The organism is Gordonia aichiensis, assembly GCF_039946255.1.
Lineage (GTDB): Bacteria > Actinomycetota > Actinomycetes > Mycobacteriales > Mycobacteriaceae > Gordonia > Gordonia aichiensis_A.
Window position 1 is genome coordinate 427,647 of the sequence record NZ_JBCDWL010000002.1, and the last position, 57,671, is coordinate 485,317.

The window sequence follows — 57,671 nt, forward strand, 5'->3', positions numbered from 1 at the left end:
TACGCCGGCGACACCTTCGCGCGCGACGGCGTCGTCTGCGTGGGCGTCAACTACCGTCTCGGTGTCCCCGGCTTCGGCTCGGTGCCGGGCGCCCCGGAGAACCGCGGCCTGCTCGATCAGATCGCGGCGTTGGAGTGGGTGCGCGAGAACATCGCGGCCTTCGGCGGCGACCCCGACGCGGTCACCGTCTTCGGCGAGTCCGCGGGCGCCATGAGCGTGGCCGCCCTGTTGGCGTCACCGCGGGCCGCAGGCCTGTTCCACCGCGCCGCCATGCAGAGCGGCAACGCGATCACGGCCGCCGACGCTGCGGACGCCCGCAAGGTGACCGGGCGGCTGGCCGCACTCCTGGGCGTCGAGCACGATGCGTCGGCGTTGGCGCAGGTGCCGGCCGGAGAACTCCTGAAGGCACAGACCGACATCGCGCTGGCGCTGACGACCGACCCCGATCCGGCGCAGTGGGGACAGACCGTCGTCGACATCGGCATGGGCATCATGAGCACCTTCCCGGTGATCGACGGCGACGTGGTGCCCGACCTTCCGCTGCGAGCGATGGCGGGCGGCGCGGGCGCGGGCATCCCACTGCTCGCGGGCTGGAACGCCGACGAGTTCCGCTTCTTCTTCGCACCGACCGGGGTGGTCGCTGCGGCGACACCCGATCTCGCCCGCGCCATGCTGGCCCGCACCGGCATGGACACCGACGGGTTCGACCGGCGGCTGGCCGAGGGCGTCGCCGCGGGCGACGCGCTGTGCGAGGCCGTCACCGAACTGGCCTTCGCCGGCCCCACCCGGGCGCTCGCGCAGGCCCGTGCCGAATCGCCGACGCACCTGTACGAGTTCGGATGGCAGACACCGGTGGCCGACATCCGCGCCGGACACGCGGTGGAACTGCCCTTCGTGTTCGACCACCTCGCCGCCGCCGAAACACTCGTCGGCCCCGATCCCGACCAGAGCGTCGCCGACGCCATGCACGCCGCCTGGGTCCGCTTCGCCGTCACCGGCGACCCGGGCTGGGCGGCCCACACCGGCGACGAGGTGCACCGGTTCGGGTGAGTACCGGCGGGCGGGAGCCTCATCGGCCCGGCACCAGTCGGAGCGCGCTGTCGAGCAGATCGCCGATCGCGCGGCTCACATCGCGATCGACCTCGATGTCGGGGACCCGGTCGACGTAGGTGCTCGGCTCACGCCCCGCGACCACCGCGGCGAGATTGCCCATCGCATCGGAGCCCTCGTCGTCGAGATACCCCGAATGCGACTGCGGCCCCTGCACCAGCTGGCGATCGCTGTACAGGCCGGTGTCCATGCGGATGACGCCGGGAGCGGTGTCGGGGTCGCCGCCGTGCACGGGACCGCCGAACTTCTGCGCGTAGTGAATCGGATCGCCCGGCGGCGTCATCGAGTATCGCTTGACCTCGGGGTTGGCGTTGTTCCACGGGCGGTCCTCGACTCCGGTTCCGGCCGACGACGCATAGACCACCCGGTCGGCGCGCAGCCCCAGCTGCTCGGCGGTGCCGACCACCGAGCCGCCGTAGGAGTGCCCGATCACGGTGGTCGCCAAGGGCGTCCCGGAGGCGGCCAACTGCGCGTCGAGGGCGGCGGCGAAGCCGACCAGCCGCGGGGCCATGCGGCGGGCGGGGCCGGGATCGACGGCCGTGTTCCGGGTGGGGGACAGGTCGGTGTCGATCACCGACTGCGGCAGCTCCCCGTCGGCGTAGACGATGACCGGAGCGCCGCTGCGGCGCGACAGTGCGGCGGCACGCCGACGGTAGTCATCGCTGGTCGCCAGGCTCGTACCGGTTCCGGGCACCAGCACGGCGACTCCGGTGGACGAGGGCGACAGGTCGCCGACGAGCTCGATGAACCGGCCGTTGCCGACGTCGGTGAACCCCAGGAACGTGCGCTGCACCGACCTCCCCGGGTGTTGCGGATCCGGCGCCGGCATCAGGAGTCCGCGCAGTGTTGCCGCCTTCTCGCCGCCGCCTCGTCCGGCCGCGACCTCGGTCGCCAGGGCGGCCCGGATGGACCGCTCGTTGGCGGTGATCCGATCGGCGAAGTCGATGCCGTCGAGGTTGCCGACGACTCCCGGAGCAGCCGCGATCAGGCTTTGACGCTGCGCCGGACTCAACGACTCCCAGTACCGCGTCAGATCGGCGGGCGACATCGACGCCAGCTCGGCGGCGGCCATGTCGGCCAGCGCGTACGCGCCGCCGGGCGTGGGCACCAGACCGTTGGATCCGTCGAGCTCTCGCGTCAGCATCTTGAGCTTCATGCCGACGGCGATGTCGGCGATGTCGGCCTCGTCGAGAAGTCCGCGGATGCGGTCGGTCAGGTAGTCGGAGTCTGCGCGACGGCTCGGGTCGGGATGGGCGACGGCGCCGTCGTCGCCGACCGCGAAGCCGGTGCTGCGGGCGATCCGCACCTGCCCGGCCAGCCGGTCGCGGACCGACGACAGCCGTCCGTGCCCCTGCCCGGCGGCGACGGAGAGGTCGAGGAGCGTGTTCTCCAGGCGTCGGAGCCTGCTCATCTGAACGCCGACCCGCGCCTGTGCCGCGTCGCGGGTGCGGCCGGACCAGGTGGGATCGATGTCGAAGGAGCGGCCGACGGCGTCGGCGGTGGTGGCGACGCGTTCCCCGTCGGACGCATACGACGTCGACGCGCTCAGCAGACCGTCCAATCGCCAGCCCAGGACCGCGCCGACCCCGGTCACGGCAGCCGCCGAGTCGCCGCGAGCGCCGCCGCGGCGGCCTCGTCGGAGTCGACGGTGCGGGTGTTGAACCCGGCGAGTGCATCGGCCAGTGCGCCGAGCTCGTGGGAGCGCGCGCGGCCCGCCTCACCGCCGGCGGCGACGGCGCCGGCGAGCGCATCGAGGGTGAAGCTCCCGGAAACGGCGAACTCGCCGGCCTCTGTGTCGAGACCGGCGAGTTCGGTTGCCGCGTGCCGCCATCGGCCGACGATCTGCGCGACCTGATCGGGGGTGATGCCGAAGTCCATGAGGCTGCCTTCCGAATGATTGAGAAGAACTCGTCATTCGTATAGACGCGCCGCACCGGCGTTCGGCTCCACCCGTTGTCCACAGGCGGACGGGGGTGAGGAAGGCGGTTACACGCCCACGACGGCGGTGCCGGGCGTGGGCAGCAGCCCGGCCTCGGCGTCGGCGAGCAGATTGCGCACAGTTTCGCCGGAGTCGGTCTTGTTGGTGCCGATGAATCCGGACGGTCCGCGCTTGATCCAGCCCGTGACGAACAGGCCCGGGATCGGGGTGCCGTCGTCGACGACGCGCCCGGCGACATGCGCGACGGTGCCCTTGGCGTCGTCGAAGGGCAGGCCGGGCACCGGGCGACCGCGATAGCCGATGGCGGTCAGCACCAGATCGGCGTCGATGACCGCGGCCTCGTCGGTGCCGGTCTTGACGAACTCCACGCCGGTGGCGCGGTCGTCGCCGAGGACTCGGATCGGCGTCAGCCCGAACGAGAGCCGGATGAAGGGCTCGGTCGGCCGCGGACGGCGGGAGATCTCGTGCAGCAGGTCGACCTTCGTCGCCACCGTGGGATCGGTGATGTGCGAGCTGTCGACGCCGACGAGCTCGGCCGGGTCGACCCACACCCGCGCGGGGCCGTCGGCCAGGCCGATCAGCTCGGGCAGGGTGAACGCCGCGTGCTCGGGACCGCGTCGGGCCACGACCACCACTTCGCGGAGTCCGGACTCGCGGAGCGCGGCCAGCGCGCCGCGGTCGATCGTCGTCGACGCGAGGCGATCGGGATCGGCGGTGAAGATCCGGGCCACGTCGAGGGCGACGTTGCCGTTGCCGATCACCACCGCACGCTGCCCCGACAGATCGGGGGCGGCATCGGCGAAATCGGGGTGGCTGTTGTACCAGCCGACCACCGACGTCGCGCTCTGCACTCCGGCGAGCTCGGTTCCGGGGATGGTCAGCGGCCGGTCGGTCGGAGCCCCGCCGGCCCACAGCACTGCGTGGTGGGTCTTGCGCAGCTCGTCGAGGGTGATGTCGCGGCCGACCTCGGTGTTCAGTCGGATCTCGATCGAGGGGTGACGGGCGATGTCGTCGAACAGCTTCGTCACCGTGCGGGTGAACTCGTGATCGGGTGCCACCCCGAAACGGGCCAGGCCGAAGGGCTGCGACAGCCGTTCGAACACCGTCAGCTTCACCTGGCGGTGCTTCAGGAGCTCGTCCGCCGCGTACATGGCCGACGGTCCCGAGCCGACGATCGCGATGCGCAGTTCGTCGGGGGTGGCTCCCCGCAGGGCTCGCGGCTTGGTGATCGGCGCCATCGGCAGCCGCCAGGAGGTCCGCACCGGGAACCGCGTCTCGTCCGGCGCCGGATCGGGGTAGTGATCGGCGTTCACGTCGGCGAACCGAGCTGCGGTCTCGGTCAGCCGGTGCCCCGGGACGATCGCTCCGACGGGGCACGCGCTGACGCACGCGCCGCAGTCGACGCAGGTCGCCGGGTCGATGTAGAGCATCTCGGCGGTCCCGAAATCGGGCTCGTCGGGTGTCGGGTGGATGCAGTTGACGGGGCAGGCGTAGACGCACGAGGCGTCGCCGCAGCATGCCTGCGTGATGACGTGGGGCACTGTTCCTACTTCAGGTCGCGGGGAGGTCCGTTGCCGCTACTTCGCGGTGTAGGCGGGCTCGCTGCGGTAGCGCGAGGCGCGACCGTCGATGCCCATCGCGCGCCACACCTGGCGGGAGACGGGGTTCATCAGACCGCACTGCTCGGCGAGCATGCGGACGTCGCCGAAGACGCCGGACAGGAAGGCCTTGGACTCGTCCGAGCGCCAGAAGATGTCCTTCATGACGCTGCGCGGAATGTCGAACTCACGCTGGAACTCGCTCGGCGGGACGACGATGGCGTTGCACAGCACACGCATGACGATGGGCATCGCGATCGAGAGGGCGAACTTGGTCAGCGGGCCCTTCGACGGGACGGTGGCGCGCAGGTGGTTGTGCGCGAAGGAGATGTGGCGGGCCTCCTCGGCCACGTGCAGCTCCATCACCGCCGACATCGCCGGATGCAGCTCCTCGCGGGCGCGCAGGAAGTCCTTCTGGATGTGGTCGATCGGCTCTTCGCCGGCGAGGACGCCGAAGTAGAAGATGGTCGGCCAGAAGGTCGAGAACAGCGGGATGATCGGCGACAGGCGCCGCAGCCACCAGCGCATGCCGTTGGTCGGCATCCCGATCCGGTTGACCAGCTCCTGGAACATGAGGGTGTGGTTGCACTCCTCCTTGGCCTCGTGCGTGGTGTAGCGGAACCGCTTGTCGCCGTTCGGCAACCGGTCGGCGTACTGCATCAGGCCGCGGATGAGGATCGACTCGAACTGCAGGCCGACCTTGGCCACGTTGGCCTGGCGCCACATGCCGATCTTGATCTGCTTGTCCTGCGGGAGGCTCTGGTACCAGGGGTGGCGGCCGATCGGGTCGGCGATCGACGAGAGGATCCAGCGCGGATCGTCCGGGATCACCGCCATGTGCGGGGCGTCCCAGTCGATGTCGAGGTAGGGGTCGAAGTTGCGTCGCACCGAGGCGGACGACAGATCTTCCAAGACCTGTGTGTAGTCGGCCGCGACGGCCTCCTTGGCGGGAGGCGTGTAGGTGACGGGCCGGGGCTGGGTGGACGTCATTGTCTTCTCCTGACTTGCGTCGGTGACGAAGGCCGCCGAAGTAGAACCTGTTGTCACCAGCGTCGCACCGCCGCCCGATCTTGTCAATGTTCGATGGCACAATCAGTGTCGATGTCTTCACGGTGTCGTGCGTCACAGCCGCTCGGGCTGAGACAATGACGCAGGTGGAGATCGTCGCAGTCGTCGTCGTCTGTGTGCTGGCCGTGGCCGGCGCCAACCTGCTGGCACCTCGGGTTCGGCTCGCCGCACCGCTGCTCCTCGTGGCAGTCGGCGTCGCCGTCAGCTACTTCCCGGGCATCCCCGACATCTCGGTGGACCCCGAGATCATCCTGGTCGGCGTGCTGCCGCCGCTGCTGTACGCGGCCGCCGTCGCGCTGCCCGCCATGGACTTCAAGCGGGACTTCCAGGCCATCAGCGGTCTGTCGGTGGTGCTGGTGGTGATCAGCGCCCTGCTGCTCGGGCTGTTCTTCATGTGGATCCTGCCCGACGCCGACTACGCGACCGGGGTGGCGCTCGGCGCCATCCTGAGCCCGACCGATGCGCTCGCGACCACCACGGTCAAACGGGTCGGCGCCCCGCAGCGACTGGTGACGGTCCTGTCGGGGGAGAGCCTGTTCAACGACGCCAGCGCGCTGGTGGTGCTGCGTGCCGCCATCGCCGCGATGGCCACCAGCGTCTCGCTGCTCGGCGTCGCCGCGTCGTTCGCGTGGGCGATCGGTGCCGCGGTGGGGGTCGGCGGCGCCATCGGCTGGGTGTTCATCGTCGTGCGTGCCCGCATCTCCAACGTCGCGGTCGCCACCGCGGTGTCGTTCACCGCCCCGTACATCGCCTACCTGCCCGCCGAGGCGATGAGCGCCTCGGGGCTGGTCGCGGCGGTTGCGGCGGGTCTGGTGACCGGCCGCGGCGCGGTCCGACGGCTGACCGCGGCGCACCGCCAGTCCGACCAGCAGACGTGGCGCACCGTCGAGCTGCTCCTGGAAGGCGGCGTCTTCCTGCTGATGGGTCTGGAGTTGAAAGCGCTGGTCACCGACGTGCATCGCAGCCACGAGACGGTGTGGCACGCGGTCTGGCCCGCAGTGATCGCCTTCTTCATCCTGATCGTCATCCGGTGGGCCTTCGTCATGACCCTGGTGGCCTCGATCGGTCGCCGGTCGCGCCGGGTTATCGCCCGGGAACCGTTGCTGGCGCAGATGCAGGACCGGCTGGGAGATCCCGATGCGGCCGCCGACCGGATGACCCGGCGGTTTCGACGCCGGATCGATCGGCGGCTGGCCGACATCGAGTACTACCGCACCGAGTCGATCGGGGTCCGCGAGGGCTACGTCGTGGTGTGGGCGGGGATGCGCGGCGTGGTGACCCTGGCCGCCGCGCAGACGCTGCCCGCCGACACCCCGTATCGATCACTGCTGGTGCTGGTCGCCTTCGTCGTCGCCGGCGGCTCGCTGATGGTGCAGGGCGGGACCCTCGGCCGGTTCATCACCGCGCTCAACCTGCCCGACCATCGCGCCGACGCCGCCCGGGAACGCCGCAGGCTCAATCGGGTGATGGCCGGCATCAGCTACGAAGTGCTGACCGACCCGGCGGTGTGCGGCGACGACAGCCTCTTGGCTCGCAGCGTCGAGACGGTCCGCGACCTCGAGGCCGCCGACGACGACTCCGACGAGCCCGGGGTGGACCTGTTGGACCGGCGCCTGCGCAACGCCGCCGAGATGCGCCGGGTGCGCCGGGTCATCATCGGCAGGCAGCGCGCCGAGCTGGTCGAGCTGCGCGACCGCGGTGCCTACAGCTCCGAAGCGCTCAGCGCGACCCTGGCCCGCCTCGACGCCGAAGAGCTCAGCCTGGACGCGCACCGGCCGCGCTGAGCCGGCGCGTCCGGCATCGGTGTCAGCGGGGCGAGATCAGTCGACGATGGCCGACGGCAGCGCGCCGGTGAACCACAGCAGCGACAGACCGAGCAGGAACCAGGTGGCGCCCTGCCAGATCTGCCAGCGGCCATCGGCGCGCCAGTTGAGGTAGGTGCGGACCATCGCGGCGATCGTGCCGGCGATCACCACGCTCGGCGAGGCCAGGATCAGCGCCGTGTGCAAGCCCCCGACGGTGTTCATCGCGGCGATCAGGACGGCGACGCCGAGCACGATCGTGATGCAGACGTGGATCGCCGCGTCGCGGATCTCGCGCGGGGCGGTGGTGGTCGACATCAGGGAACTCCTCGATCGTGCCGGACGGCGGTCGTTTCGCTTCCATTGTACGTATCGGCGAACTGGGGTCTTGGTACCGATGCGCGCGCAACGGTCATGGTGAACAATGGGATTGAGGCTCAGTCGGAAGCCGTCGGAAGGCTCCGGGCCGGTGCAAAGGAGAGCAGTCGCAAATGAGCTTGATTCTGGTCGGCGTAGACGGATCGCCTGAATCGACCAATGCGGTTCGGTGGGCAGCGGCCACGGCTGCGATCGAAGACCTCGACCTCAAGATCGTCGCCGCCTACAGCTCCACCACCAGTGACTACGCCCCCGGTCTCGTCATTCCGCAGGACGTGATCGACGCCATCCGCAGCGAAGCCACCGGATTCGTCCAGGATGCCGCCGCCGTCGCTCGCGAGGTGGCTCCGGACGTGGAGTTGAACGGATCGATCGTCGAGGGCGATGCAGCGCGGGTGCTGCTCGAACTCGGCGAGAACGCGCACATGACGGTGCTGGGAACCCGGGGACTCAGCAGCGTCAAGGGACTGTTCCTCGGATCGGTCAGCACCAGCGTCGCCTCGCACTCGAAGGGGCGCGTGGTGATCGTGCCGGACGGCGCGCTCGGCGGCGACGGCCCCGTCGTGGTCGGCGTCGACGACTCCAAGGTCAGTGATCCGGCGGTCGCCGAGGCCTACCGTCAGGCGGACCTGCGGAAGAAGAAGCTGGTCGCCGTCCACACCTGGACGCCGCTCGACGCCGACGCCCTGCACGGCTTCGGTCTGGACGCCGAAGAGATCGACGAGATGTCGCAGCAGGCGGTCGAAGCGGTCGCCGAGCGGATGGCCGGCTACGGGCAGGACTACCCCGACGTCGAGGTGGAGCGCGTGGTGGTGCCCGAGGAGCCGGCCAAGGCCATCCTCGACGCCGCCGACGACACGGCGTCGCTGATCGTCATGGGCAGTCGCGGGCGGGGCGGTTTCACCGGCCTGCTGCTGGGTTCGCGCAGCCAGAAGGTGCTGCACCACGCGCACGTCCCGGTGATGATCGTGCGTCGCTGACGCGCAACGTCGTTCTCGTCGCTGCGGCAGGCGAGTGGTTCGTCACGAACCGCTCGTCTGCCGCAGTGCTTGTCGGTGGCCACCGATAGCCTTGACTGCACGATGAAGAACCTTCCCCGCGGACTCTGGGTCCTGCTGATCGCCAACGCGGTCATCGCCCTGGGCTACGGCCTGATCGCGCCGGCGCTGCCGATCTTTGCGACGGCGTTCGGCGTCTCGTCGGCGGCCGCCGCGCTGGTGGTCTCGTCGTTCGCGCTCATGCGGCTGACGTTCGCGCCGACCACCGGTCGGCTCGTCACCAAGCTGGGGGAGCGCAAGATCTACCTGACCGGGCTGCTGATCGTCGCGGTCAGCACGTTCGCGTGCGCCTTCGCCCAGGAGTACTGGCAACTGCTGGTCTTCCGCGCGGCCGGTGGGGTCGGCTCGACGATGTTCTCCGTCTCCGCGATGGCCCTGTTGATCCGGCTCTCGCCCCAGGAGGTGCGCGGTCGGGCGTCGGGATACTTCTCGGCGGGCTTCCTGGTCGGCAGCCTGACCGGGCCGCTGATCGGTGCGGCGCTCGTAGGGTTCGGTCTGCGGCTGCCCTTCGTGGTGTACGGCATCGCGCTGCTGATCGCGGCGGCGGTGGTCGCGGCGATGATGCCTGCGCCGCCGGAGACGACACCGGACGGCCCGGGCGAGGAGGCCGACACCGCGTCGTTGCCGTCCGCGCCGACCTTCTTCGCCTCGCTGAGACTGCGGGAGTACCGGGCGATCCTCACCTCGAACTTTGCGCAGGGCTGGGCGTCGATGGGTGTCCGGGTCGCACTGGTGCCGCTGTTCGTCCAAGACGGACTGGGCTACGGCACCGAATGGGCGGGCATCATCCTGGCCTGCTACGCGGCGGGCAACGTGGTGGCCATCCTGGTGTCGGGCCGACTGTCCGACCGGTACGGCCGGCGCCCGGTGATGATCCCTGGCCTGATCGTCGCGGCCGCGGGAACGCTGGCCCTGGGCTATTCGCCCGACATCTGGGTCGCGCTGGCGCTGACCGCCGTCGCAGGCGTCGGCTCCGGCCTGTTCGCGCCCACTCACCAGGCGGCGCTGGGCGACATGCTGGCGGGCAAGCGCCGCGGCGGATCGGCGTTGGCCGCCTACGGCATGGCCTCTGACCTCGGTGCGGTGTCCGGCCCGCTCATCACCGGCTTGATCGCCGACGCCTTCGGCTTCGGTCCGGCGTTCGTGGTGACCGGCGCCGTCGTGCTGCTGGCGCTGGCGACCTGGCTGGCGGCGCCGGCCGGCCTCACGACCAGCTCGGCAACCAGATCTGCTGACCCCATTCGACGTTAGAGATCGGGGCGCCGGTCAGGATCGGCCACAGCCACACGAAATTGGCGATCACCAGGGCGATGTACACCGAGACGACGAGCACGCTGATCATCCGGCGTTCCTCGGCCCCGGGCGGCGGCGCGCGCAGCAGGTCGCCGCACGCCAGCGCGAGTCCCATCACCAGGAACGGGGCCATCGCGGTCGCGTAGAAGAAGTACATCTGTCGGTCGATCTCACCGAACCACGGCACGATCGCGGCCCCGTACGCCACCAGCACCGCGGCGTAGCGCCAGTCACGCCGGGAGACGATCCGCCACAGTCCCCACGCGATCATCGGCAGGGCCAGCCACCACAGTGCCGGGGTGCCGACCAGCATCTGCGCGCGGACGCAGTCCGAGCCGCCGCACTGGTCGGGACCGTACGAGATGGCGTACAGCATCGGGCGCAGTCCCATCGGCCACGTCCACGGTTTCGATTCCCACGGATGGTGGTTCCCGGCGGCATTCGTCAGACCGGCGTGGAACTCCAAGACCCCCGACTGGTAATACCAGAACGATCGGATGGCGCCCGGAATCCATGCGAAAGGGCCGTCGACGCCGACCTTCTCGCCGACCACGTAGCGGTACACCGACGTCTCGGAGGCGAACCACGGGGCGAAGGCGGCCAGATACATCCCGAAGGGCAGAACGCCCAACGACGCGGCCGAGGGCAGCACGTCGCGCCGCAGCACCCCCATCCACGGACGTTTCACGTGATACGCCCTGCGCGCGGCGACATCGAAACCGAGAGACAGCAGGGTGAAGGCGACGACGAAGTACGCGCCCGACCACTTGACCCCGCACGCGAGCCCGAGCATCACCCCGGCGGTGAAGCGGTACCAGCGAAAGCCCAGCCGCGGCCCGAACGGCGAGTCGTCGATGCGGCTCTGCGTCCACACCCGGTGCATCCGCATGCGCATCTGATCGCGGTCGGCGATCAGCGCGGCGAAGGCCAGCGTCAGGAACAGGATCTGGAAGATGTCGAGCATGCCGAGTCGGGACTGGACGAACAGCACGCCCTCGCAGATCGCGAAGACGCCGGCGATAGCGCCGATGAGGGTGGACCGGCTCATGCGTCGCACCGTCAGGTAGACGGCCAGGACGATGATGACTCCCGAGACCGCCGACATCACCCGCCAGCCCATCGGGTTGTAGCCGAACATCCACTCGCCGACGGCCAGCATCCACTTGCCGACCGGCGGGTGCACCACCAGCCCGTACCCGGGGTTGTCCTCGACGAGATCTCCGCCGGTCAGCAACTGCCACGCCTGCGGGACGTAGTGCTTCTCGTCGAAGACCGGGGTGCCCTTGTCGGTGGGGTGCGTCAGATCCCAGAAGCGGGTCGCGACCGCGATGAGCGTCAGGATCGCACCGACCACCGTGCCGCGCAGCCGGTCGGACGCCCCGAACACCGGTTCGGGGATCTGCGGGCCGGGTGCCGTCCCGAGATCCTCGGTGAGCGCGCGGTCGGCGACGGTCGCGCGGTCGATGGCGGCAGGGGTCACCTGAGCGATGGTAGCCGGAACAGTACTCTGAGGCGGTGACCAGTAGTGACCCGGAGACGAGCGGCGAGCCGGGACTCGGACGCCTCGTGCTGGCCGGCACCCCGATGGGGCAGCCTGACGACGCCTCGCCTCGACTGCGCCGCGCGCTCGGCGAGGCCGACATCGTCGCGGCCGAAGACACCCGCCGAACCCGGGCGCTCGCCGCGGCCCTCGGCGTCGAGATCACCGGTCGGGTGCTGAGCTACTACGACCAGGTGGAGGCCGCGCGGACCCCCGGGCTCGTAGAGGCGATCACCGGCGGCGCCACCGTCCTGCTCGTCACCGACGCGGGCATGCCGTCGGTCAGCGATCCCGGGTACCGCCTGGTGGTGGCCTGCGCCGACGCCGGCCTGCCGATCACCTGCCTGCCCGGCCCGTCCGCCGTCACCACCGCGCTCGCATTGTCGGCGATGCCGTCCGAACGGTTCTGTTTCGACGGCTTCGCGCCGCGTAAGCAGGGTGCGCGGCAGGACTGGCTGGCCGAGCTGCGCACGCAACCGCGCACCGTCGTGTTCTTCGAGTCGCCGCACCGGTTGGCGCAGACGCTCGCCGACGCCGCGCAGGTCCTGGGCCCCGACCGTCGCGCTGCGGTGTGCCGGGAACTGACCAAGACTTACGAGGAGGTCCGACGCGGTCGGCTGGTCGACCTCGCCGAATGGGCCGCGGCCGGCGTCAAGGGCGAGATCACCGTCGTTCTCGCCGGAGCGCCCGCGGTCGACGAGACGGTCAGCCTCGACCAGGTCGCGGCACACGCTGCAGAGCTGGCCGACGACGGCGTCCGACTGAAGGAGGCGTGCGCCCAGGCCGCGACCGGCACACCGTTCTCGCGGCGAGAGGTGTATCAGGCGGTCCTCGAGTCGCGAAGCGAGCCGCAGTGACGATCGCACAGCGCACCGACCACATGATCCGCGGGCTCAACCCGGGGTACTTCTCACTCGTCATGGCGACGGGCATCGTGTCGATCGCCGCCGGTCTGCAGCGGTGGCACCCGTTGTCGGTGGCGCTGATGTGGATCTGCGGTGTCGCCTACGTCGTTCTGCTCGTCCTCAACGCCGTCCGCCTGCTCCGCTATCGGGCCGCGGTCGCCTTCGACCTGCGGCTCCCCGGTCGGACGTTCGGCTTCTTCACCATCGTCGCGGCGACCGGCGTGCTCGGGTCGCGGCTGATGTTCGACGGCCACCTGTCCGCGGCGCTCGTGCTGCTGGCGGTGGCGGTCGCACTGTTCCTGGTCCTCGGCTACGCCCTGCCGCCGCTGGCCTTCGTCGCGCGGACCGGGCAGCCGCAGCTCGAACGCGCCGACGGCACCTGGTTCCTGTGGGTCGTCGCAACCCAGTCCGTCGCGGTCCTGGCCGCCGCGGTGCAGCCGCACGTCAGCACCGGTCAGGCCGAGTTGGCGCTGCTGGCGGTCGTCTGCTGGTCGGTCGGGGTGTTCCTTTACATGGCCGTGGCGCTGTTCGTCGCCTCGCGGATCTTCATGTACCACCCGAATCCCGGCCAGCTGACCGGTGCCTACTGGATCGCGATGGGTGCCACCGCCATCACCGTGGTCGCGGGCGCGACGATCGCCGGAATGACCGACGCGCCGATCCTGCACCCCACCCGGGCCACGGTCGAAGCCGTGTCGATCTTCTTCTGGGGGTTCGGGACCTGGCTGGTGCCGCCGCTGCTGTTCGCGGGCTACTGGCGGCACATCCGGCATCGGATTCCGCTGCGCTACGACGTCTCCGTCTGGTCGATCGTGTTCCCACTGGGAATGTACGGCGTCGGCTGCCACCAACTCGGGATCGTCAACGACGTCCCGCTGCTCGACCGCATCGGTCACGTCGAGATCTGGATCGCCGTCGCCGCCTGGGCACTGACCTTCGTCGGCTTCCTCACTCAGCCCTGGGCCTCCCGCGGGGATGCCGCGCAGCCTTGACCCGAGGGTCTCGATACGCTCGCTCTCTTCGTTCGCGGGCTACTCGACCAGCGTGGGGTGCCTTTTAGGGTGGTCGAGTAGTGACCGGAGCGTAGCGGAGGACGCGTATCGAGACTTGGGGGAGTGTGTGCTGGGGGTCTGGATACGCTCGCTCTCTTCGTTCGCGGGCTACTCGACCAGCGTGGGGTGCCTTTTAGGGTGGTCGAGTAGTGACCGGAGCGTAGCGGAGGACGCGTATCGAGACTTGGGGGAGTGTGTGCTGGGGGTCTGGATACGCTCGCTCTCTTCGTTCGCGGGCTACTCGACCAGCGTGGGGTGCCTTTTAGGGTGGTCGAGTAGTGACCGGAGTGTAGCGGAGGACGCGTATCGAGACTTGGGGGAGTGTGTGCTGGGGGTCTGGATACGCTCGCTCTCTTCGTTCGCGGGCTACTCGACGAGCCTGGGGTGCGTTCGTTCGCGGGCTGTTCGACTGGCGTTTTAGGGTGGTCGAGTAGCGACCGGAGGGTAGCGGAGGACGCGTATCGAGGCCTGGGGGAGTGTGTGGTGGGGGTCTGGATACGCTCGCTCTCTTCGTTCGCGGGCTACTCGACGAGCCTGGGGTGCGTTCGTTCGCGGGCTGTTCGACTGGCGTTTTTAGGGTGGTCGAGTAGTGACCGGAGCGTAGCGGAGGACGCGTATCGAGGCCTGGGGGGTGCTGGGGTCTCGATACGCTCGCTCACTTCGTTCGCGGGCTACTCGACCAGCCTGGGGTGCGTTCGTTCGCGGGCTGTTCGACTGGCGTTTTTAGGGTGGTCGAGTAGTGACCGGAGCGTAGCGGAGGACGCGTATCGAGGCCTGGGGGGGTGCTGGGGTCTCGATACGCTCGCTCACTTCGTTCGCGGGCTACTCGACCAGCCTGGGGTGCGTTCGTTCGCGGGCTACTCGACCAGCCTGGATGGGGGCGTTCGTTCGCGGGCAGCGGGCCTGGAGGGGTGTTCGTTCGCGAGCCAGCCGGCCTGAAAGCCGACTACGGGGCGGCTTGCGGGGTGAAGCCGACGATCGAGGAGGCCTTGTCCAGGCACTCCTGCCATTCGGCGGCGGGGTCGGAGTCGATCGTGATGCCGCCGCCGACGCCGAGGGAGAGGTGGCCGTCGGGGGAGATGGAGACGGTTCGGATGGCGACGTTGAGGTCGAGCAGGGCGTCGGGGCCGGCAAGACCCACTGCGCCGCAGTAGATCCCGCGCGCCTGCCCCTCCCAGTCGGCGAGCAGCTCCATCGCCCGGATCTTGGGGGTGCCGGTGACCGACGCCGGCGGGAAGGTCGCCGCCAGCAGCTCGTCGTTGCCGACAGCCGAGCGGAGTTCGGCGGCCACCGTCGACACCAGATGCCACACGCCCGGCGCGCCGATCACCGTCAGCAGGTCGGGGACGGTCACCGAACCCGTCCGCGCCACCCGCCCCAGATCGTTGCGGACCAGGTCGACGATCATCACGTTCTCGGCCACGTCCTTGGTCGAGGCGGCCAGCAGCGCGGGGTCGGCCGAGGCCGGCAGCGTCCCCTTGATCGGCGACGAGGTGACCCGGCGGCCGCGGCGGTCGAGGAACGACTCGGGACTGAAGCTGGCCACCGCGCCCCAGTCGCCCGACAACCACGCCGACTTCGCGGGCGCGGTCGCGGCGGCCACGTCGGCGTAGAAGTCCACGCCGCGCCCGGCCAGTCGGCCGCGGAACTGGGTGCACACGCACGCCTGGTACACCTCGCCCGCGGCGATCGCCGTCAGACACCGCCGCACGGCGTCCAGATGCGCATCCCGATCGGGTTCGGTCCACTGCGTCCGCCACGGACGCGCCTCGGCCGTCGCGGTCAGCGCCCGGCGCACCCACTCGGGCTGCGGGGCGCCCGAGACGCTCTCCCACCTCCACCGGCCCCGCGACAACGTCAACACCCCGTCGGTGAATCCGCCGACCACCGCGGGCAGCGGCGACTCGTCGGCGCGAACCGGGAACGACAGCGCGCCGAACCAGAATCGGTCCGGCCGGTCGGGCGGCGCGCACCCGTCGACGAGTTCGATCGACGGCGCGATCACCGCGTCGGCATCGGCCCAGTCACCGATGAGGGCCGCGGGCCCGGGCAGCCCGCGGACGCGGGCGGCGGTCTCGAGAGCGCGCAGGACGTCGAGCGCGGACGCTGCCGGGCGGTCGCCGGTCATGCCTCGTCGGACGGGCTTTCCTGGCGCGGGAAGACGGGCGTCGGCTTCGGCAGCGCGGTGCCGGGAACCAGCCGGTCGGTGACGGCGGTGAACCGCCGCGCCTGCTCGTCGGCGCTCACCCCCAGCAGGTCCAGGAGGGTGGCGGTGGAGCCGGGCATCACCGGCTGCGCGAGCAGCGTGACGACCCGGACCACCTCGGCGCACACGTACAGGACGGTCCCGGTGCGGTCGAGATCGGTCTTGGCGAGCTTCCACGGCTCCTGCGCCGAGATGTAGCGGTTCGCCTCGGCCAGCACCGACCACAGCGCCTCCAGGCCGAGATGGATGGCCTGGGCGTCGAAGTGCGCGCGCACCTTGGGCAGCAGAGCGTCGGCGGCGTCCAGGAGGGCGCGGTCGTCGGCGGTGAACTCGCCGGGCTGCGGCACCGTCGACTCGAAGTACTTGCCGATCATGCTCAGCGTGCGCTGGGCCATGTTGCCGTACTCGTTGGCCAGATCGGCGTTGTTGCGGGCGACGATGGCCTGCGCCGAGTACGAGCCGTCCTGGCCGTACGACACCTCGCGGAGGAAGAAGTAGCGGACGGCGTCGAGCCCGTACTGGGCGACCAGCTCGTGCGGGTCGACGACGTTGCCGACCGACTTGCTCATCTTCTCGCCGCGGTTGAACAGGAACCCGTGGGCGAAGACCCGCTCGGGGACCTCGATGCCCGCGCTCATCAGGAACGCCGGCCAGTACACGCAGTGGAACCGGATGATGTCCTTGCCGATGATGTGCAGGTTCGCCGGCCAGTAGCGGTCCAGCATCTGCTGGTCGTCGGGGAAGCCGACGCCGGTCAGATAGTTGGTCAGCGCGTCGACCCACACGTACATCACGTGCTCAGGGGCGCCGGGGACCTTGACTCCCCAGTCGAAGGTGGTGCGCGAAATCGACAGGTCGTTGAGGCCGCCGGCGACGAAGCTGCGGACCTCGTTGCGGCGCACGTCGGGTCCGATGAACTCCGGGCGGGAGTCGTAGAGCGCCAGCAGCCGGTCCTGGTACTGGGACAGTCGGAAGAAGTAGGTCTGCTCCTCCGTCCAGGTCAGCACGTGCCCGTTCTCGGTGGCGATGCGCTCGCCCGCCTCGTTCACCGAGGTCTCGTCCTCGGCGAAGAAGGCCTCGTCGCGCACGTCGTACCAGCCGGCGTACGAGTCGAGGTAGATGTCGCCGGCCGCCTCCATCCGCTTCCAGATCTCCTCCGACGCCCGGTGGTGGTCGGCGTCGGTGGTGCGGATGAACCGGTCCAGGTCGGTGCCCAGCGCCGAGTGCAGCGCCTCGAAGCGGTCGGAGTTGGTCTTGGCCAACTCGGCCGTCGAGACGCCCTGCTTCTCGGCGGTCTGCTGCATCTTCTGGCCGTGCTCGTCGGTGCCCGACTGGAACCGCACGTCGAATCCGTCGAGCGACTTGAACCGGGCCAGGACGTCGGCGGAGATGAACTCGTAAGCGTGCCCGATGTGCGGGGCGCCGTTCGGGTACGCGATGGCGGTGGTGATGTAGAAGGGCGACGACGCGCCAAAGGACTCGCTCGGCATAATACGGCGATTGTACTTGGCTGGTCGTCGCCGATCAGATGCGCGTCAACGCGGCGAGCGCCGGTACGGCTCGCACCCGGGCGGCGCGGTCGGCGGAGTCCGCAGACCGAGCGTCGGAATCTCCCGAATGACCGGTGCGTCGCCGAGGATGAAGTGCTCGCCGTGATGCGACAGTTCGACTGTCGGGCCCGACAGCAGTCGGTAGGTCGCCTTCTCGGAGTCGACGGCCACCACGATCCGCGACTCGCGGATCACCATGCGGAACGACATGTAGCTCAGCTGCGACGGCAGCCGCGGAGCGAACGTGATCTGGCCGTCGAAGTCGCGCATCCCGCCGAAGCCTGCGACGCAGTCGGTCCACGCGCCGGCGAGCGCCGCGATGTGCAGGCCCGACGAGACGTTGTTGTGCAGGTCGTGCAGGTCGGTGAAGACCGACTCGCTCATCAGGTCGTACGCCAGATCCAGGTAGCCGACCTCGGCGGCGGTCACCGCCTCGCAGCACGCCGACAGCGAGGAGTCGCGGACGGTGATCGGGTAGTAGTAGTCGAAGTTCGCCAGCTTCTGCTCGGGGGTGAAGCGGTCGCCGAACAGGTACAGCGCGAACACCAGATCGGCCTGCTTGACGACCTGCTTGCGGTACAGGTCGAAGTACGGGTAGTTCAGCAGCAGCGGATACCGGCCCGTCGACCGCTCGAAGTCCCACCGGTCGAGCTTGGTAAAGGCCTCGCACTGCTGGTGGACGCCGAGGGCGTCGTCGTACGGGATGGTCATGTCGTCGGCGCACCGCGACCAGAACGAGGTCTCCTCGTCGGTCACCCCCAACTCGCCCGCCACCGACGGCTGCCTCGAGCAGGCGGCGACGGCGTCGCGGAAGGCCTGCTGGGCCGCCAGGTTGGTGAAGACGTTGTTGTTGACGATCGCCGTGTACTCGTCGGGGCCGGTGATGCCGTCGATGCGGAACTTGCCCGCGGTGTCGTGGTGGCCGAAGCCGGCGAAGAAGCGGGCGATCTCGACGAGCAGTTCGACGCCGCATTCGACCTCGAAGGCCTCGTCGCCGGTCGCGCGGATGTAGCGGGCGGTGGCGTTGGCGATGTCGGCGGAGACGTGGATGCCCGCCGTGCCCGCGGGCCAGTACCCGGAGCACTCGTCGCCGTTGATCGAGCGCCACGGGAACATCGCCCCGTCCTGGGCGAGTTCGGCGGCCCGCGCCTTCGCCTGGTCGAGCGTCGAGTGCCGCCAGCGCAGTTCCTCGCCGGCCGCGGCGGGCACCGTGTAGGTGAGCATCGGCAGCACGAAGCTCTCGGTGTCCCAGAAGGTGTGGCCGTCGTAGCCCGGACCGGTCAGCCCCTTGGCCGGGATGGCGCGCGACTGCCCGCGGGCCCCGGCCTGCAGCACGTGGAACAGGGAGAACCGGACGGCCTGCTGGAGTTCGGGATCACCGTCGAGCTCGATGTCGGCATCGAGCCAGAACTCGTCCAGGTACTCGATCTGCTCCTGCTTGAGTGCGTGCCAGCCGGTCTCCTTGGCCATCGCCAGAGCGGCGTCGACCTGGGCGCGCAGCGCGGGCACCGACCGTCGCGCCGACCACCCGTAACCCATGTACTTGGTGAGCACCAGCTTGGTGCCCTGCGGGACGGTGGTCGCGACGGTGAGTCGGGCCAGGTCGCCGTCGGCCCGGATGGCGGTGTCCGCCGAGCCGGGCAACTCCAGTTCGTGGTCCATGCCCGCGGCGACCCCGAGCTCCGACCGCCGCGTGTGGTGGACCAGGACGGCCGAGAGGTCTTCGCAGTCGGCCAGCGCGCTGACCAGCGGCTGATCGAGCGCCGCGGCCATCCGCGGATCCTCCTTGGCCGAGACGCCGCCGATCGGCTCGTTGGCCAGCAGGTCGGACTGCAGCACCAGCTTCATGTCCTCGCCGATCGGCTCCACCTCGTAGCGGATGGCGGCGATGGTGCGCTTGGTGAAGGACACCAGGCGCTCTGAGCAGATGCGGACGGTACGCCCGGTGGGGGAGGTCCACAGCGTGTTGCGGCGCAGGGTGCCGGTGCGGAAGTCGAGGACCCGCTCGTGTTCGACGGTGCGGCCGTACCGCAGGTCCATCGGCTCGTCCTCGACCAGCAGACGGATGATCTTCGCGTCGGTCACATTGACGACGGTCTGCCCGGACTCGGGGTAGCCGTAGCCGCTCTCGGCGTACGGCAGGTCGCGCAGCTCGTAGAAGCCGCTCAGGTAGGTGCCCGGCTGATCGACGGGTTCGCCCTCCTCGAAGCTGCCGCGCAGACCGATGTGCCCGTTCGACAGGGCGAACAGCGCCTCGGTACGGCCGATCGTGTCGACGTCGAGGCCGCGCCAGCGCAGCTGCCACGGGCTGACGTCGAAGCCCTCCACGGGGTGCATTCCGTGGTGGGGCACGTTCACCGGGTCGGTGTGGCTCGACGTGTCACCGTGGGTGGTGTGGGCCAGTTCGCTGGTGGTCGGTTCGATCACGGAGGTCCTTCGCAGGGCTTGTCGGGTCGGCGCTCGCGGAGGGAGCGGGAGGTCAGTTCTCGGCCAGGAGCTCGTCGAGGTCGCCCACGACGATAGAGGCACCGGCCTCGCTCATTGCAGCCGACTGGCCGCCGCCCACCCGATCGATGCCGACGACGTAACCGAAGTCACCGGCATGACCGGCCTGCACACCCGAGACGGCGTCCTCGAAGACCGCCGCCGCGGCCGGGGCGACGCCCATCAGCTCGGCGCCGCGCAGGTAGGAGTCGGGGGCGGGCTTGCCTGCGAGCCCCTCGTCGACGATGGTGTTGCCGTCCACCCGATGCTCGACGAACTCCGTCAGGCCCGCGGTCTCGAGGACTTGCGCGCCGTTGCGGGAACTGGTGACGACGGCGGTGCGCAGACCGGCCTCGCGCGCGGCATGCAGGTAGCGCACCGACCCCGGGTAGGCGGTCACCCCGTCGCGGGCCAGCGCGGCGAGGAAGGCCTCGTTCTTGCTGTCGGCGACGGCGGTGACGGTCTGCTCGTCGACGTCCAGGCCCCGGGACGCGAAGAAGGAGCGGACGCCGTCGACCCGTGGACGCCCGTCGACGAAGCTGAAGTAGTCCTGGTCGGTGAACGGGCGCAGTTCGTCGGTGCGGCCGCTGATGTCGGCGCCGGCCCGGCGGGTGAGGAATGCGTTGAAGGCGTCGGTCCAGGCGGTGCGGTGCACCGAGGCGGTGTCGGTCAGGACGCCGTCCAGATCGAACAGCGCAACCGTGATGTCATCAGGTAGTCCCAGCACGGTCACGACGCTACCCGCATCTGCGCTGTCGCCGGGCCTTTCAACGTTCTCTCAGCGTCGTCCAGCGATCCCTCAGCCCCTCCGACGCAGGGTGGCATCAGTCCGAGTGACGGACTGTTCAGCCGAACCGAGGAGGAATCCGAGCACATGAACATCACACGGAGAATGAAGACGGGGATCGTCGCGGCGGTCATCGGCGCGGGCGGGCTGACCGGAGTCGGCTTCGGCATCGCGCACGCCGTGACGCCGACCGCGCCGCCCGCGGTCAGCGTCGACCACCAGACCCAGTCGGCGGATCAACCCGAACCGGGCGATCACGCCGATGCGCCGGGTGCGGTCGATCGGCCCGAGGCGGGGGATCACGCGGATGCGCCGGGTGCGGTCGATCGGCCGGAGGCGGGGGATCACGCGGATGCGCCGGGTGCGGTCGATCGGCTGGAGGCGGGCGATCACGCGGATGCGCCGGGTGCCGTCGATCAGCCCGAGGCGGGCGACACCCCCGACACGGTCGCGCACCGGTGACCGAGCGTCGCTGACGCGGTGAACCCATGACATCGTGCGGCGGCGCCCGACCGGGCGTCGCCGCACAATGGTGCGTGGACGGGGATCGAGACCGTCCGGAAGAGAATCAGAAGGAGAGTGCGGTGCGCGTGCTGGTGGTCGAGGACGACGTGAGCGGTGCCCAGACCCTGCAGCGCGCCCTGATCGCCGACGGGTGGACGGTCGACGTCGCTCACGACGGCGAGACCGGACTGCTCGAAGCCTGCGCCGGCGGCTACCAGGCGATCATCCTCGACATCATGCTTCCCCGGCGCAACGGCTACGAAGTCGTCCGGGAACTGCGCGCGCGAGAGGTGTGGACGCCGGTGCTGATGCTCAGCGCCAAGGACGGCGACTACGACCAGATCGACGCCTTCGACCTGGGCGCCGACGACTACCTCACCAAGCCCTTCTCCGTCGAGGTCCTCGGCGCCCGGCTGCGGGCGCTGCTGCGGCGCGGCGCGCCCGAACGGCCGGCCGTGCTCACCGCGGGGTCCCTGTCGCTGGACCCGGCGGTGCACAAGGTCTTCCGCGACGGGACCGAGGTGGCATTGACCCCGCGCGAGTTCGGCGTCCTGGAGTTCCTCATGCGTCATCGCGGCACGGTGGTCACCAAGGCGGAGATCCTGCGCGGGGTGTGGGACGCGCACCTGACCGCCGACGAGAACCTCGTCGAGGTCTACGTCGGCTATCTGCGCCGCCGGATCGACAAGCCCTTCGGCTGCGCCTCGATCGAGACCGTGCGCGGAATCGGCTATCGGCTCGTCGACACCGACTGACCCGCCGTCGGGCGGCCGCCTCAGTCGTCGACGGCGCTGGGCAGCGTGATCGTGACCTCGGCGCCGCCGAGGTCCGACCGGCCGATGTGCACTCGACCGCCGTGAGCGCTGACGATCTCGGCCACGATCGCCAGCCCCAGACCCGAACCGCCTGCGGTCCGACGACGGTCGGTGTCGAGGCGGACGAATCGTTCGAGCACCCGGTCGCGGTCGGCCGCGGCGATGCCGGGGCCGTCGTCTCCCACGGTCACAAGACCCTCGCCCGCCGCGCGATCGTGCCGCATCGTCACCACGATCCGCGACCGCGCGTGCCGCGCGGCGTTGTCGAGGACGTTGCGCAGTGCCCGACCGAGCTTGTCGGGGTCGCCGACGACCCGCAGCCCCACCAGGTGGACGTCGACCCGGAGCGGATGCAAGCGCCGGAGCCGGTCGGTCTCATCGAGGACCGTGTCGTCGAGGTCGACGTCGGTCACGCGCAGGGGGACCCCTCGCTCATCGGCTTTCGCGAGGAGCAGCAGGTCGTCCACCAGCCGCTGCAGGCGCAGCGCCTCGGGCAGGAGCAGATCGTCGACGGTGGCCTCGTCGATCGGTCGACCGGTGGCGTGGGCGAGGTCGAGGAGCCCGACGATCGTCATCAGCGGGCTGCGCAGCTCGTGCGAGGCGTCGCCGACGAACCGGAGCTGCTCGGCGCGGGCGGCGTCGAGTCGGGCGAGCATCCGGTTCATGGTCTGCGCCAGGTCGCTGATCTCGTCCCGCGTGCGGGGGACGGTGATCGGTTCGGTCAGATCGGTGGCCGAGACCTCCTCCACCTGGCGGCGGATCCGGGCGACCGGTGCCAGGGTTCGCCCGCTGACCGCGTACGCGCCGACGGTCGACAGCAGCAGGATCGCCGGGAAGACGACCGCCAGCAGCAGCCCGACGGTGCCGACGACCTCGTCGATGTGCTGCCGGCCCGTCGCGACCACCACGAGCACGGTTCCGGATCCGGTCCGGACGCCGGTGACGATCGCCCGGTACTCGGCCGGGTCGCCGGTGAACTTCATCGATCCGACCACACGGGTGTCACCCGGGGCGACGGGGGAGGTCGCGGCGGCGCCGCGCACACCGTGCGTCCCGGCCAGGAGTCGGCCGTCGGGCCCGATCACCTGCACGACGTCGATCCCGCCGCTCGCGGCGAGCATGTCCGGATCGATGCCGGAGACCTGCTCGGCGCCCAGTGCCGCGGTCACCGTGTGCGCCCGCGCCCGCATCGTCGCATCCGCCGAGTCGGTCAACGACGAGCGCAGCAGGACCAGCACGATCGCAGCGGCGGCCGCCAGCGCGACGGCCGTCAGCACGGCGACGACGGCGGTCAGCCGGACGCGGACCCGGCCGCTGCGCTCACGCAGCAGCGTGAGCGCCGAACGGATGCGTGGGCCCATGGACGAGGTCTACACCGGTTCCGGCGGTCCGGCCAGTGCGGGGCCCGCGATTTCCGCGACCGCGGCGTGCTCGGGCATGGTGGAGCGGTGACCGATGCGACCGGTGAACTGACCGCCAAGGAGATCCGCAAGCGCGCACGCCGCCTGCCCCCGCCCGATCCGGAGCCGCTGCCCGGCCTGGTGGACGCCCACACGCACCTGGCGGCCTGCGGCGGCCGAACCGCGGAGGACGTCCGTGCCATCCTCGACCACGCCGAAGCGGTCGGGGTCGGTCAGGTGGTCACCGTCGCCGACGACATGGTCGACGCACGGTGGGCGGTGGCCGCCGCCCACTGGGACGAGCGCGCCTTCGCCGCCGTCGGACTGCATCCCACCCACGCCGCGGACCTGACCGACCAGACCCGCGCCGAACTGGAGCAGATGGTGGCCGACCCGCGCGTGGTGGCCGTCGGGGAGACCGGTCTGGACTACTACTGGACCACCCGCTCGGACACGTGCGCCGATCCGGCCGTGCAGCGGGACAGCTTCGCCTGGCACATCGATCTGGCGAAACGATCCGGCAAACCGCTGATGATCCACAATCGGGACGCCGACCGCGACCTGCTCGACGTGCTGGCCGCCGAGGGTGCGCCGGAGACGGTCATCATGCACTGCTTCTCCGGCGACCGCGAGATCGCGCGCGAATGCACAGCGAACGGGTACGTGCTGAGCTTTTCCGGAACTGTGACATTCAACAACTCCACCGAGCTGCGTGAAGCAGCTCTCCTGGTGCCCGACGACCTGCTTCTGGTGGAGACCGACGCCCCGTTCCTGACCCCGCATCCCTACCGTGGCCAGCCCAATCAGTCCTATTGCGTGCCATACACGGCGCGGGCGATGGCACGACTTCGCGGTGTGTCGGATGAACGGATGGCGACGACGCTGGGGTCGAATGCGCGCCGCGTGTACTCCATTCCGTTGCGGTAACGACTACCAATTCGTTACCGTACCGTGATCCGTGGTGCCGACGCGGATGGCTGTACCCAACCGGCAGGAAAAGAATTTGTCTGTCTTCAAACGCATCAACACGTCCACGTCCATGCGCGCCCGAGTCGCCCTCGGCGCAGTGCTGGCCACTGTCGCCGCAGGCGCCACCACCGGTGCCGTCATGCACAAGGAGGTGACGCTGGCCGTTGACGGGCAGACCTCCAGGGTCAGCACCATGGCCTTCTCCGTCGACAGCGTGCTCCGCGAGAACGGCATCGAGCCGGTCGCCGGCGACAAGGTGAGCGCCGACCTGGCCAGCTCGCCCGTCGACGACCAGACCATCACCGTGAACCGGTTGAAGAAGGTCCAGCTCGTGGTCGACGGCAAGCCGCTGAACATCACCACGAACGCCTCCACCGTCGAACAGGTCCTCGCCGAGCACGGGATGGCGACCAGCGTCGTCAGCTCGCCGCTCACCGAGGTCCTGCCGGTCTCCGGCGCCGACCTCGACGTCACCTCGCCGAAGGCGGTCAAGCTCGACGACGGCGGTCGCCGCTCGACGCCGACCGTCGCCGCCAAGACCGTCGCCGACCTGCTCACCCGCGTCGGGGCGCCGCTGTCGGCCACCGACAAGGTGGTCCCGTCCGCGGACTCGCCGGTCACCAAGGACATGGACATCGTCGTCACGCGCATCAAGACCGAGGACAAGACGGTCGACGAGGCGGTGGCACCGCCGGAGAACAAGACCGACGACGACACGCTCACCAAGGGGCGCAAGGTCGTCGACGACCCCGGGACCCCCGGCAAGGCCGACGTGACCTACCGGATCACCACCGTCAACGGCAAGGTCGTCAAGAAGGAGAAGACCGGCGAGAAGATCCTCGTCGAGCCCAAGGCGGCGACCGTCCGCGTCGGCACCAAGCCCGGCGCGCCCTTCGTCCCGTACGGCGTCTGGGACCGGCTCGCCGAGTGCGAGTCGACCGGCAACTGGGCCATCAACTCCGGCAACGGCTTCTACGGCGGCATCCAGTTCGACCAGAACACCTGGGACCGCTGGGGCGGCCAGGAGTACGCCCCGCGCGCCGACCTCGCGACCCGCGAGGAGCAGATCGCCATCGCCACCAAGACTCAGGCCGCACAGGGCTGGGGCGCCTGGCCGGCATGCACGTCCCGGCTCGGCCTGCGCTGATCGCGCGGGCCGCGACCCGGCCGGCGAATGGGGTTCGGCGGGGTCCATCAGTCACAATGTTCAGGTGAACACCGTCCCTGATCCGCCGCGGCTCCTCGGCCCGGTCGAGATCCGCGCGCTGGCAGCCGAACTCGACGTCCGTCCCACCAAGACCCTGGGACAGAACTTCGTGCACGACGCGAACACGGTCCGTCGGATCGTCAGCGCCTCGGGGATCGGGGCCGACGACGTGGTGCTGGAGGTGGGGCCGGGGCTCGGGTCGCTCACGCTGGCCCTGCTGGCCGAGGCGGGCCGGGTGGTGGCGGTCGAGATCGACCGCAAGCTGGCCGCCCGACTCCCGCAGACGATCGCCGAGTTCGCGCCCGCCCAGGCGGCGAACTTCGAAGTGGTGACGGCCGACGCGCTCACCGTGACCCCCGCCGATCTGCCGCAGACGCCGACCGCGCTGGTCGCGAACCTGCCGTACAACGTCGCCGTCCCCGTGCTGTTGCACCTGATGGGGCAGTTCCCGAGCATCCGGGTGGCGCTGGTCATGGTCCAGGCCGAAGTGGCCGACCGGCTCGCCGCCACCCCGGGCGGCCGCATCTACGGCGTCCCGAGCGTGAAGGCGCGGTTCTTCGGCGACGTCACCCGCGCCGGCTCCATCGGCAAGCACGTGTTCTGGCCCGAGCCCAAGATCGAGTCCGGACTGGTCCGGATCGAACGGCGCGACGCCTTCGGCACCGACCCGGACCTGCGCGCGCGGACCTTCGCCGCCATCGACGCGGCCTTCGCGCAGCGGCGCAAGACCCTGCGGTCGGCGCTCTCGTCGTGGGCGGGCAGTGCGCCGCAGGCCGAGGCCCTGCTCCGGGCCGCCGACATCGACCCGGGGCTGCGCGGAGAGCGCTGCGGCATCGACGACTTCGTGCGCCTGGCACAGGCCGGGGAGCAGGCGGGGCTGGCCGGCGGAGCGGCCCGGTGATCGGCGGCACCACCGCGCGGGTCCCCGCGAAGATCAACCTCCACCTGGGCGTCGGCCCGCTGCGCGCCGACGGTTTCCACGAGCTCTCGACGCTGTACTGCGCCCTGTCGCTGTACGACGACATCACCGTGCGCGCCGCCGACGAGCTGTCGGTCACCGTGCGCGGTGAGAGCCGCAGGCAGGTGCCCGCCGACGCCACCAACCTCGCGGCGCGCGCCGTCGTCGCCCTCGCCGACCACGCGGGCACCGACCCGCGGGTGGCGATCACCATCGACAAGAACATCCCCGTCGCCGGGGGCATGGCCGGCGGTTCGGCCGACGCCGCCGGCGCCCTGCTGGCCGCCGCGCGACTGTGGCGACTGGATCTGCCGCGCACCGAACTGCAGGCCATCGCGGCCGACCTCGGCTCCGACGTGCCCTTCTCCCTGGTCGGCGGCGCCGCGCTGGGCACCGGTCGCGGCGAGCAGCTGCTGCCGGTCCTGCACCGCGGCGACCTGCACTGGGTGCTCGCGGTGTCGGGAACCGGGCTGTCGACGCCCGAGGTGTATCGGGAGATCGACCGGCTCCGCGACCGCGGCGACGCCGACCAGCCGACGGCGGCGGGCACCGCGCGCCCCGACGCGCTGATGCAGGCGCTGGCGTCCGGGGAGGTGACCGCGGTCGCCCCGCTGCTGCACAACGACCTGCAGCCCGCGGCGCTGTCGTTGCAGCCGATGCTGCGACGCACCCTGCGCGCCGGCCGCGAAGCCGGGGCCCTCGCAGGCATCGTCTCCGGTTCGGGGCCCACCTGCGCCTTCCTGTGCGCCGACGCCGACGCGGCCGTCCGGGTGGCCGCCGAGCTGTCGGGCTCGGGCGTGGCCAAGGCGATCCGGACCGCGTCGGGTCCGGTCGCCGGGGCGCGCCTGGTACCCGGCACCTGAAGCCGACCCGCCGACCTCACCACCGACAATCACATCCGCCGATCGAACGAACGGAAGCACCGATGGCCCCCCGCACCAACACCTCGCTGATCAATGCCGAACGCATCAGCAAGAGCTTCGGCATCAAGCCGCTGCTCGACGAGGTCAGCGTCGGTGTGCACGAAGGCGAGCGGATCGGGGTCGTCGGCCTCAACGGCGGCGGCAAGACCACCCTGCTGGAGATCCTCGCGGGCATCACCGACGCCGACGACGGCCGCATCTCCCGGGCCGGCGGAATCCACGTCGCGACCGTCACCCAGCGCGGCGACCTCGACCCGGAGGCCACCGTCGCCGACGCCGTCGTCGGTCGCGACCGACCCGAGCACGAGTGGGCGGGCGACGCTCGCATCCGCGGGATCCTGGCGGGCATCGGCGTCGACGAGATCCTGCACCGCAAGGTCGGTGAGCTGTCGGGCGGGCAACGCCGCCGGACCGCGCTGGCCGCCGCGCTCGTCACCGACGCCGATCTGCTGATCCTCGACGAACCCACCAACCACCTCGACATCGAGGGCGTCTACTGGCTGGCCGATCACCTGGTGAACCGGCGCAGCGCGCTGATCGTGGTGACCCACGACCGCTGGTTCCTCGACACCGTCGCGACCCGCACCTGGGAGGTCCACTCCGGGCGAGTCGACGAGTACGAGGGCGGCTACAACGACTGGGTGTTCGCGCGCGCCGAACGCGCCCGACAGGCCGACGCCGCCGAGGAACGCCGCCGCAACCTCGCACGTAAGGAACTCGCCTGGCTGCGGCGCGGTGCCCCCGCCCGCACCTCCAAGCCGCGCTACCGGGTGGAGGCCGCCGAGAAGCTGATCGCCGACGTGCCCGCCCCGCGCGACTCCGTCGAACTGTCGGCCTTCGCCAAGCGCCGGTTGGGTCGCGTCGTGATCGAGTTGGAGAACGCGCACCTGGAGACGCCGAGCACCGGCGACGAGGGCGGCCGCGTGCTGCTCGAGGACACCACCTGGCGGCTGGCTCCCGGCGAACGCGTCGGCCTGGTCGGCGTCAACGGCTCGGGCAAGACCACCCTGCTGCGGGCACTGGCCGGTGAGGTGCCGGTGGCGCCGGGACGACGGATCGAAGGCAAGACCGTCGCGATCGGATGGCTCCGCCAGGAACTCGACGACCTCGATCCCACCCTGCGCCTGCTCGACGCCGTCGAGGAGGTGGCCGGCACCGTGATGCTCGGCGACAAGGAGCTGTCGGCCAGTCAGCTCGCCGAACGCCTCGGCTTCTCGCCGGCGCGCCAGCGGACGCCGGTCGGCGACCTGTCCGGTGGTGAGCGTCGACGCCTGCAGTTCACGCGCGTCCTGATGAGCGAGCCCAATGTGCTGTTGCTCGACGAGCCGACCAACGACCTCGACATCGACACCCTGCAGCAGGTGGAGGACCTCCTCGACTCGTGGGCGGGCACCCTGGTGGTCATCAGCCACGACCGCTATCTCATCGAGCGCGTCTGCGACAGCACGTGGGCGCTGTTCGGCGACGGCAGACTGACCAACCTGCCGCGCGGCATCGAGCAGTACCTGGAACGACGGGCCGCCGACCAGGCCGCGGTTCCGGCGCGCAAGGCGACGACCCCCGAGGTCGGGGCGAAGCCGGCGGGCACCGGCTTGTCGGCGGCCGAGCATCAGGCCGCCCGCAAGGCGTTGAGCCGCGCCGAACGGCAGGTGGAGAAGTTGTCGGCGCAGGAGGAGAAGCTGCACGCCGAGATGGTCGACGCCGCCGTCGATCCGCAGCGGCTGACCGAGCTGGATGCGAAGCTTCGCGAGGTCGTCGCCGCGAAGGAGGAGGCCGAGGCCGAGTGGATGGCGGCCGCGGATCTGCTCGAGTCCTGAATCAGGCGGTCCCCGACACGAATTCGGACTATCGGCTCGGCACGGGAGCGTGCACGGTCGGCGCACGGTTGTTACGTTGATTCCACGCAGCGACGCCGTCCGGGCGTGCGACCGCACCCTTGCCTGAGAGGTTTGACGAATGACGACCCCGCCCAACGACCCGTTCAACCAGCCGTCCGACGGTCAGCAGCAGCCGGGCCAGCCCTACGGCCAGCAGCCCGGCGCAGGTCAGCCCGGGGGTCAGCCCGGGGCAGGCCAGCCCGGTGCCGGTCAGCCGGGCGGCTACGCCGAGCAGCCGCACTACGGCCAGCAGCCGTACGGTCAGCAGCAGCCCGGCACCTACGGCCAGCCCTACAGCGCCTACGGCCAGCCGCAGCCCGCCTCGCGTCCGCCCGCCCCGGAGGACAGCGGCTCGTTCTTCTCGGCGCTGTTCGACTTCCAGTTCAGCAAGATGGTCGCCACCCGCGTCATCCCGGTGCTGTACATGGTGATCACCATCGTCTTCACCATCGCCGCCGTCATCATCCTGCTCAGCGGCATCATCGCCGGGTTCAGCAATCTCAGCGACGGCGGCCTGTGGGTCGCCCTCGGCTCGCTGATCTTCGTCCCGCTGGTGTACCTGCTCTACCTGATCCTGGCGCGCGTCACCCTCGAGCTGTACATCTCGATCTTCAAGATCAGCCAGAACACGGCTCGGATCGCGGAGAACACCGCCAAGAACTGACCGCCGTCCCGTCGTCTCGACGGCGGACCCGGCCTGCGAGGGCGTCGAAACCAACTGTCGCACAGTGGTTTCGGCGCCCTCGTCGCATGCCGCGAGGTGACCGGAGGCCGACCGCGATGTTGGGCGGGGCGCAGGTCTTCGCAACCGTGCTGCGATACCGTGACCGCATGTCTTACATTCGCACCGAGGTCCACGGCAGCGTGGGCGAGATCGTCCTGGACCGCCCGCGCGCCCTCAACGCGCTCGACCTGACGATGATCGACGACATGCAGGCGACGCTGGAGGAATGGGGCGACGACGACGCCGTTGAAACCGTGCTCGTCACCTCCGCCACCGACCGCGCGTTCTGCGCCGGCGGCGACATCCGCGCGATCCGCGACCACGTGCTGGCCGGCGAGCCGGCCGAGGTGACCCGGTACTTCAGCGCCGAGTACCGGCTCAACCAGTTGATCGCCGAGTACCCGAAGCCCTACGTGGCGCTGGTCGACGGCCCGGCGATGGGCGGCGGCCTCGGCATCAGCGTCCACGGCGAGGTCCGGATCGTCACCGAGAAGGCGCTGTTCGCGATGCCGGAGACGGCGATCGGCTTCATTCCGGACGTCGGCTCCACCTACTTCCTTCCGCGGCTGCCGCAGGGCGTCGGCATGTGGCTCGGCCTCACCGGCTCCCGGATCGGCGGCGCCGACGCCGTCGCCGTCGGGCTCGCCACCCATCTGGTGCCGTCGGCGCGAATCGACGCGGTCGCCGACGCGATCCGCCGCGGGACGCCGCTGCGCGAGGTCCTGGCCGACCATCGCGGGCCGGTCGTCTCCGACCTGCCGCTGCGCAAGATCGCCGAGTACTTCGACGACGACAACGCCGTCGCCATCGTCGGCGGACTCCGCGGCGCGGTCGGCGACGAGTGGGCAGCGCAGATGGTCGACCAGATGGCCGGGGCGTCACCGACCAGCCTGTGCGTGACGGCCACGATGATCGCCGAAGGCGCGGTCTCCTCGCTCGCCGAATGCCTGGACCGCGAGCTCGCCGCCGCCGAACGCATCACCGCCCACCCGGACTTCGTGGAGGGGGTGCGCGCGGTGCTCGTCGACAAGGACCGTCGCCCGGCGTTCTCGCCGGACTCGGTGGAGCTGGTCGACCCCGTCGCGGCGGCTGCGATCGCCGGCCTCTGACCCGACGCCACTGGGCGCTCCTCTCGACGTCGCCGCTGCCGGCGGGAGGTTCGCGCGCCGGCGCGGCTACTTCGAGATCGTGAACAGTCCGGACAGCGTCGCCGTCGCCGGTGCCGCAGCGGCAGGCGGGATCGGGGCGCCCGGCGCGGCCGGCGCCGACGGCTCGTCGTAGGAGACGTCGTCGTTCGGGTCCATCGGATTCTCCGCCTGCGTCAGTGCGGCGGGGCACTCGAAGCGTCCCGCGGCCTTCGTCTCATTCGCCATGGTCAGGGTCAGGGTGCACGAGTCGGATCGGTAGAACGCGCCGCCGACCGAGACGCCGACGGTCGCGGTGATCGGCGCTCCCGGCGTCCGCGCCGAGGCCCCGACCGGCCACGGGAGGACGCCGCCGGCCAGGTCGACGGCCAGGAACTCGAGCTGCGCTCCCTCGCCGCGACCACCGGCGAAGGTGAACAGCAGCGTGTCGGGTGGCACGTTGGGGTCGGCGCGACCGGATTTGCTGAACTCGACGCATCGAGCCGGCCGGCCGGCCGTGGCCACGGCGACCTTCATCGAGCCCGCTGAATAGCGCAGGTCGTAGCCGCTGCGCACGATGCGGCCGGACGGGGCGGTCGCGGCGCAGTCCGCGGCCGCGAGCGTGCGGGTCACCGCCTGTGGGGGCGGGGGCGGCGCCGAGGAGACGGGGGCGGCCGGCGTCTCGTCGGCGCCGCAGGCGGCCAGCGGCGCGCACATCGCGAGGACCGCGAGGACCGCGCCGGTCCGTCGGTGGGCGGGAGTCATCGGCGGGCGACTAGTCGGCGGCGGCGACCAGCGGTTCCAGCAGCAGGTCGGGGTGTTCCTTCTCGATGTACTGCAGGCGCCACTTGTCGGAGAACAGCGCCAGGACGGCGCCGTCGCTGCGGGTGAAGACCTCGACGCCGCGCTGCCGGTTGAGCTCGGGGGCGCTGGCCTCGTCGGTGCGCCGCGCCAGCGCGTAGCCCAGCGGTTCGACGATGGTGTCGACGTTGAACTCCGCCTTCATCCGGGCGGTGACGACCTCGAACTGCATGGGGCCGACGGCGGCCATGACGGGGGAGGCGTCGCCGCGCAGGTCGTTGCGCAGCACCTGGACCACGCCTTCGGCGTCCATCTGGTCGACGGCCTTGCGGAACTGCTTGTACTTGTCGGCGGTGGTCACGCGCAGCGCCGAGAAGTGCTCGGGTGCGAACGACGGAATCGGCGGGTACTGCACCTTCGGGTCGATGTACAGGGTGTCGCCGGGCGCCAGGGCCATCGCGTTCACCAGCCCGACCACATCGCCGGGGAACGCGGTGTCGACGGTCGAGCGGTCGCGGCCGAAGACGGCCTGCGCGTACTTGGTCGCGAAGGGCTTGCCGGTCTGCGCGTGCGTGACGACCATCCCGCGCTCGAACTCTCCCGAGACGATCCGCATGTAGGCGAGCCGGTCGCGGTGGCTGGTGTCCATGCCGGCCTGCACCTTGAACACCACCGCGCTGAACGGGTCGGTCACCTCGCGTGCGGTGCCGTCGACGTCCTCGCGCCCGCGGGGCGGCGGCGCGAACTCGACGAGCGCGTCGAGCAGCTGCCGCACCCCGAAGTTGAGCATCGCCGAGGTGAAGATCATCGGCGAGGTCTGTCCGGCCAGGAACATCTCCTGGTCGTGGTCCTGCCCGAGCTCGGCGAGCAGTTCGCTCTCCTCGCACGCGGCCGTCCAGGCGTCGCCCTCGCGGGCCAGCGCCTCGTCGGCCGAGAACAGGATCTCCGGGGCGATCTTGGCGCCGCCCGCCGTCCGCTCGAAGTGGATGTACTCCCCGGTGCGCCGGTCGAGCAGCCCGCGGTAGTCGCCGGCGATGCCGACCGGTACGTAGAGCGGGGTCGGGATCAGGCCGATGCGCTCGCTGATCTCGTCGATCAGCTCCAGCGGCGTCTGGCCCGGCCGGTCCCACTTGTTGACCACGGTGATCACTGGGATGCCGCGATGGCGGCACACCTGGAACAGCTTCAGCGTCTGCGGCTCCAGACCCTTCGCCGCGTCGATCAGCATCACCGCGGCGTCGACCGCCGTCAGCACCCGGTAGGTGTCCTCGGAGAAGTCCGAGTGGCCGGGGGTGTCGACGAGGTTGATGACGTTCGGCAGGTCCGACGTCGACGACTCCGGCGTGTAGTTGAACTGCAGCGCCGTCGACGTCACCGAGATGCCGCGCGCCTTCTCCATCTCCATCCAGTCCGAGACGGTGGCGCGCCGGCTGCCCTTGCCGTGCACTGCGCCCGCCTCGCTGATCATGTGGGCGTGCAGCGCCAGCGCTTCGGTCATCGTCGACTTACCGGCGTCCGGATGGGAGATGATGGCGAAGGTTCGACGGCGCTTCACCTCGCGTGCGATGACCTCAGAACTCACCTGTCTAAGTTATCGGTTCCGCGCGGCCAGGGCGAAACCACCGCTACTCGAACGGGATGGGCGGCATGGTGACGACCTGGGCGGCGTAGCTCAGGCCGGCGCCGTAGCCGAGCAGCAGGGCGGTGTCGCCGGGCTTGGCGGCGCCGGTCGACAGCAGATCCTCCATGGCCAGCGGGATCGAGGCGGCCGAGGTGTTGCCGGTCTTCTCGATGTCGTTCGCCACGACCGTCGACTCGCCGAACTTGAGGCTGCGGGCCAGCAGGTCGTTGATCCGCGAATTGGCCTGATGGGGGACGAAGACGTCGATGTCGGAGGCGTCGACCTTGGCGACGTCGAGTGCGCGCTGGGCCGCCTTGCCCATCTCGAATGCGGCCCAGCGGAACACGGCGGTGCCCTCCAGTCGCAGGTAGGGGCGGTTGGCGATGTCGCCGCCGTCCATGTAGCTGATCCAGTCGATGTCCTGGCGGATGGCGTTGAACTGCGTGCCGTCGCTGCCCCACACCACCGGGCCCAGGCCCTGCTTCTCGGTGGGGCCGACCACGACGGCGCCGGCGCCGTCGCCGAAGATGAAGCAGTTGGACCGGTCGGTCATGTCGAGCGTCACCGACAGCTGCTCGGCGCCGATCACCAGCACGTTGGTGGCGCTGCCGCCGCGAACCATGTCCGATGCCAGGCCCAGCGCGTAGCCGAAGCCCGCGCAGCCGACCGTCACGTCGAACGCGGGCACCCCGTTGGCGCCCAGTTCGGTGGCGATCTTCACCGCGCCGGCGGGTGTGAGCAGCAGATGGGTGTTGGTGGCGAGGATGACCGCGTCGATGTCGGACCCGGACAGCAGGGCGTTGGCGATGGCTTTGCGGCCGGCGTTGACGCCCATCTCCACGACGGTCTCGTCGCGGCGGGCGAACCGGCGGCTCTTGATGCCGGTGCGGGTGTAGATCCACTCGTCCGAGGAGTCGATGGTCTGGCAGATCTCTTCGTTGGTGACCACGCGCTCGGGGCGGTGCGCGCCGATTCCGAGCATTCCGATCTTCTGTGTGCCTACTGCGTCGGGTAGTTCGGCCATGCTTGCTCTCCCATGCTCGGCTTGCGTGCCCAAGAGAACACGCCTGTTTCTCGACGGTCTCACGCCGCCCCGGTTACCCGGAAGTAGCAGAGATCACGAAGACCGGACCGACGCTGGAAGCAAAGCCCCGCAAGCATGATGCAGCCGCGGGGGTGCACGTCGCCCGGCAACAGCGGAACGAGGATGGAGGGCGGCGACACTGTTCGGAGTCCTCCGCAGGCGCGAGCCCCTGGGGCGAGCGCCGAGGACTACCGAAGAACAGTGTCGCCGCCCTCCATCCGGCGAACATCAACTCAACAGGAAGGAGAGAAGATCAATCCACGATCCCCGCCAGATGCAGAGCCAGCGGCCCGGCGTCACTGTCATCGAGATCGTCGAATGACGAGACGGTCGGGGCGGGCGGCAGCGTCGCGACGCATCCCGCGTAGCTCAGGCCGGCGCCGAAGCCGAGGAGCAGGGCCAGCTGGCCGCCCCTGGCCTTTCCGGTCGCGAGCATCTCTTCGATCGCCAGCGGGATCGAGGCGGCCGAGGTGTTGGCGGTGTTCTCGATGTCGTTGGCCATCGGCAGGTCGTCGGGCAGGCCGAGGTTCTTCCGCATCAGGTCGTTGATGCGGGCGTTGGCCTGGTGGGGGACGAAGACCTCGATGTCCTCCGGACCGGCGCCGGACTCGGTGAGCATCTTGGTCAGCGCCTTGGGCAGGGTGATGGCGGCCCAGCGGAAGACGCGGGGGCCCTCCATCTTGATGATCATGCGGCCGACCGGATCGGTCTGGGGGTCCAGCGACTGGTACTGCACCGACCGCGCCATGTATTCGACGGTGTCGTAGTTCTGCTTGATCGCCTCGGCGTTCTCGCCGTCGCTGCCGGAGACGATGGGCGAGATGCCGTTGACGTCGCTGGGACCGACGACGACGGCGCCGGCGCCGTCGCCGAAGATGAAGCCGGTGCTGCGGTCGGTCGGGTCGAGGCCCACCGACATGGTCTCCACCCCGATCACCACCACGTGAGTGGCGCTGCCGGCGCGGATGGCGTCGGCGGCGACGCCGAGCGCGTAGCCGAAGCCGCCGCAGCCGGCGGCGACGTCGAAGGCGGCGATGCCGTTGAGCCCGATGTCGGAGGCGATGATGGGGGCGCCGTGCGGCACGTTCCAGGGCCAGCTGCTGGTGGCGAGGATCAGCATGTCGACCTTGTCGCGGTCGATGCCGGAGTTGATGATGGCGCGGTCGGCGGCTGCGGCCGACATGCTGCGCATCGTCTCGTCGCCGCTGATCCAGCGGCGGGCACGGATGCCGCTGCGTTCGAAGATCCAGTCGTCGGACGAGTCAAGCACTCGGCAGAGCTGGTCGTTGGTGATCAATCGCTTGGGCCGGTAGGCGCCGATGCCGAGCATCGCCACGTTTGCGTGGCCCGATGGGGTGACCAGAGTCGCCAAGATGTCGTCCGTTTCTGTGATCCGTGCGGCGTTCGTCAGCGCCGACTGCTCTGTCGCAATTCTACTTCCGAGAAGTATTCCGGTCGTGCCGGGTCAGTCGACGCAACCGACCGGTGGGGTCTGCGCGAGGTCCGCGTCGGCCTCGCGTGCGCCGAGTGTCATCGCCGCGCCGACCAGGGACAGGACGGCCGCGGCGGCGAAGACCAGCCAGAAGCCGCCGACCAGGGCGACCAGCCCGGCGCCGACCATCGGGCCGATGAGTTGGCCGAGCGCCGCCGAGACGTTGACGATTCCGAGGTCGCGGCCGTGATCTTGCTCGTGGGGCAGCAGGTCGGTGGCGAATGCGAGCCCGACGGTCATGAAGGCGCCGTAGCCGACGCCCATCAGGGCGGCGGCGATCAGCGTCGCGGTGAATGTGGGGTGGGCGACGATGACGACACCGGAGCCGGCCTGGATGCACGCCGAGACCACGGTCAGCGTCCGACGATGCCCGCGGCGGTCGGAGACGAGCCCGAAGATCACTGAGCTGCCGACGACGAAGACGGTGTAGACCACGATCAGCAGGAGCAGGTTGTTCTCGGCGGCGCCCTTTTCCTGGTCGAGGCCGTAGAGCAGGAAGAACAGGAACAGCGAGGTGCCGAGGGCGTTGCCGATGTTGGCGACCAGGCGGCCGCCGAGCATCCAGCAGAAGTCGCGGTCGCGCAGCGACGCCCAGCGGGAACGGGCGGCGTCGCCGACGGCCAGTTCGCTGCGGGGGACGGTCGGGTCGGGCAGGCCGAAGGCGGCCCAGGTGCCGACTGCGGCGACCAGGGCGGCCAGGACCAGGTAGCCGGCGATGACGCCCAGGCCGAGGGCCACCACCAGGCCCACGCCCAGCACGATGCCCAGGGCCTGCGACGAGCCGATCGACGCGGAGGCGGCGCCGCGCTGCTGCGGCGCCAGCTGGTCGGGGATCATCGCGGTGAACGCCGCCGAGGCGACGGCGATCGACACCGACACCCCGATCCAGCAGATCGCCACCAGCCACGGCTGGTGGGCGAGCCCGGTGAGGGCGAGGAAGACCGCCGTACCCCAGCAGCCGGCGAGCGCCCAGATCCGTCGTCGCCCGCCCAGTCGGGCCGGCATCCGCGTGCCGTCGGTGCGGTCCGACGCCCCGCCCGCGAGCGGTCCGGCGATCACGCCGACCAGGCCGCCGATGCCGAGGATCAGACCGGACACCACCACGCTGTGGATCCAGCGGTCGCCGCCCTCGGCGGTCTGCTGGTCGAGTTGCAGGGGCAGCAGCAGTTGCAGGGGCGTCAGCTGCGCCATCCAGATGACCAGCCAGGCGAGCGTGAACAGGGTCATCCAGCGGCGCCCGACGGGCGCGGGCGCGGTCACCGGCGGTTCTCGGCGATGACCCGGCGATACCAGTCGTATGAGGCCTTCGGGGTCCGTTCGGCGGTGTCGAAGTCGACGTGCACCAGTCCGAAGCGCTGCGTGTAGCCGTCGGCCCATTCGAAGTTGTCGATCAGCGACCACACGGTGTACTCCTCGACGGGCGCCCCGGCTGCCATGGCGGCGCCGACCGCCCGGATGTGTCCGTCGAGGTAGGAGATCCGGTCGGCGTCGTCGACGCGGCCCGCGCGGTCCGGTTCGGGGAACGACGCGCCGTTCTCGCTGACGATGAGCGGCGGCAGTCCCGGATAGCGTTCGGTGAAGTCCAGCAGCAGTGCGGTGAGCGTCTCCGGGACGATCGGCCACTCGGGCCCGAATCCGGTGACCGGGGCGCCGGGGGTGGGAACGATGTCGAACGGGATCGGGTTGTCGGCGCCGGTCGGGGCGGTCACGGTGGTCGGGTTGTAGAAGTTGACCGCGTAGAAGTCGGGGCGTTCGGCGATCACGTCCAGGTCGCCGTCGCGGACCGGCATGGCGTGCCCGAACTGCGACAGGTCGGGGTAGGCGCCCGTGAGGACGGGGTCGGCGAAGACGCGGTTGTGCAGGATGTCGTAGGCGGTGACGGCGGCGCGGTCGGCGGGGTCGTCGGGGTGCAGCGCCCGGACCAGGGTGTGATTGTTGGCGACGCCGACGGCCTGCGCACCGGCCTCGCGCAGCACTCGCGTGGCCAGCCCGTGGGCCAGCAACTGGTGATGTGCGGTGGGGAGGGCGTCGAAGAGCAGGAACTCGCCCGGCGCCAGCGCGCCGACCGCGTAGCCCTGCAGCGTCGTCATCGCCGGTTCGTTGATCGTGTACCAGTGTTCGACGCGGTCGCCGAGCCGGTCGGCGACGAGCGCGGTGTAGTCGGCGAACCGTGCCGCGGTGTCGCGCGAGAGCCAGCCGCCCGCTTCGTGCAGCGGTACCGGAAGGTCCCAGTGGAAGAGGGTGGGGAAGGGGGTCACCCCGGCTTCGAGGAGGCCGTCGACCAGGCGCGAGTAGTAGTCCAGACCGGCGGTGTTGGCCGCGCCGGTGCCGTCGGGCTGCACGCGCGTCCAGGAGATGGAGAAGCGATAGCGATCCAGGCCCAGCCCCGCGGTGAGGGCGACGTCGTCGGCCCAGCGGTGGTAGCTGTCGGGGCCGGGTTCGGCGGTGGCGCCGTCGACGACCTTGCCGGGGGTCTCGACCCACGTGTCCCACACCGATCGGCCCCGACCGTCCTCGGTGCGCGCGCCCTCGATCTGGAAGGCGGCGGTCGCGGCGGCCCATCGGATCGGGTGGGGGAGGGCGGGCAGGTCGCGCTGGGCGGGATCGGCGGCCGGGGTCATGGCGGGGTGGACTCCTTCAGACTGTGACGCGCATGTTGATCGAACGATCGACATGACTTCAGTCATCATCGCCGATCCGAGGCGCACAGGACACCGGTCGCGCAGATTTGTGGTCGGCGGCCGATGCCGGCCGCGGCCGCGCAGACGACAGACGCCGCCGACCGCGACTCATCTCGAGTCACAGTCGGCGGCGTCGAACCTCGGGTGCGCCTCTACCAGGCGTGCACGACGTTCTGGGCGGCTTCGAGGCCCTGTCCGATCAGCAGTTCGGCGGCGTCGACGCCGTTGGCGATCAGCAGTTCCACCTCGGCCTTGGCGGCTCCGGGGAAGGGTTTGAGAACGTAGTCGGCCGGATCCTGGCGGCCGGGCGGCCGGCCGATGCCGAGCCGGACGCGCAGGTAGTCGCGGGTGCCGACGGTCTGCGAGATCGAACGCAGGCCGTTGTGCCCGCCTTCGCCGCCGCCCAGTTTGAGGCGCACGGACCCGAAGTCGATGTCGAGCTCGTCGTGCAGGATGATCAACTCGCCCGGTGTCACCGAGTAGTACGAGGCCAGCGGGCCGATCTGCCTGCCGGTGACGTTCATGTAGGTCCGCGCCTTGGCGACCAGCACGGGCTCGCCGCCGATCCGCACGGTCGCGGTCAGGGCGCCGGAGCGCTTGTGCACGGAGAACTTCTCGCCGTACGAGGAGACCAGGCTGTCGGCGACCATCGCGCCGACATTGTGCCTGGTCTTCTCGTAAGCGGGACCGGGGTTGCCCAGTCCGACAATGAGTTTCACTCAGAGCCCACGTGGTGGTGCGGAATTACTCCGCAGCGGCCTCGGCGTCGGCGTCGTCGGCGGCGGCCGGCTCGGCCGAAGCCTTCTGCTCCTCGACGGCCAGCATGAGGGCCTCGGGGTCGGTGATCAGGGTGACGCCCTCGGGCAGGACCAGGTCGCCCGCGGTGATGTTGGTGACCGCGCCGACGCCGTCGACGGAGACGACGATGTGCTCGGGGATGTTCAGGGCCTCGGCCTCGACCTCGACGGTGCTGGCCTCCTGGACGACCAGGGTGCTCGGTGCCGAGGTGCCCTCGATGAGGAGGTTGACCTCGACGATGACCTTCTCGCCGCGCTTGACGATGAGGAGGTCGACGTGCTCGATGTGGTTGCGGATCGGGTGGACGTCGACCTGCTTGGTCAGCGCGAGCTGCTTCTCGCCTGCGAGGTCGAGCTCGACGACGGCGTTGACGCCGTTGTTGCGCAGGATGGCGGCCAGCTCGCGGTTGGGGAGCAGCAGGTGCTTGGGGTCGGTGCCGTGGCCGTAGAGGACGGCCGGGACCTGGCCGGCGGCGCGGGCGCGACGGGCCGAGCCCTTGCCCTTCTCTTCGCGCGGGCTGGTGGCGAGCTGCGGGGCGGTAGCCATGAGACTTCTCCTCGGTTCGGGATTCTTCGTGGTGGCGCCTGGGCGTCGCCGCACACGGTCGAGGAGAACATCAGAACAGTTCCGAGAACTTCACACCGCCGCGCCGATAACGGTGACTGATCACCCTCGCCGAGACAACGCCAGCCAGAATACCATCGGGGCATGACCTCAGAAAAACCGACGGAACTGGTTCACGCCTTCTTCGCCGACCTCGCACAGGGCCGCGTCGACGCCGCGCTGGCCCGCGTCGACGACGACATCGTCTACACCAACGTCTCGCTGGCCACCGTGCGCGGCAAGCGGCGGTTCGCCTCCCTGATGCGCGGGCTCAACGGTCGCAGCGTCGGTTTCGATGCGGAGATCCTGGCGATCAGCGCCGACGAGCAGGGCGTCGTCCTCACCGAGCGCATCGACGAACTGCGCGTCGGTCCCCTGCGCATCCAGTTCTGGGTGTGCGGCCGCAACGAGATCGGCGAGGGTCGGATCACGCTGTGGCGCGACTACTTCGACTTCTGGGCCTGCACCCGCGGCTTCGTCCGGGCGCTGGCGGCCGTCGTCGTCCCGTCGCTGTACAAGCCGCTGCCCGGCTCCCTGCGCGCGACGCCCGCACCCGCGTGACTCCGCGACGTCCGCGGGTGCAGGGCGCCCGCGGACGTCGCCGAGCCCCGCGGATCCGGCTCAGGGATCCGGCTCAGCCCAGCAGTTCGTCGATCCGCTCCAGCGGTCGGGCCAGGCGCGTGCCCTTCTCGGTGACGACGAACGGGCGTTCCACCAGCACCGGATGCGCGACCATCGCGTCCAGCAGCTCGTCGTCGGAGGCGTCGGCCAGGTTCATCTCCTTGTAGAGCTTCTCCCGCTTGCGCGCGGCCTGCGCCGGCGTGAGGCCGGCCGCGTCGAACATCGCGGTCAGCTGCTCGCGCGTCCACCCGGTGTCGAGATACTTCACGACGGTCGGTTCGACGCCTGCCTCACGCAGCTTGGCCAGAGCGTTGCGCGAGGTCACGCAGCGCGGATTGTGATAGATCGTTGCGTCCACGGGTCTCACGGTACCGGCCGGGCGCCCGGAGAACGACGACGCCGGCCGCCCCCGAGACGGGAGCGGCCGGCGTCGAAGCAGTCGTGGCTCAGGCGTTGCCGTTGAACAGGCTCGTCACCGAACCGTTCTTGAAGACCTCCTGGATGGTCTGCGCGAGCAGGGGAGCGATCGACAGGACTGTCAGGTTCTCGAAGCGCTTCTCCTCCGGAATCGGCAGCGTGTCGGTCGCGATGACCTCCTTGGCGCCGCACGCCGCCAGCCGCTCGGCGGCCGGGTGGGAGAACACGCCGTGCGTGGTGGCGATGATGACATCGCCCGCGCCGGCCTCCTTGAGGACGTTGACGGCGCCGGCGATGGTGCCGCCGGTGTCGATCATGTCGTCGATCAGCACGCAGGTCTTGCCCGCGACCTCACCGACCACACGGTTCGACTTGATCTGGTTCGGGACGTCGGGGTCGCGCGTCTTGTGCACGAAGGCCATCGGGGCGCCGTCGAGGGCGTCGGCCCACTTCTCGCCGACCTTGACGCGGCCGGCGTCGGGCGAGACCACGCAGATGTTGTCGGTGCCGTACTTGGTGCGCACGTACTCGGCCAGCTGGCCCTGCGCGTGCATGTGATCGACGGGGCCGTCGAAGAAGCCCTGGATCTGGTCGGTGTGCAGGTCGACGGTGACGATGCGGTCGGCGCCCGCGGACTTCAGCAGGTCGGCGATCAGACGGGCCGAGATGGGCTCGCGGCCGCGGTGCTTCTTGTCCTGACGGGCGTACGGGTAGAACGGGATGATCGCGGTGATCCGCTTGGCCGAACCGCGCTTGAGCGCGTCGATCATGATCAGCGTCTCCATGATCCACTGATTCACCGGGTACGGGCAGCTCTGCAGCACGAAGGCGTCGCTGCCGCGGACCGACTCCTCGAAGCGGACGAAGATCTCGCCGTTCGCGAAGTCGCGCGCCGTCTGCGGGGTGATCTCAACTCCCAGCTCCTCCGACACGGCCTGCGCCAGTTCGGGGTGTGCCCGTCCGGCGAACAGCATGAGGTTCTTCTTGTTGTCGGTCGTCCACGTCATGGGTGTCTCGTTCTCTCCTCGTCGGTCGGCTGGGGTTGTCGGAGGTCTGGGGTTGTCGGAGGTCTGGGGTCGCCGGACGCGGGGTCCGGGCGGTCGGGGTCCGGGCGTGGAGCGGCTCGGGGCCGCTCGGACACGCCGCGGATCACCTGCGGTTCTTCACTTGTTCTGCTGCGCCGCGCGTGCGGCCTCGGCGGCAGGGGTGCCGGGTCGTTTGGCGGCGACCCAGTCGGGGATATTGCGCTGGGCTCCCGCCGACACGGCGAGGGCGCCCGCGGGCACGTCCTCCCGGAGCACCGTACCGGCACCGGTGTAGGCGCCGTCACCGATTGTGAGCGGTGCGACGAACATGTTGTCGCTGCCGGTGCGGCAGTGCGAGCCGATCACCGTCTTGTGCTTGTCGACGCCGTCGTAGTTCACGAAGACGCTGGAGGCGCCGATGTTGGTGTGCTCGCCGATCTCGGCGTCGCCGACATACGTCAGGTGCGGGACCTTGGTGCCCGCGCCGATCTGCGCGTTCTTGGTCTCGACGAAGGTGCCGATCTTGCCCGCCTCGCCGAGGACGGTGCCGGGCCGCAGGTACGCGAAGGGGCCCACGTGCGCGCCGGCGCCGATGTGCGCCCGGCTGCCGTGGGTGCGGATCACCTCGGCGCCTTCGCCGATCACGACGTCGGTCAGGGTGGTGTCGGGGCCGACGAGCGCGTCGTCGGCGATGACGGTCCGGCCGCGCAACTGGGTGCCCGGTTCGATCCGCACGTCCTGACCCAGTTCGACGTCGACGTCGATCCAGGTGGTCGCCGGGTCGACGACGGTGACGCCGGCCAGCTGGTGGCGGCGGACGATGCGGCGGTTGAGTTCGGCGCCGAGGTCGGCCAGTTGAGCGCGGTCGTTGCAGCCGGCGACGACGGCGGGGTCGGCGACGGTGAAGGCGCGGACCGGGCGACCCGCCTCGCGGGCGATCGCGACCAGGTCGGTCAGGTAGAACTCGCCCTGCGCGTTGTCGGTCGACAGGCCCGCCACGCCGGCGCGGAGCATGTCGGCGGCGAAGGCGTACACCCCGGCGTTGACCTCGGTGATCGCGCGCTCGGCCTCGCTCGCATCCTTGTGCTCGGTGATCGCCAGGACATCTGAGCCGGGGCCGTCGGCGCGGACGATGCGGCCGTACCCGGTGGGATCGTCGGCGATGAAGCTGGTGAGGGTGACCGCTGCGGCGTCGGCGGCGTCGGCCCCCAGGTGCACCGCGGTCAGCTCCGCGAGGGTGGCGCCGTCGATCAGCGGGGCGTCGGCGACGGTGATCAGCACGGTGCCGTCGAAGTCGTTGGGCAGCCCGGCCAGACCGGCGCGGGCGGCGTCGCCGGTGCCCAGCGGCTGGTCCTGCTCGGCGATCGTGACCGGTCGGCCGAGTTCGGCGGCGATGGCTTCGATGGCGGCGGTGACCCGCTCGCGCTCATGGCTGACCACGGCGACCAGGTGTGCGGGATCGAGTTGGGCCGCGCCGTGCAGGGCGTGGCCGACGAGGCTGCGGCCGCCCACCTCGTGCAGGATCTTGGGCGTCTTGGACTTCATCCGAGTCCCGGCCCCGGCGGCGAGCACGATGACTGCGACTTCCCGGGTCGATTGTCCGGTCATCGGTGTCTGTCCGGCCATCCAAGTCCTCCGCATCTCGAACACGAGCATCCGCGTCCCGTCGTCGAGGTCGCGGGTGGGTCGTCTCGACCGCTGCGGGCACGCGGGGCAAATCCTACGCAGCCGGAGCCCTCAGGTGGTATTCGATGGGGCTCGGAGTGGCCTGCGCGACAGTCCCGGCCATCACGCAGGGCGGATGCCGACCGCCTGACCGCCGCATGGCAGGGCGCCTGTGGCACAATCGTCACCGCAGTAATCCGCCATGGTGTAATGGCAACACTCCTGATTTTGGTTCAGGCATTCTAGGTTCGAGTCCTGGTGGCGGAGCAGCGTATTCGGTCAGTGGCGGAGCGGCATATTCGGTCAGATCGGGGTCGGGAGAGAGCCGCGACGAGAGCAGGATGCGCGGAGCTCAGCTCTCGGCGGTGAACCGGACGGACGCCCGCAACTGCGCGGCCAAGTTCTGCCCGACAGCCAGCGGCCATCGATGCATGATGTACTCGGTGGCCTGGTCGACGGCCAACTGGCGGCTGGAGTTCCCGATGCGCACCCAGAACTCGCTGGGACCGTTCTTCGACGGCGTCAGATACACCGGGCGCGGGGACGCGCCGACGCTGATCCGGCAGACCTCGCACGGGCCGTCGTCGGTCGGCAGCGCCTCGATGCTCATCTCGGCGGCGGCCGCCGCATTCTGGCCGAGCGTGGTGGAGAGCAGGTCGCGCAGCCAGAGCTCGTAGCGGTCGGCGTCCGGGGTGCGCAGTGTCTGGTAGTCGGGTTCGAGGCCGAGCGGTCGGCCGTCGTCGTCGACGCCGATCAGCAGGGTGCCGCCGTCGGCGTTGAGGAATGCCGCCAGCGTCTTGACGATGACCGTCTCCATGCGCGGGTCCTTGTCGCCGGTGCGCAGGTTGATGCGGGCGGTCGACTTGAACTCGACCTGGTCGGACTCGCCGGCCGCCAGCAGGTCGGGGATGCTCGTCGGAGCCGGCCGCTGGAATCGGGTCGCCAGTGCGCTGTAGCCGGCGATCGCCATCACCGAACCCGCCAGGCACGCCACGATGGGGATCGCGGAGACCAGGCGGGTCTCGGAACTGACGGTGCTGATCACCAGCAGCCCGACCGCGGAGCCGAAGATCGAGACGATGATCGCCGTCGACGTCCGCAGCTGCGCCCGCGAACCGAGCAGGAATCGCGCCACGCTGCTCAGCACGAGTGCTGCCAGCAGGACCACCAGCAGGGCCACCCCGATGACCCACAACGGTTCGTTGATCTTCGTCATCTGGGCAAATCTACCCGGCGGGTCGGCGGCGTCTCCGGCAGTCGCGAACGGGCGGCTCGGATCAGCTTCCCCGCTGCGGCCCCACACCGCGCTGTGGGCGCCTGTGGGCCCGCAGCGGGGAACTCTGTCCGGAATCTCGACCGTCGTCGGACGATGTCGCCGCCGCCCCGTCGCGAACTGCGACGATCGCTGCCCTCGACCGGTTCGTCCCAATCGAGAACCCGCGCCGGACCGGGGTCGAGTCGACCTCCGTCGTGGCCTTCTCCAGCCGGGGATCAGTCGCGATCCCGCGTCCCCAGAACGGACTAGTCGGACGCCTTTGCGGCTACGCCGAGCAGCGTCTTTCGCCCTGCATTAATCTGACCCTCGCTATGAGGAGACTTGGGTTCGGCCTGACCGTTCTGGCGGGCGTCGCTGCGGCGATTCTGACGGGTTCGACCATGGTTGCGGCGCCGTCGTCGGGGCAGCCGTCGACCCCGCGATCGTCGTCGGCCGGCGGTGCGCTCCGCTCGCTCGAACACGTCGACCAGACCGTGTGGCGGATGACGGTGCATTCGGCGGCGATGAACGCCGACATCCCGTTCCTCGTCCTGCGTCCGCGTCACCTCGAGACGAATCGGCCGACGCTGTATCTGCTCAACGGGGCCGGCGGCGGCGAGGACGGCGCCAACTGGCTCGCGCAGACCGATGCGGCGACCTTCTTCGCCGACAAGGACGTCAACGTGGTGATCCCGGAGAAGGGGATCGGCAGCTACTACACCGATTGGATCGCCCCCGACCCCGCGGTGGGGCGACCGATGTGGCAGACCTTTCTGACCCGCGAACTCCCGTCCGTCGTCGACACCGCGCTGCGCACCGACGGCCGTCGGGCGATCGCCGGACTGTCGATGTCGGCGACGTCGGTGTTCAACCTGGCGATCGCCGCACCGGGCCTGTACCGGTCGGTCGCCTCCTACAGCGGCTGCGCCCGCACCAGCACGCCCGAGGGCGAGGCGGCCGTCCGCGCCATCGTCCGCACCGCGGCCGGCGCCGACGCGACCCACATGTGGGGGCCCAGCGGATCGGCCGACTGGGTGCGCAACGACCCGTACGTCAACGCCGGCCGGCTGCACGGTCTGTCGATCTACCTCTCCAGCGGGAGCGGGCTGCCCGGCCGGTACGACGACTCCGCGCATCAGGCGCCGGGGGCGCCGCCGATCGCCGATCAGATCGTCGTCGGCGGGGCGCTGGAGTCGGCCGCGCGCGCCTGCACCGCCGACATGGCGCAACGTCTGCACGACCTGCGGATACCGGCGACGGTCCAGCTCAATCGGACCGGAACCCATTCCTGGCGGTACTGGCAGGACGAACTGCACCGCTCGTGGTCGACCCTCGACGCCGGCCTCCGGCGCTGAACGGCACGGCGCACCCCACCCCGCCGACTGCGGTCGACCGAACGAGAAACGCGATGACTGATGACGCTTGACGAGACCCAGGCCGTGCTGTCCGACGAGACCGCCCGCGGCCGGCATGTTCGCCTCCCGGGCGAGTCGGTCGTCCCGCTGTCGGCGGCGCAGCGCAGCATCTGGTTCGCGCAGCAGTTGTCGCCGCAGACGCCGATCTCGATCGCGCAGTACGTCGACGTGTCCGGTCCCCTCGACACCGGTCTGCTCACGCGCGCCGCCCGACAGGCGGTGCACGAATACGGCGTCACGATGGTGCGGCTGATCCCCGCGGCCGACGCCGCCGCGGCCCCGTCCTTCCTGATGGACGACGACGCCCCGGACGAGATGACCCACCTCGACTTCCGCGACCGCCCGCACCCGGAGGACGCGGCCATGGAATGGATGGACGCGGAGTTCCGGCGTCCGTTGAACGTCTTCGACGATCGACTCATCGAATCGGTCACCCTGCGGGTCGGCGAGCACCGGTACTTCTGGTACATGCGGGTGCATCATCTGCTGCTCGACGGATACGGCGCCGCCGGCCTCACCCAGCGGACCGCCGAGGTCTACACCGGGCTCGCGCAGGGGTGCGAGGTCTCACCGAACCGGGCGGGCACGCTCGCCGAGATCGTCGCCGACGAGGACGACTACCGGCACTCGACTCGCTTCGAGCGCGACCGAGAGCACTGGGCGCAACGGGTGGCCGACCTGCCCGACCCGATCCGGCTCGCCGAACCGGTCCCGGGCGGCGACGGGGCCTCGCGGACCGCGGGCGGGCGACTTCCCTCGGCGGTGCGCGACCGCGTCGAACGCTACTGCGATCAGCACGCGGCCACGGTCGCGAGCGTGGTGTCGGCGACCGCCGCGGTGTACCTGGCGCAGATGTCGGGCACCGACGACGTCGTGCTGAGCCTGCCGGTCTCGGCGCGCACCAATGCGCTGCTGCGCCGGTCGGGCGGCATGGTCTCCAACGTCGTCCCGATCCGCGCCGCCCTGACCGGCGAGACGACCGTCGGCGGACTGCTGACCGCGATGACCGCGGAGTTCAGCGGTGCCCTGCGCCGCCAGCGCTACCGCTACGAAGACATGATGCGCGACCGCGCCGCATCGCGACCGGGCGGAGCCGACGCCACGCGCGCCTTCTTCGGGCCGGCCATCAACGTCATGATGTTCCGCGACGAGGTGCAGCTGGGCGAGTGCACCGGTCGCAGTCGGATCCTCAGCACCGGCCCCACCGAGGACCTCGCCTTCACCGTCTACGGCGACGGCGACTCGCTGAGCATCGACCTGGAGGGCAATGCCGCCGCCTACCCGGCCGCCGAACTGAGCGCACATCACCGGCGGTTCATCGGCTTGCTGCAGGCCGTCGTCGAGGCCGACCCCGACACCCCGGTCATGAGTCTGCGGGCGCTGTCGGGCACCGAGCACGCCGCGCTGGTGCCGGCCCGCGGCCCGCAGGCGGCGCCCCCTCGCACCCTCGTCGACCTGCTCGACGAGGTCGCGACCGCGCATCCGGAGGCCGTCGCGTTGCGCGTCGACGGCGTCGGGGAGACCTATCGACAGCTGCGGCGCCGCGTCAACCGGCTCGCCCGCATCCTCATCGAACTGGGGGCGGGGCCGGGCGATTTCGTCGCGGTGTTCGCCGTCCGCGGCGCCGAGGCGATCGTCGCCGAGCTCGCGGTCCTCACCTGCGGGGCGGCCTTCGTGCCGATCGACGCCGCCCTGCCCGACGAACGCGTCGTCCACCTGCTCACCGACAGCGGAGCCCGCGTGGGCATCGCCGGGCCGAAGGCCTACGACCGCGTGCACAACGGCGCGGGCACCGTCTGGGTCCACCCGGAGTCGTTGACCGGCGAGCCGACCGAGCGGTCCGGTGCGGCGGTCACCGACGCCGAGCGGATCCGACCGCTGCTGCTGGACGATCCGGCGTATCTGATCTACACCTCCGGCTCCACCGGACTGCCCAAGGGCGTGGTGGTGCCGCATCGCGGCCTCGGCGCCTTCGTGGCCGAACAGCGTCGCCGGTTCGACGTCCGCGTCGGCGACCGCACCCTCGCCTTCGCCTCCCTCAGCTTCGACGCCTCGATCCTCGAACTGCTGCTGGCCTTCGGCGCCGGCGCCACCCTGGTCGTCACCCCCGGCGGCGTCTACGGCGGTCGGGAGCTGGCGCGCGTGCTCCGCGACGAGCGGATCGACCACGCCTTCCTCACCCCGGCGGCCCTCGCTTCGGTCCCCGACGACGGCCTCGAGGCCCTGCGGACGGTGATCGTCGGCGGCGAGGCGTGCGCGCCCGACCTGGTGGCCCGATGGGCGCCCGGCCGACGCATGTTCAACGCCTACGGTCCCACCGAGGCGACCATCATGGCGACGCTGGCCGGACCGCTCGTCGCCGGCGAACCGGTCACCATCGGCCGGCCGATCACCGGCACGCACCTGGTGGTCCTCGACCATCGCCTGCAGCCGGTTCCGGTCAGCGCGACGGGCGAGCTCTACCTGGGCGGCGACGGCGTCGCCGCGGGGTACCGGCGCGCGCAGACGCGCACCGCGCACCGCTTCGTCGCCGATCCGTTCGGCCGACCGGGGGAGCGGCTCTACCGCACCGGCGATCTCGCCCGCTGGCGGTCGGACGGAACCCTCGAGTACCGGGGCCGGGCCGACCACCAGGTGAAGATCCGCGGCTTCCGGATCGAGCTCGGGGAGGTGGAGGCCGCGCTGGCCGCGACCCCGGGCGTCGACTTCGCGGCCGCCGCCGTCCACGCCGGCCGGACCGGGGAGAAGTTCCTGGCCGGCTACTACCGCGGCGCCGTCGAGCCCGCCGCGGTGACCGCGCACCTGCGCGCCGGGCTGCCCGCACACGCCGTGCCCGCGGCGCTCGTCCAGCTCGACGAGGTGCCGCTGACCTCCTCCGGCAAACTCGACCGCGCCGCCCTTCCCGTGCCCGAGGTGACCCGCGCGGCGTACCGCGCCCCCGACACCCCGCAGGAGCGGGCCGTCGCCGCAGCCTTCGCCGACTGCCTCGGCCAGAGCGGTCCCGGCCTGGACGACGACTTCTTCGCGCTGGGCGGCAACTCGCTGACCGCGACACGCCTCGCCGCCGACCTCGGCGACCTGTTCGGCACGCAGGTGCCGGTGCGCTGGGTCTTCGAGGCGCCGACGGTCGCCGCGCTGGCCGGCCGGTTGCTGGACCCGACCCGCCGCCATCTGCCCGAACTGCGCCGCGTCGTCGCCGACGACGAGGACGTCCAGGTGTCGCCGCAGCAGCAACGCATGTGGATCGTCAACCAGCTCGACACCGCGTCGGCGGTCTTCAACATCCCGCTGATCCTGCGCCTGCGCGGGCCGCTCGACGTCGACGCCCTGGGCGCGGCGTTCGCCGACGTCGTCGCACGCCACGAGACGCTGCGCACCCGATACCCCGACAGCCCGCTGGGCCCGCTGCAACATGTGATCGCCGCCGGCGCGCCCCTGCGGCTCGACCCCGAACCGGTCGCACCGGCCGACCTGGACGGGCGTCTCGCGCAACTGTGCGCCACCGGCTTCGACGTCGCCGCCCGCGTGCCGATGTCGGTGACCCTGCTGCGCACCGGGTCCGACGACCACACCCTGGTGTGCGTGGTGCACCACATCGCGCTCGACGGCTCCTCGACCGCACCGCTGGCCGCCGACCTCGCGCTCGCCTACCGCGCGCGGCTCGGCGGCACCGCTCCCGCGTGGGGGCCGCCGACCGTCACCTACCGCGACTACACCCGCTGGCATCAGGAGGTGATGGGCGAGGCGAGCGACGCCTCCTCGGAGACCTCCCGCCAACTGGCCTACTGGCACCGACAGTTGGCCGGTGCGCCCGAGGTGCTGGACCTGCCCGCGGACCGGCCGCGACCGGCCCGGGCCGGGCTGCGCGGCGCGGCGATCCGCACCGACCTCGATGCGACGCTGGTCCGCCGGATCCGGGACTTCTCCGGCGACACCGGCACCACCGCGTTCATGGTCGCCCACGCCACCCTCGCCCTGCTGCTGTCGCGGCTGTCGGGGACCGCCGACATCAGCGTCGGGACCCCGGTCGCCGGGCGGGGACACCGCGACCTGGCGCCGCTCGTCGGCATGTTCGCGGGCACCGTCGTGCTGCGGACGCAGGTCGACCCCGACCGCGGTTTCGATCGGCTCCTGGCCGACGTGCGGGACACCGACCTGGAGGCGTTCGACAACGCCGACGTGCCTTTCGACACGATCGTCGACCAGCTGGCACCGCGCCGGTCGGCCGCGTACCACCCGCTGTTCCAAGTCGGCTTCTCGTACCAGAACATGGGCGTCACCACCCTCGACCTCGACGGACTGCAGGTGCAGATCGTCGAGCCGGAGGCCGTCGTCGCCAAGTCCGACCTGCACCTGACCATCGTCGACGAGGCCGCGCCCGGCACCGACGGCGGCGCGCTGCGGGTGCAGTGGGAGTACGACGCCGATCTGTTCGACGAGGACACGGTCCGCGGCTGGCACCGCTTCTGGGTGGCCCTGACCGATGCCGCGCTGGCCGCGCCCGCCACGCCGGTCGGCGACCTCGCCGTCGGCCCGCACCCGAGCAGCCTGAGCGGACCGGTCACCGGGCCCGCCGAGACCACCCTCACGGCGCTGCTCGAGGAGGCCGTCGACCGCTTCGCCGACCGGCCCGCCCTGCGCGCCGACGGCGCCGACGCCGATCTCAGCTACGGGGAGCTCGGTGCGCGCGTGCGCCGGTCGGCGCGCCGGCTGGTGGCGGCGGGCGTCGGCCCGGACACCCGGGTCGCGGTGGCGATCCCGCGGTCGGTCGAACTCGTCGAGGCCGTCCTCGCGGTCCTGCACGCCGGAGGCGCCTACGTGCCGATCGACCCGGCGGCACCGGCCGAGCGCACCGAACTGATCCTGCAGTCGGCGCGGCCGGCGCTGGTGATCGTCGCCGGCGCCGCGCCCACGGCCGTCGCGGGCGAGGCGACCCTGGACATCACCGAGCCGCTCGCGGCACCCGCGTCGGCGGCGCCCCTGACCGACGCCGAGCGGCGCGGCCGACTGCGCGCCGACCACGCCGCCTACGTCATCTACACGTCGGGCTCCACCGGGGTGCCCAAGGGCGTGGCCGTCTCGCACCGCGCGATCGCGGCCCAACTCCGTTGGAAGGCGGCGGCGTTCGCCGTCGGACCCGGCGACAGCCTGGTCCTCAAGACCCCGCTGACCTTCGATCTGTCGGTGTGGGAGCTGTTCTGGCCGCTGATCAGCGGCGCGCGTCTGGTGCTGGCCGCACCCGACGGTCACACCGACCCGCGCTACGTCGCCGACCTGCTGAAACGAGTGGAGCCGGCCGCGGTCCACTTCGTTCCGTCGCTGCTGGAAGCGCACCTGGACACCCTCGACGACCGCGGTGAGCACGCCCACCGACCCCGCCTGCTCCTGTGCATCGGCGAGGCGCTCTCGGCGGTCACCGCCCGCCGCGCGCACCGCGCCTTCGGCGGCTCGCTGGTCAACCTGTACGGCCCCACCGAGGCGGCCGTCGGCATCACCCGGCACGACTGGACGCCCGCCGACGACGGCGGGCAGAGCGTGCCGATCGGGCTTCCCGTCGACGACTCCGACGCGCTGGTCCTCGACGCCCGGCTGCATCCGGTGCACCCGGGCGTCGTGGGGGAGCTGTATCTGCGCGGTGTACAACTGGCGATCGGCTACGAGTCGCGCCCGGACCTCACCGCCGGTCGGTTCGTCGCCGATCCGGCCGGCGGGGGACGGCGCCTGTACCGCACCGGCGACCTGGTCCGGGTGCGGCCCGACGGCGAACTGGAGTTCGTCGGCCGCAACGACTTCCAGGTGAAGATCCGCGGCCAGCGGATCGAGCTGGGCGAGATCGAGCAGGCCCTGATCCGCGACCCGCGAGTGCGCGCCGCGGCCGTCGTCGTCGACGATCAGACGCTGGTGGCGCACCTGGTGCCCGCAGACGGCCTCGGCGCAGAGGGCCTCGGCGCCGACGGCCTCGACGTGTCGGCGGTGCTGCACGACCTGCGGTCGCGGGTCCCCGGCTACCTGGTGCCCACCGTCGCCACGGTGCTCACCGAACTGCCGCGCAACCGGCACGGCAAACTCGACCGCGCCGCACTGCCGCGGCCCGCGCGCCGGGCCCGCGACTACCGGGCGCCGGTCACCGGCACCGAGCAGGTCCTGGTGGAACTGCTCACCGAGCTGTTGGGCGCCGGCGTCGGCCCGATCGGCGTCGACGACGACTTCTTCGACATCGGCGGCAACTCGCTGCTCGCCGCCCGGCTGGCGGCCCGCGTCGGCGACCGGCTCGGCGTCGCCCTGCCGGTGGCCGCCGTCTTCGACTCGGCGACCGTCGGCGAACTCGCCGATCACCTCGACAGCGCGGCGGCCGCCGACCGGCCGGTACCCGGTGCGCTGCCCCGACCGGCGGTCGTGCCGCTGTCGCGCCCGCAGCGTCGGATGTGGTTGCTCGACCGGCTCGAGCCCGGAACATCGCGCTACAACCTCCCCGTCGCGCTGCGGCTCGACGGCCCGCTCGACCCGGCCGCGCTCGCCGGAGCGCTGGCCGCGGTGATGGGCCGCCACGAGATCCTGCGCACCGTCTATCCCGGCGACGGCGCGGGACCGCACCAGCGGATCCTGTCGGTCGACGAGGCGATCGCGGCCGCCGGTCTCGACGCGCTCGTCGCCGAACCCGCGACGCCGGGCGAACTGCCCGCCCGACTGCTCGCCGTCGCCGCGCGGGGATTCCGGCTGGCGGAGGAGCCGCCGCTGCGACTGGCGCTGATCCGGCTCGCGCCCGACAGTCACGTCGCGGTCCTGGTGCTCCATCACATCGCCGCCGACGGGTGGTCGCTGCGTCTGCTCGCCGCCGACCTGCTGGCCGCGTACGGCGGTCAGCGGCTGGGCGAGCTGGACGTGCAGTACGCGGACTTCGCGGTGTGGCAGACACACCTGCTCGGCGACGACGCCGAGCGGCACCCGAGCGTGACCGCACAGTTCGACCACTGGCGACGAACCCTGACTGAGCTGCCCGGCCCGCTGCCGCTGCCCGTCGACCGCCCGCGCCCCGCGCACCCGACCCAGGCGGGGGCGACCGTCGAGTTCCGGCTCGACGCCGAGCTGGCGGCGGCCGCCGACGCCTACGCGCGCAGCCGTCGCAGCAGCCTGTTTCACGTGGTGCACGCCGCCCTCACGGTGCTGCTCGGCCGGGTCAGCGGCACCGACGACATCCTCGTCGGCACCCCGGTCGCCGGACGCGGCGCGGGTTCCCTGCACTCGGTGATCGGCATGTTCGTCGAGACGGTGGTCCTGCGCACTCGGCTCGACGAGGACGACACCGCCGACGACCTGCTCGACCAGGTGCGGGCCGCCGACCTCGCCGCGCTCGCGAACGCGGAGATCCCGTTCGACGAACTCGTCGACGCCTTCGAGACCGATCGCGGCGCCGCGCACCACCCGCTGTTCCAGGTGATGCTGGCCTTCGGCGATCCGCTGCCCGCGCCGCTCGTCGTCGACGGACTCACCGCGACGCCGCTCGACATCGAGCTGCCCGTCACCCGGTTCGACCTGCACCTGACCCTCGACGTGCCGCCCGCGGGCGAACTCGACGGTCGGCCGATCCGCGCCCGCCTGACCTACGCCACCGAGCTGTTCGACGAGGCCACCGTGTCGGCGCTGGCCCGGCAGCTGGTCGCGGTGCTGACGGCGATGACGCAGGCCCCGGATCGCAGGCTCGCCGACATCGCCCTCGCCGACGCCGACGGTGCCGCCCCGACCACGGCAGCCCTGATCGAGTCCGCCCCGATCGAGTCCGCCCGGACCGGCACCGCCACCCTCGCCGACCTGCTGACGGCCGGTCGCGGCGGTCCGGTGCGCGGCCCGCAGCCCGCCGGCGGCACCGTCACCGTGACCGCTGCAGAGTTCGCCGCCCGCACCGCGCGGACCGCGCGAGCGCTGATCGCCGCCGGGGTGGGGCCGGAGACCACGGTCGCGGTGGCGGTGGAGCGTTCGATCGACATGCTGGTCGCGATCCATGCGACCGTCCTCGCGGGCGGCGCGTACGTGCCGCTCGACCCGAGCCAACCCGCGGCGCGCATCGCCCGGATGCTCGCGATCGCCGATCCGGCGGTGATCCTCGCCGACGCCGCGGCCGCGCCGCGGCTCCCTGCCGAGTTCGCCGACCGGCTCGCCGATCCGACCGCACTGCACCTGGACCGCAGCGACGCCCCGATCGACGACGCCGACCGACTCCGGCCGCTGCGGGCCACCCACCCGGCGTACATCCTGTTCACGTCCGGGTCGACGGGCGAACCCAAGGCGGTGTCGGTCCCGCACGTCGGCGTCTGCAACCGGCTGTCCTGGATGCAGGACCAGTACCCGATCGACGCCGCCGACACCGTCCTGCAGAAGACGCCGGTGACCTTCGACGTCTCGGTGTGGGAGCTGTTCTGGCCCCGCCTGGCCGGCGCGCGGACCGTCCTGGCCCCGCCCGACCACCACCGCGACCCGATCGCGCTCGCCGACCTCATCGACGCCGAGTCGGTGACCGTCGCGCACTTCGTGCCCGCGATGCTCGATGCCTTCCTCGCCTCCGGCACCGACGCCGCCCTTACCTCGCTGCGGCTGGTGTTCACCAGCGGCGAGGCCTTGGCGGCGTCGTCGGCGGCCGGTCTGCTCGCCCGCACCGGCGCGCAGCTGCACAATCTCTACGGACCCACCGAGGCGGCTGTCGACGTCACCGCGACCCCGGTGCGGGTCGCCGACCTCGACGGACGTCCGGTCTCGATCGGCCGACCCACCGCGGGCAACACCGTCGCCGTGCTCGACCGCCGACTGCGTCCGGTACCGCTCGGGGTGATCGGCGAGCTCTACCTGGGCGGAATCCAGCTGGCTCGCGGCTATCAGGGCCGCGCGGACCTGACCGCCTCGCGGTTCGTCGCCTCACCGTGGGGCGACGGGCGCCGGCTCTACCGCACCGGCGACCTGGTGCGATGGCGCCGCACGGCCGACGCCGCCGGCCCGGAGCTGGAGTTCGTCGGCCGCAGCGACTTCCAGATCAAGATCCGCGGTCAGCGCGTGGAACCGGGGGAGATCGAAGCGGTGCTCACCGCGCACCCGGAGGTCGCCGCGGCCCTGGTGATTCTGCGCGCCGGCGGTCCGGCCGGACCGCAGCTGGTCGCCTACGCGGTGGCCCGCAGCGGCACCGATCCCGCCCCGGCCGAGCTCCGCGCCCTGGTGGCCGAGCACCTGCCCGCCCACATGGTGCCCACGCACGTGCTGGTGCTCGACCGATTCCCCGCGACCACCAGCGGCAAGGTCGACCGCGCCGCGCTGCCCGCCCCCGACCCCGTCGTCGCCGGCGCGCGTCGCGAACCCGCCACCGACTTGGAGGCGTCGGTGCTCGGCATCGTCCGCGACTTGCTCGGCGCACACGTCGGCGTCGACGACGACTTCTTCGACGTCGGCGGCAACTCGCTGATCGCGACCGGCCTGGTGGCACGGCTCGCCGAGGACCTCGGCGTCCGAGTACCCGTTCGGGAGGTCTTCGACGCCCGCACCCCGGCCGCCATCGCGGCGGTGGCCGCGGCCGCGGACCGGCTCGCCGCCACCGACTCGGCGGCGGGCGCCGTTGCCCCGGATCAACTCCCGCTGGGGGCCGCACAACGGCAGATGTGGCTGCACAACCGCATCGACCCCGCCTCGTCGGCCTACCTGATCCTGGTGCCGCTGCGACTGCCCGGCCGGGTCGACGTCGCCGCGATCACCGCGGCGCTCGGCGACGTCCTGGCCCGGCACGAGGTCCTGCGCACCGTCTACCCGGAGACCGTCGACGGTCCGCGGCGGCGGATCCTCGACCCCGCCGCCGTGGCGGCCGCAGATCTCGTCGAGGTCCTCGACGAGGACGCGCCGAGCGCCCGCCCCGGCCTGGAACCGGCGGTCGCCGCGGTCCTCGACATCGCGGCGCTCGACCTCACCGTCGACGTACCGCTGCGGCTCGCGGTGCGACCGGACGGCGACCACACCGCGGTGGCACTGGCGGTGCACCACGTGGCCGCCGACGGCTGGTCGTTGCGGGTGCTGGCCGCCGACCTGGGTGCCGCCTACGGTGCCCGGTCGGCCGGCGTCGCGCCCGAGCTGCCGCCGCCGACGACGACCTACGCCGAGCACGTCCGTCGTCGCGCCGCCCGGATCGGCACCATCGACGACCCGACCTCGATCGCCGCCGCCGACCTCGCCTACTGGCGGCGAACCCTCGCCGACCTGTCGGCCGACGGCGCCCCGCTGCGCGACGGCTCGGCGAGCGGACCGTCGACGATTCAGCACGCCGCACTGGCGGCCGCGGAGCTCGCGGCGCTGGAGTCGCTGGCGACACGGGCGCGGACCACGCTCTTCGGGGTGCTGCACGGCGCGCTCGCGATCGCCCTGGCCCGCAGTTCCGGCGAGCGCGACGTCGTCGTCGGCACCCCGCTGTCCGGTCGCGAAGACCCCGGCGCGGCCGAACTCGTCGGCATGCTCGTGTCCGTGGTTCCGCTGCGCTCGCGGATCGACCCGCGCCGCTCGACGCGGCAGATCCTCGAGCAGTCGGGCGCGACGGTGATCGACGCGCTCGACCACAGCGGCCTCGACGTCGAAGAGATCGTGGACGCCCTGCGGCTGCCGCGGCACCCCGATGCGCATCCGCTGATCCACACCATGCTCACCGTCGACGACCGGCACCCGGCAGGCGGAGGCGAGGCGGCCGACCTGGCCGCCGGGGTGATCGACATCGACCTGCCGACCGCCCGCTTCGACCTCGAGTTCACCGCGACGCCGTCGCCGGAGGGTCTGGCGCTGCGGGTGGTCCACCGCGGCGAGGCCTACACCGGTCCGACCGCCGCGGCCCTGCTGGACCGGTGGCGGCGCGTGCTCGATGCGGCGGCCGCCGACCCCGACCGGCCCGTCGCCGACCTCGACCT

At 71.1% G+C, this 57,671-nt stretch carries 41 protein-coding genes and 1 tRNA gene (2 of these 42 cut by a window edge); 19 read left to right on the forward strand and 23 right to left on the reverse strand.

The genetic code is table 11. From position 1 onward, the window contains the following. On the forward strand, positions 1–1,050 hold the 3' portion of the coding sequence (locus AAFO60_RS04865) for a carboxylesterase/lipase family protein (protein WP_424308806.1). It extends 378 nt beyond the left edge of the window; the window shows 1,050 of its 1,428 coding nt (coding positions 379–1,428); its start codon lies beyond the left edge, outside the window; the stop codon is at positions 1,048–1,050. Between the two features lie 19 nt (positions 1,051–1,069). Here AAFO60_RS04865 and AAFO60_RS04870 read toward each other — a convergent pair whose 3' ends face one another. The 4 genes from AAFO60_RS04870 to AAFO60_RS04885 all read right to left on the reverse strand — a co-directional run bounded on the left by AAFO60_RS04870 (position 1,070) and on the right by AAFO60_RS04885 (position 5,637). After that, complete coding sequence (locus tag AAFO60_RS04870; RefSeq protein WP_347955027.1) at positions 1,070–2,704, reverse strand: alpha/beta hydrolase; 1,635 nt, start codon at positions 2,702–2,704, stop codon at positions 1,070–1,072. After that, the gene (locus tag AAFO60_RS04875) at positions 2,701–2,988 is read right to left on the reverse strand and encodes a hypothetical protein (protein ID WP_347955028.1); all 288 of its coding nucleotides are present in this window, start codon (positions 2,986–2,988) and stop codon (positions 2,701–2,703) included. Before AAFO60_RS04875 ends, AAFO60_RS04870 begins: the two co-directional genes overlap by 4 nt. A 108-nt stretch (positions 2,989–3,096) precedes the next feature. Beyond that, positions 3,097–4,590, reverse strand: a complete 1,494-nt coding sequence (locus AAFO60_RS04880; protein WP_347955029.1) for an FAD-dependent oxidoreductase — start codon at positions 4,588–4,590, stop codon at positions 3,097–3,099. 36 nt (positions 4,591–4,626) lie between these two features. Next, positions 4,627–5,637, reverse strand: a complete 1,011-nt coding sequence (locus AAFO60_RS04885) for an AurF N-oxygenase family protein (protein WP_347955030.1) — start codon at positions 5,635–5,637, stop codon at positions 4,627–4,629. Positions 5,638–5,801: 164 nt separating this feature from the next. Here AAFO60_RS04885 and AAFO60_RS04890 point away from each other — a divergent pair, with 164 nt between their 5' ends. Continuing rightward, positions 5,802–7,499: a cation:proton antiporter gene (locus AAFO60_RS04890; protein WP_347955031.1), complete on the forward strand. Its 1,698-nt coding sequence runs from the start codon at positions 5,802–5,804 to the stop codon at positions 7,497–7,499. 36 nt (positions 7,500–7,535) lie between these two features. On the opposite strand, the gene AAFO60_RS04895 is transcribed toward AAFO60_RS04890, so the two are convergent. Next, a complete protein-coding gene (locus tag AAFO60_RS04895) occupies positions 7,536–7,835 on the reverse strand; it encodes a hypothetical protein (protein WP_347955032.1) in 300 nt (99 codons plus the stop codon). Positions 7,836–8,008: 173 nt separating this feature from the next. Here AAFO60_RS04895 and AAFO60_RS04900 point away from each other — a divergent pair, with 173 nt between their 5' ends. Beyond that, positions 8,009–8,875, forward strand: a complete 867-nt coding sequence (locus tag AAFO60_RS04900) for a universal stress protein (protein WP_347955033.1) — start codon at positions 8,009–8,011, stop codon at positions 8,873–8,875. 102 nt (positions 8,876–8,977) lie between these two features. Next, complete coding sequence (locus tag AAFO60_RS04905) at positions 8,978–10,204, forward strand: MFS transporter (RefSeq protein WP_347955034.1); 1,227 nt, start codon at positions 8,978–8,980, stop codon at positions 10,202–10,204. Here AAFO60_RS04905 and AAFO60_RS04910 read toward each other — a convergent pair. Further along, complete coding sequence (locus AAFO60_RS04910) at positions 10,158–11,726, reverse strand: dolichyl-phosphate-mannose--protein mannosyltransferase (protein ID WP_424308791.1); 1,569 nt, start codon at positions 11,724–11,726, stop codon at positions 10,158–10,160. The genes AAFO60_RS04905 and AAFO60_RS04910 overlap by 47 nt on opposite strands. Before the next feature lie 35 nt (positions 11,727–11,761). Between AAFO60_RS04910 and rsmI the strand changes: the two genes are divergently transcribed. Together rsmI and AAFO60_RS04920 are read left to right on the forward strand one after the other, a co-directional pair. Next, positions 11,762–12,643: a 16S rRNA (cytidine(1402)-2'-O)-methyltransferase gene (gene rsmI, locus AAFO60_RS04915; protein WP_347955035.1), complete on the forward strand. Its 882-nt coding sequence runs from the start codon at positions 11,762–11,764 to the stop codon at positions 12,641–12,643. Beyond that, positions 12,640–13,683, forward strand: a complete 1,044-nt coding sequence (locus tag AAFO60_RS04920) for a tellurite resistance/C4-dicarboxylate transporter family protein (protein ID WP_347955036.1) — start codon at positions 12,640–12,642, stop codon at positions 13,681–13,683. The genes rsmI and AAFO60_RS04920 overlap by 4 nt, the downstream gene beginning before the upstream one ends. 1,006 nt (positions 13,684–14,689) lie before the next feature. Here AAFO60_RS04920 and AAFO60_RS04925 read toward each other — a convergent pair. The 4 genes from AAFO60_RS04925 to AAFO60_RS04940 form a co-directional block, all read right to left on the reverse strand. Beyond that, positions 14,690–15,871 carry an aminodeoxychorismate synthase component I gene (locus AAFO60_RS04925; RefSeq protein ID WP_347955037.1) on the reverse strand — a complete coding sequence of 394 codons (1,182 nt, stop codon included), beginning with the start codon at positions 15,869–15,871 and terminating at the stop codon, positions 14,690–14,692. Continuing rightward, the gene (gene metG, locus AAFO60_RS04930) at positions 15,868–17,439 is read right to left on the reverse strand and encodes a methionine--tRNA ligase (RefSeq protein WP_347955038.1); all 1,572 of its coding nucleotides are present in this window, start codon (positions 17,437–17,439) and stop codon (positions 15,868–15,870) included. The genes AAFO60_RS04925 and metG overlap by 4 nt, the downstream gene beginning before the upstream one ends. 45 nt (positions 17,440–17,484) lie before the next feature. Next, complete coding sequence (locus tag AAFO60_RS04935) at positions 17,485–19,836, reverse strand: glycoside hydrolase family 65 protein (RefSeq protein ID WP_347955089.1); 2,352 nt, start codon at positions 19,834–19,836, stop codon at positions 17,485–17,487. Positions 19,837–19,978: 142 nt separating this feature from the next. Beyond that, positions 19,979–20,710 carry an HAD family hydrolase gene (locus AAFO60_RS04940; RefSeq protein WP_347955039.1) on the reverse strand — a complete coding sequence of 244 codons (732 nt, stop codon included), beginning with the start codon at positions 20,708–20,710 and terminating at the stop codon, positions 19,979–19,981. A 147-nt stretch (positions 20,711–20,857) separates the two neighbouring features. On the opposite strand from AAFO60_RS04940, the gene AAFO60_RS04945 reads away from it, so the two are divergent. Then, complete coding sequence (locus AAFO60_RS04945) at positions 20,858–21,232, forward strand: hypothetical protein (RefSeq protein ID WP_347955040.1); 375 nt, start codon at positions 20,858–20,860, stop codon at positions 21,230–21,232. Between the two features lie 122 nt (positions 21,233–21,354). Further along, the gene (locus tag AAFO60_RS04950; protein ID WP_347955041.1) at positions 21,355–22,029 is read left to right on the forward strand and encodes a response regulator transcription factor; all 675 of its coding nucleotides are present in this window, start codon (positions 21,355–21,357) and stop codon (positions 22,027–22,029) included. Positions 22,030–22,049: 20 nt separating this feature from the next. On the opposite strand, the gene AAFO60_RS04955 is transcribed toward AAFO60_RS04950, so the two are convergent. After that, on the reverse strand, positions 22,050–23,450 hold the full coding sequence (locus AAFO60_RS04955) for a sensor histidine kinase (protein WP_347955042.1): 1,401 nt from the start codon (positions 23,448–23,450) through the stop codon (positions 22,050–22,052). A gap of 87 nt (positions 23,451–23,537) precedes the next feature. Here AAFO60_RS04955 and AAFO60_RS04960 point away from each other — a divergent pair, with 87 nt between their 5' ends. From AAFO60_RS04960 to AAFO60_RS04990, 7 genes are all read left to right on the forward strand, one after another. Further along, the gene (locus AAFO60_RS04960) at positions 23,538–24,416 is read left to right on the forward strand and encodes a TatD family hydrolase (RefSeq protein ID WP_347955043.1); all 879 of its coding nucleotides are present in this window, start codon (positions 23,538–23,540) and stop codon (positions 24,414–24,416) included. A 76-nt stretch (positions 24,417–24,492) separates the two neighbouring features. Then, the gene (locus AAFO60_RS04965; RefSeq protein WP_347955044.1) at positions 24,493–25,605 is read left to right on the forward strand and encodes a transglycosylase family protein; all 1,113 of its coding nucleotides are present in this window, start codon (positions 24,493–24,495) and stop codon (positions 25,603–25,605) included. Between the two features lie 64 nt (positions 25,606–25,669). Continuing rightward, complete coding sequence (gene rsmA / locus AAFO60_RS04970) at positions 25,670–26,566, forward strand: 16S rRNA (adenine(1518)-N(6)/adenine(1519)-N(6))-dimethyltransferase RsmA (RefSeq protein WP_347955045.1); 897 nt, start codon at positions 25,670–25,672, stop codon at positions 26,564–26,566. Further along, positions 26,563–27,486 carry a 4-(cytidine 5'-diphospho)-2-C-methyl-D-erythritol kinase gene (locus tag AAFO60_RS04975; RefSeq protein WP_432211690.1) on the forward strand — a complete coding sequence of 308 codons (924 nt, stop codon included), beginning with the start codon at positions 26,563–26,565 and terminating at the stop codon, positions 27,484–27,486. The genes rsmA and AAFO60_RS04975 overlap by 4 nt, the downstream gene beginning before the upstream one ends. A 62-nt stretch (positions 27,487–27,548) precedes the next feature. Next, positions 27,549–29,363 (forward strand): ABC-F family ATP-binding cassette domain-containing protein, encoded by a 1,815-nt coding sequence (locus AAFO60_RS04980; protein WP_347955046.1) that lies wholly within the window; start codon positions 27,549–27,551, stop codon positions 29,361–29,363. 139 nt (positions 29,364–29,502) lie between these two features. Then, positions 29,503–30,087: a DUF4282 domain-containing protein gene (locus AAFO60_RS04985; protein ID WP_347955047.1), complete on the forward strand. Its 585-nt coding sequence runs from the start codon at positions 29,503–29,505 to the stop codon at positions 30,085–30,087. A 167-nt stretch (positions 30,088–30,254) separates the two neighbouring features. Further along, entirely contained in the window at positions 30,255–31,256 is a 1,002-nt protein-coding gene (locus AAFO60_RS04990) for an enoyl-CoA hydratase/isomerase family protein (protein ID WP_347955048.1), read from the forward strand. A 66-nt stretch (positions 31,257–31,322) separates the two neighbouring features. On the opposite strand, the gene AAFO60_RS04995 is transcribed toward AAFO60_RS04990, so the two are convergent. The 8 genes from AAFO60_RS04995 to AAFO60_RS05030 form a co-directional block, all read right to left on the reverse strand. Beyond that, positions 31,323–32,036 carry a hypothetical protein gene (locus AAFO60_RS04995; RefSeq protein ID WP_347955049.1) on the reverse strand — a complete coding sequence of 238 codons (714 nt, stop codon included), beginning with the start codon at positions 32,034–32,036 and terminating at the stop codon, positions 31,323–31,325. 10 nt (positions 32,037–32,046) lie between these two features. Next, positions 32,047–33,654, reverse strand: a complete 1,608-nt coding sequence (locus AAFO60_RS05000; RefSeq protein WP_347955050.1) for a peptide chain release factor 3 — start codon at positions 33,652–33,654, stop codon at positions 32,047–32,049. Positions 33,655–33,697: 43 nt separating this feature from the next. Further along, the gene (locus AAFO60_RS05005) at positions 33,698–34,717 is read right to left on the reverse strand and encodes a beta-ketoacyl-ACP synthase III (protein WP_347955051.1); all 1,020 of its coding nucleotides are present in this window, start codon (positions 34,715–34,717) and stop codon (positions 33,698–33,700) included. Positions 34,718–35,030: 313 nt separating this feature from the next. After that, entirely contained in the window at positions 35,031–36,107 is a 1,077-nt protein-coding gene (locus AAFO60_RS05010; RefSeq protein ID WP_347955091.1) for a beta-ketoacyl-ACP synthase 3, read from the reverse strand. A gap of 135 nt (positions 36,108–36,242) precedes the next feature. Then, a complete protein-coding gene (locus tag AAFO60_RS05015; protein WP_347955052.1) occupies positions 36,243–37,529 on the reverse strand; it encodes an MFS transporter in 1,287 nt (428 codons plus the stop codon). Further along, positions 37,526–38,890, reverse strand: a complete 1,365-nt coding sequence (locus AAFO60_RS05020) for a GH1 family beta-glucosidase (protein WP_347955053.1) — start codon at positions 38,888–38,890, stop codon at positions 37,526–37,528. Before AAFO60_RS05020 ends, AAFO60_RS05015 begins: the two co-directional genes overlap by 4 nt. Positions 38,891–39,102: 212 nt before the next feature. After that, a complete protein-coding gene (gene pth / locus AAFO60_RS05025; RefSeq protein ID WP_347955054.1) occupies positions 39,103–39,669 on the reverse strand; it encodes an aminoacyl-tRNA hydrolase in 567 nt (188 codons plus the stop codon). A 25-nt stretch (positions 39,670–39,694) separates the two neighbouring features. Further along, positions 39,695–40,294 carry a 50S ribosomal protein L25/general stress protein Ctc gene (locus AAFO60_RS05030; RefSeq protein WP_347955055.1) on the reverse strand — a complete coding sequence of 200 codons (600 nt, stop codon included), beginning with the start codon at positions 40,292–40,294 and terminating at the stop codon, positions 39,695–39,697. A 162-nt stretch (positions 40,295–40,456) separates the two neighbouring features. Between AAFO60_RS05030 and AAFO60_RS05035 the strand changes: the two genes are divergently transcribed. After that, a complete protein-coding gene (locus tag AAFO60_RS05035) occupies positions 40,457–40,912 on the forward strand; it encodes a limonene-1,2-epoxide hydrolase family protein (protein ID WP_347955056.1) in 456 nt (151 codons plus the stop codon). A gap of 73 nt (positions 40,913–40,985) precedes the next feature. Here the strand turns inward: AAFO60_RS05035 and arsC are convergent, their stop codons facing one another. The 3 genes from arsC to glmU form a co-directional block, all read right to left on the reverse strand. Next, the gene (gene arsC, locus AAFO60_RS05040) at positions 40,986–41,330 is read right to left on the reverse strand and encodes an arsenate reductase (glutaredoxin) (RefSeq protein ID WP_347955057.1); all 345 of its coding nucleotides are present in this window, start codon (positions 41,328–41,330) and stop codon (positions 40,986–40,988) included. Positions 41,331–41,418: 88 nt separating this feature from the next. After that, entirely contained in the window at positions 41,419–42,396 is a 978-nt protein-coding gene (locus tag AAFO60_RS05045) for a ribose-phosphate diphosphokinase (RefSeq protein WP_347955058.1), read from the reverse strand. Positions 42,397–42,552: 156 nt separating this feature from the next. Continuing rightward, complete coding sequence (gene glmU / locus AAFO60_RS05050; RefSeq protein ID WP_424326479.1) at positions 42,553–44,040, reverse strand: bifunctional UDP-N-acetylglucosamine diphosphorylase/glucosamine-1-phosphate N-acetyltransferase GlmU; 1,488 nt, start codon at positions 44,038–44,040, stop codon at positions 42,553–42,555. Positions 44,041–44,275: 235 nt separating this feature from the next. Here glmU and AAFO60_RS05055 point away from each other — a divergent pair. Further along, positions 44,276–44,346: transfer RNA gene (locus AAFO60_RS05055), tRNA-Gln, on the forward strand. An 85-nt stretch (positions 44,347–44,431) separates the two neighbouring features. On the opposite strand, the gene AAFO60_RS05060 is transcribed toward AAFO60_RS05055, so the two are convergent. Beyond that, positions 44,432–45,295, reverse strand: coding sequence for an AlbA family DNA-binding domain-containing protein (locus AAFO60_RS05060; RefSeq protein WP_347955059.1), 864 nt, complete (start codon positions 45,293–45,295; stop codon positions 44,432–44,434). Positions 45,296–45,666: 371 nt separating this feature from the next. On the opposite strand from AAFO60_RS05060, the gene AAFO60_RS05065 reads away from it, so the two are divergent. Together AAFO60_RS05065 and AAFO60_RS05070 are read left to right on the forward strand one after the other, a co-directional pair. Then, a complete protein-coding gene (locus AAFO60_RS05065; protein WP_347955060.1) occupies positions 45,667–46,689 on the forward strand; it encodes an alpha/beta hydrolase in 1,023 nt (340 codons plus the stop codon). 60 nt (positions 46,690–46,749) lie between these two features. Beyond that, positions 46,750–57,671, forward strand: the 5' portion of a protein-coding gene (locus AAFO60_RS05070; protein WP_347955061.1) for an amino acid adenylation domain-containing protein. The gene runs 6,394 nt beyond the window's last position; 10,922 of the gene's 17,316 nt are visible here — the first part of the coding sequence; it begins with the start codon at positions 46,750–46,752; its stop codon lies off the right edge, out of view.

Excerpts from the sequence above, each read along its gene's own strand:
- AAFO60_RS04990 (WP_347955048.1), top strand. The coding sequence starts at position 30,255 with ATGTCTTACATTCGCACCGAGGTCCACGGCAGCGTGGGCGAGATCGTC.
- AAFO60_RS04985 (WP_347955047.1), top strand. The coding sequence starts at position 29,503 with ATGACGACCCCGCCCAACGACCCGTTCAACCAGCCGTCCGACGGTCAG.
- AAFO60_RS04945 (WP_347955040.1), top strand. The coding sequence starts at position 20,858 with ATGAACATCACACGGAGAATGAAGACGGGGATCGTCGCGGCGGTCATC.
- AAFO60_RS05005 (WP_347955051.1), bottom strand. The coding sequence starts at position 34,717 with ATGGCCGAACTACCCGACGCAGTAGGCACACAGAAGATCGGAATGCTC.
- AAFO60_RS05030 (WP_347955055.1), bottom strand. The coding sequence starts at position 40,294 with ATGGCTACCGCCCCGCAGCTCGCCACCAGCCCGCGCGAAGAGAAGGGC.
- AAFO60_RS04980 (WP_347955046.1), top strand. The coding sequence starts at position 27,549 with ATGGCCCCCCGCACCAACACCTCGCTGATCAATGCCGAACGCATCAGC.
- AAFO60_RS05060 (WP_347955059.1), bottom strand. The coding sequence starts at position 45,295 with ATGACGAAGATCAACGAACCGTTGTGGGTCATCGGGGTGGCCCTGCTG.
- glmU (WP_424326479.1), bottom strand. The coding sequence starts at position 44,040 with ATGGCCGGACAGACACCGATGACCGGACAATCGACCCGGGAAGTCGCA.
- AAFO60_RS04905 (WP_347955034.1), top strand. The coding sequence starts at position 8,978 with ATGAAGAACCTTCCCCGCGGACTCTGGGTCCTGCTGATCGCCAACGCG.
- AAFO60_RS05065 (WP_347955060.1), top strand. The coding sequence starts at position 45,667 with ATGAGGAGACTTGGGTTCGGCCTGACCGTTCTGGCGGGCGTCGCTGCG.
- AAFO60_RS05010 (WP_347955091.1), bottom strand. The coding sequence starts at position 36,107 with ATGCTCGGCATCGGCGCCTACCGGCCCAAGCGATTGATCACCAACGAC.
- AAFO60_RS04955 (WP_347955042.1), bottom strand. The coding sequence starts at position 23,450 with ATGGGCCCACGCATCCGTTCGGCGCTCACGCTGCTGCGTGAGCGCAGC.
- metG (WP_347955038.1), bottom strand. The coding sequence starts at position 17,439 with ATGCCGAGCGAGTCCTTTGGCGCGTCGTCGCCCTTCTACATCACCACC.
- AAFO60_RS04935 (WP_347955089.1), bottom strand. The coding sequence starts at position 19,836 with ATGCACCCCGTGGAGGGCTTCGACGTCAGCCCGTGGCAGCTGCGCTGG.
- AAFO60_RS05045 (WP_347955058.1), bottom strand. The coding sequence starts at position 42,396 with ATGACGTGGACGACCGACAACAAGAAGAACCTCATGCTGTTCGCCGGA.
- AAFO60_RS04900 (WP_347955033.1), top strand. The coding sequence starts at position 8,009 with ATGAGCTTGATTCTGGTCGGCGTAGACGGATCGCCTGAATCGACCAAT.
- AAFO60_RS04885 (WP_347955030.1), bottom strand. The coding sequence starts at position 5,637 with ATGACGTCCACCCAGCCCCGGCCCGTCACCTACACGCCTCCCGCCAAG.
- AAFO60_RS05035 (WP_347955056.1), top strand. The coding sequence starts at position 40,457 with ATGACCTCAGAAAAACCGACGGAACTGGTTCACGCCTTCTTCGCCGAC.
- AAFO60_RS04925 (WP_347955037.1), bottom strand. The coding sequence starts at position 15,871 with ATGACCGGCGACCGCCCGGCAGCGTCCGCGCTCGACGTCCTGCGCGCT.
- AAFO60_RS05020 (WP_347955053.1), bottom strand. The coding sequence starts at position 38,890 with ATGACCCCGGCCGCCGATCCCGCCCAGCGCGACCTGCCCGCCCTCCCC.
- AAFO60_RS04895 (WP_347955032.1), bottom strand. The coding sequence starts at position 7,835 with ATGTCGACCACCACCGCCCCGCGCGAGATCCGCGACGCGGCGATCCAC.
- AAFO60_RS04995 (WP_347955049.1), bottom strand. The coding sequence starts at position 32,036 with ATGACTCCCGCCCACCGACGGACCGGCGCGGTCCTCGCGGTCCTCGCG.
- AAFO60_RS04875 (WP_347955028.1), bottom strand. The coding sequence starts at position 2,988 with ATGGACTTCGGCATCACCCCCGATCAGGTCGCGCAGATCGTCGGCCGA.